Annotated in this window: 51 protein-coding genes and 1 tRNA gene (2 of these 52 cut by a window edge); 30 read left to right on the top strand and 22 right to left on the bottom strand. The window is 62.4% G+C overall.

What is annotated here, in order from left to right:
- From WG899_RS08245 to prfB, 8 genes are all read right to left on the bottom strand, one after another.
- Nucleotides 1–1,418, bottom strand: the 5' portion of a protein-coding gene (locus WG899_RS08245; protein WP_339595136.1) for a GGDEF domain-containing protein. It extends 190 nt beyond the left edge of the window; only the first 1,418 of its 1,608 coding nucleotides appear in the window; the start codon lies at nt 1,416–1,418; its stop codon lies off the left edge, out of view.
- Nucleotides 1,419–1,463: 45 nt separating this feature from the next.
- Nucleotides 1,464–3,320, bottom strand: a complete 1,857-nt coding sequence (locus WG899_RS08240) for a hypothetical protein (protein ID WP_339595135.1) — start codon at nt 3,318–3,320, stop codon at nt 1,464–1,466.
- A gap of 163 nt (nt 3,321–3,483) precedes the next feature.
- Nucleotides 3,484–3,897, bottom strand: a complete 414-nt coding sequence (locus WG899_RS08235; protein ID WP_339595134.1) for a VanZ family protein — start codon at nt 3,895–3,897, stop codon at nt 3,484–3,486.
- A gap of 280 nt (nt 3,898–4,177) precedes the next feature.
- Nucleotides 4,178–4,903, bottom strand: a complete 726-nt coding sequence (locus WG899_RS08230) for a carbonic anhydrase family protein (protein WP_339595133.1) — start codon at nt 4,901–4,903, stop codon at nt 4,178–4,180.
- Between the two features lie 295 nt (nt 4,904–5,198).
- Nucleotides 5,199–5,274: transfer RNA gene (locus WG899_RS08225), tRNA-Thr, on the bottom strand.
- Nucleotides 5,275–5,299: 25 nt separating this feature from the next.
- Nucleotides 5,300–6,313 carry a class 1 fructose-bisphosphatase gene (locus WG899_RS08220; protein ID WP_339595132.1) on the bottom strand — a complete coding sequence of 338 codons (1,014 nt, stop codon included), beginning with the start codon at nt 6,311–6,313 and terminating at the stop codon, nt 5,300–5,302.
- Between the two features lie 51 nt (nt 6,314–6,364).
- Nucleotides 6,365–9,058: an aminopeptidase N gene (gene pepN / locus WG899_RS08215; protein ID WP_339595131.1), complete on the bottom strand. Its 2,694-nt coding sequence runs from the start codon at nt 9,056–9,058 to the stop codon at nt 6,365–6,367.
- Nucleotides 9,059–9,133: 75 nt separating this feature from the next.
- A protein-coding gene (gene prfB, locus WG899_RS08210; protein ID WP_339595130.1) for a peptide chain release factor 2 occupies nt 9,134–10,238 on the bottom strand; the annotation gives its coding sequence in 2 pieces (ribosomal slippage) (nt 9,134–10,156 and nt 10,158–10,238; 1,104 coding nt in all).
- A 179-nt stretch (nt 10,239–10,417) separates the two neighbouring features.
- Between prfB and WG899_RS08205 the strand changes: the two genes are divergently transcribed.
- From WG899_RS08205 to WG899_RS08195, 3 genes are all read left to right on the top strand, one after another.
- On the top strand, nt 10,418–10,714 hold the full coding sequence (locus tag WG899_RS08205) for a YggT family protein (RefSeq protein ID WP_339595129.1): 297 nt from the start codon (nt 10,418–10,420) through the stop codon (nt 10,712–10,714).
- 115 nt (nt 10,715–10,829) lie between these two features.
- Entirely contained in the window at nt 10,830–11,153 is a 324-nt protein-coding gene (locus tag WG899_RS08200) for a DUF4212 domain-containing protein (protein WP_339595128.1), read from the top strand.
- Between the two features lie 201 nt (nt 11,154–11,354).
- Nucleotides 11,355–11,840 carry a YbhB/YbcL family Raf kinase inhibitor-like protein gene (locus tag WG899_RS08195; RefSeq protein WP_339595127.1) on the top strand — a complete coding sequence of 162 codons (486 nt, stop codon included), beginning with the start codon at nt 11,355–11,357 and terminating at the stop codon, nt 11,838–11,840.
- 46 nt (nt 11,841–11,886) lie between these two features.
- Here the strand turns inward: WG899_RS08195 and WG899_RS08190 are convergent, their stop codons facing one another.
- A complete protein-coding gene (locus WG899_RS08190) occupies nt 11,887–12,828 on the bottom strand; it encodes an alpha/beta fold hydrolase (RefSeq protein ID WP_339595126.1) in 942 nt (313 codons plus the stop codon).
- A 78-nt stretch (nt 12,829–12,906) separates the two neighbouring features.
- Between WG899_RS08190 and WG899_RS08185 the strand changes: the two genes are divergently transcribed.
- Nucleotides 12,907–13,395 (top strand): GNAT family N-acetyltransferase, encoded by a 489-nt coding sequence (locus WG899_RS08185; protein ID WP_444718821.1) that lies wholly within the window; start codon nt 12,907–12,909, stop codon nt 13,393–13,395.
- Between the two features lie 29 nt (nt 13,396–13,424).
- On the opposite strand, the gene arsC is transcribed toward WG899_RS08185, so the two are convergent.
- Nucleotides 13,425–13,772 carry an arsenate reductase (glutaredoxin) gene (arsC, locus tag WG899_RS08180; RefSeq protein WP_339595124.1) on the bottom strand — a complete coding sequence of 116 codons (348 nt, stop codon included), beginning with the start codon at nt 13,770–13,772 and terminating at the stop codon, nt 13,425–13,427.
- Between the two features lie 207 nt (nt 13,773–13,979).
- On the opposite strand from arsC, the gene WG899_RS08175 reads away from it, so the two are divergent.
- Nucleotides 13,980–15,761 carry an acetate--CoA ligase gene (locus WG899_RS08175; RefSeq protein ID WP_339595123.1) on the top strand — a complete coding sequence of 594 codons (1,782 nt, stop codon included), beginning with the start codon at nt 13,980–13,982 and terminating at the stop codon, nt 15,759–15,761.
- Nucleotides 15,762–15,793: 32 nt separating this feature from the next.
- Here WG899_RS08175 and WG899_RS08170 read toward each other — a convergent pair whose 3' ends face one another.
- From WG899_RS08170 to WG899_RS08145, 6 genes are all read right to left on the bottom strand, one after another.
- Complete coding sequence (locus WG899_RS08170; RefSeq protein ID WP_339595122.1) at nt 15,794–16,630, bottom strand: hypothetical protein; 837 nt, start codon at nt 16,628–16,630, stop codon at nt 15,794–15,796.
- 74 nt (nt 16,631–16,704) lie between these two features.
- Nucleotides 16,705–17,382 carry a hypothetical protein gene (locus WG899_RS08165; protein ID WP_339595121.1) on the bottom strand — a complete coding sequence of 226 codons (678 nt, stop codon included), beginning with the start codon at nt 17,380–17,382 and terminating at the stop codon, nt 16,705–16,707.
- Between the two features lie 38 nt (nt 17,383–17,420).
- Nucleotides 17,421–17,663: a helix-turn-helix domain-containing protein gene (locus tag WG899_RS08160; RefSeq protein WP_339595120.1), complete on the bottom strand. Its 243-nt coding sequence runs from the start codon at nt 17,661–17,663 to the stop codon at nt 17,421–17,423.
- 1 nt (nt 17,664) lies between these two features.
- Nucleotides 17,665–18,237: a DUF2975 domain-containing protein gene (locus WG899_RS08155; RefSeq protein WP_339595119.1), complete on the bottom strand. Its 573-nt coding sequence runs from the start codon at nt 18,235–18,237 to the stop codon at nt 17,665–17,667.
- A gap of 138 nt (nt 18,238–18,375) precedes the next feature.
- On the bottom strand, nt 18,376–18,960 hold the full coding sequence (locus tag WG899_RS08150; RefSeq protein ID WP_339595118.1) for a GNAT family N-acetyltransferase: 585 nt from the start codon (nt 18,958–18,960) through the stop codon (nt 18,376–18,378).
- Nucleotides 18,957–19,907: a dienelactone hydrolase family protein gene (locus tag WG899_RS08145; RefSeq protein WP_339595117.1), complete on the bottom strand. Its 951-nt coding sequence runs from the start codon at nt 19,905–19,907 to the stop codon at nt 18,957–18,959. Before WG899_RS08145 ends, WG899_RS08150 begins: the two co-directional genes overlap by 4 nt.
- A 289-nt stretch (nt 19,908–20,196) precedes the next feature.
- Between WG899_RS08145 and WG899_RS08140 the strand changes: the two genes are divergently transcribed.
- The 4 genes from WG899_RS08140 (at nt 20,197) to WG899_RS08125 (ending at nt 23,574) form a co-directional block, all read left to right on the top strand.
- The gene (locus WG899_RS08140; protein ID WP_339595116.1) at nt 20,197–20,778 is read left to right on the top strand and encodes a GbsR/MarR family transcriptional regulator; all 582 of its coding nucleotides are present in this window, start codon (nt 20,197–20,199) and stop codon (nt 20,776–20,778) included.
- Nucleotides 20,779–20,780: 2 nt separating this feature from the next.
- On the top strand, nt 20,781–22,139 hold the full coding sequence (locus WG899_RS08135; RefSeq protein ID WP_339595115.1) for a cytochrome ubiquinol oxidase subunit I: 1,359 nt from the start codon (nt 20,781–20,783) through the stop codon (nt 22,137–22,139).
- Nucleotides 22,136–23,131 (top strand): cytochrome d ubiquinol oxidase subunit II, encoded by a 996-nt coding sequence (locus WG899_RS08130; protein WP_339595114.1) that lies wholly within the window; start codon nt 22,136–22,138, stop codon nt 23,129–23,131. The genes WG899_RS08135 and WG899_RS08130 overlap by 4 nt, the downstream gene beginning before the upstream one ends.
- A 233-nt stretch (nt 23,132–23,364) precedes the next feature.
- Nucleotides 23,365–23,574: a hypothetical protein gene (locus tag WG899_RS08125; RefSeq protein WP_339595113.1), complete on the top strand. Its 210-nt coding sequence runs from the start codon at nt 23,365–23,367 to the stop codon at nt 23,572–23,574.
- Nucleotides 23,575–23,668: 94 nt separating this feature from the next.
- Here WG899_RS08125 and WG899_RS08120 read toward each other — a convergent pair whose 3' ends face one another.
- Both WG899_RS08120 and WG899_RS08115 read right to left on the bottom strand, forming a co-directional pair.
- Nucleotides 23,669–25,213, bottom strand: a complete 1,545-nt coding sequence (locus WG899_RS08120) for an alanine/glycine:cation symporter family protein (RefSeq protein WP_339595112.1) — start codon at nt 25,211–25,213, stop codon at nt 23,669–23,671.
- Nucleotides 25,214–25,493: 280 nt separating this feature from the next.
- Nucleotides 25,494–26,681, bottom strand: coding sequence for an alkane 1-monooxygenase (locus tag WG899_RS08115; RefSeq protein WP_339595111.1), 1,188 nt, complete (start codon nt 26,679–26,681; stop codon nt 25,494–25,496).
- Nucleotides 26,682–26,803: 122 nt separating this feature from the next.
- Between WG899_RS08115 and WG899_RS08110 the strand changes: the two genes are divergently transcribed.
- Entirely contained in the window at nt 26,804–27,880 is a 1,077-nt protein-coding gene (locus WG899_RS08110) for an AraC family transcriptional regulator (protein WP_339595110.1), read from the top strand.
- Nucleotides 27,881–27,924: 44 nt separating this feature from the next.
- Here the strand turns inward: WG899_RS08110 and WG899_RS08105 are convergent, their stop codons facing one another.
- Both WG899_RS08105 and WG899_RS08100 read right to left on the bottom strand, forming a co-directional pair.
- A complete protein-coding gene (locus tag WG899_RS08105; RefSeq protein ID WP_339595109.1) occupies nt 27,925–29,463 on the bottom strand; it encodes an ABC transporter substrate-binding protein in 1,539 nt (512 codons plus the stop codon).
- Between the two features lie 513 nt (nt 29,464–29,976).
- Nucleotides 29,977–30,819 carry an isopenicillin N synthase family dioxygenase gene (locus WG899_RS08100; RefSeq protein WP_339595108.1) on the bottom strand — a complete coding sequence of 281 codons (843 nt, stop codon included), beginning with the start codon at nt 30,817–30,819 and terminating at the stop codon, nt 29,977–29,979.
- A gap of 394 nt (nt 30,820–31,213) precedes the next feature.
- On the opposite strand from WG899_RS08100, the gene WG899_RS08095 reads away from it, so the two are divergent.
- From WG899_RS08095 to WG899_RS08070, 6 genes are all read left to right on the top strand, one after another.
- On the top strand, nt 31,214–34,069 hold the full coding sequence (locus tag WG899_RS08095; protein WP_339595107.1) for a 2-oxoglutarate dehydrogenase E1 component: 2,856 nt from the start codon (nt 31,214–31,216) through the stop codon (nt 34,067–34,069).
- Nucleotides 34,070–34,169: 100 nt separating this feature from the next.
- The gene (gene odhB, locus WG899_RS08090; RefSeq protein ID WP_339595106.1) at nt 34,170–35,426 is read left to right on the top strand and encodes a 2-oxoglutarate dehydrogenase complex dihydrolipoyllysine-residue succinyltransferase; all 1,257 of its coding nucleotides are present in this window, start codon (nt 34,170–34,172) and stop codon (nt 35,424–35,426) included.
- A gap of 28 nt (nt 35,427–35,454) precedes the next feature.
- Nucleotides 35,455–35,772: a DMT family transporter gene (locus WG899_RS08085; protein WP_339595105.1), complete on the top strand. Its 318-nt coding sequence runs from the start codon at nt 35,455–35,457 to the stop codon at nt 35,770–35,772.
- 22 nt (nt 35,773–35,794) lie between these two features.
- Complete coding sequence (gene lpdA, locus WG899_RS08080; protein WP_339595104.1) at nt 35,795–37,216, top strand: dihydrolipoyl dehydrogenase; 1,422 nt, start codon at nt 35,795–35,797, stop codon at nt 37,214–37,216.
- 78 nt (nt 37,217–37,294) lie between these two features.
- The gene (gene zapE / locus WG899_RS08075) at nt 37,295–38,404 is read left to right on the top strand and encodes a cell division protein ZapE (RefSeq protein ID WP_339595103.1); all 1,110 of its coding nucleotides are present in this window, start codon (nt 37,295–37,297) and stop codon (nt 38,402–38,404) included.
- Nucleotides 38,405–38,463: 59 nt separating this feature from the next.
- Nucleotides 38,464–39,156, top strand: a complete 693-nt coding sequence (locus WG899_RS08070; RefSeq protein ID WP_339595102.1) for a hypothetical protein — start codon at nt 38,464–38,466, stop codon at nt 39,154–39,156.
- Between the two features lie 32 nt (nt 39,157–39,188).
- On the opposite strand, the gene WG899_RS08065 is transcribed toward WG899_RS08070, so the two are convergent.
- Complete coding sequence (locus WG899_RS08065; RefSeq protein ID WP_339595101.1) at nt 39,189–39,956, bottom strand: PP2C family protein-serine/threonine phosphatase; 768 nt, start codon at nt 39,954–39,956, stop codon at nt 39,189–39,191.
- A 68-nt stretch (nt 39,957–40,024) separates the two neighbouring features.
- On the opposite strand from WG899_RS08065, the gene WG899_RS08060 reads away from it, so the two are divergent.
- Entirely contained in the window at nt 40,025–40,228 is a 204-nt protein-coding gene (locus tag WG899_RS08060) for a YdcH family protein (RefSeq protein ID WP_339595100.1), read from the top strand.
- Between the two features lie 156 nt (nt 40,229–40,384).
- Nucleotides 40,385–42,376 (top strand): DNA repair helicase YoaA, encoded by a 1,992-nt coding sequence (yoaA, locus tag WG899_RS08055; protein ID WP_444718826.1) that lies wholly within the window; start codon nt 40,385–40,387, stop codon nt 42,374–42,376.
- Nucleotides 42,377–42,441: 65 nt separating this feature from the next.
- Here yoaA and WG899_RS08050 read toward each other — a convergent pair whose 3' ends face one another.
- Nucleotides 42,442–43,221, bottom strand: coding sequence for an outer membrane protein assembly factor BamD (locus WG899_RS08050; RefSeq protein WP_339595160.1), 780 nt, complete (start codon nt 43,219–43,221; stop codon nt 42,442–42,444).
- A gap of 200 nt (nt 43,222–43,421) precedes the next feature.
- Here WG899_RS08050 and WG899_RS08045 point away from each other — a divergent pair, with 200 nt between their 5' ends.
- From WG899_RS08045 to der, 12 genes are all read left to right on the top strand, one after another.
- A complete protein-coding gene (locus WG899_RS08045) occupies nt 43,422–44,468 on the top strand; it encodes an RluA family pseudouridine synthase (RefSeq protein WP_339595099.1) in 1,047 nt (348 codons plus the stop codon).
- 249 nt (nt 44,469–44,717) lie between these two features.
- Complete coding sequence (gene scpB / locus WG899_RS08040; RefSeq protein ID WP_339595098.1) at nt 44,718–45,593, top strand: SMC-Scp complex subunit ScpB; 876 nt, start codon at nt 44,718–44,720, stop codon at nt 45,591–45,593.
- Nucleotides 45,590–47,803, top strand: a complete 2,214-nt coding sequence (locus WG899_RS08035; protein WP_339595097.1) for a pseudouridine synthase — start codon at nt 45,590–45,592, stop codon at nt 47,801–47,803. Before scpB ends, WG899_RS08035 begins: the two co-directional genes overlap by 4 nt.
- Before the next feature lie 187 nt (nt 47,804–47,990).
- A complete protein-coding gene (gene ndk / locus WG899_RS08030; protein ID WP_263537074.1) occupies nt 47,991–48,416 on the top strand; it encodes a nucleoside-diphosphate kinase in 426 nt (141 codons plus the stop codon).
- 70 nt (nt 48,417–48,486) lie between these two features.
- Nucleotides 48,487–49,602 (top strand): dual-specificity RNA methyltransferase RlmN, encoded by a 1,116-nt coding sequence (gene rlmN / locus WG899_RS08025; protein WP_339595096.1) that lies wholly within the window; start codon nt 48,487–48,489, stop codon nt 49,600–49,602.
- Between the two features lie 24 nt (nt 49,603–49,626).
- The gene (gene pilW / locus WG899_RS08020) at nt 49,627–50,478 is read left to right on the top strand and encodes a type IV pilus biogenesis/stability protein PilW (RefSeq protein WP_339595095.1); all 852 of its coding nucleotides are present in this window, start codon (nt 49,627–49,629) and stop codon (nt 50,476–50,478) included.
- A gap of 10 nt (nt 50,479–50,488) precedes the next feature.
- Entirely contained in the window at nt 50,489–51,442 is a 954-nt protein-coding gene (locus tag WG899_RS08015) for a helix-turn-helix domain-containing protein (RefSeq protein WP_339595094.1), read from the top strand.
- A 37-nt stretch (nt 51,443–51,479) separates the two neighbouring features.
- Nucleotides 51,480–52,760 carry a flavodoxin-dependent (E)-4-hydroxy-3-methylbut-2-enyl-diphosphate synthase gene (gene ispG / locus WG899_RS08010; RefSeq protein WP_339595093.1) on the top strand — a complete coding sequence of 427 codons (1,281 nt, stop codon included), beginning with the start codon at nt 51,480–51,482 and terminating at the stop codon, nt 52,758–52,760.
- Nucleotides 52,761–52,772: 12 nt separating this feature from the next.
- Entirely contained in the window at nt 52,773–54,101 is a 1,329-nt protein-coding gene (hisS, locus tag WG899_RS08005; protein ID WP_339595092.1) for a histidine--tRNA ligase, read from the top strand.
- Nucleotides 54,102–54,163: 62 nt separating this feature from the next.
- On the top strand, nt 54,164–54,850 hold the full coding sequence (locus WG899_RS08000; protein ID WP_339595091.1) for a YfgM family protein: 687 nt from the start codon (nt 54,164–54,166) through the stop codon (nt 54,848–54,850).
- On the top strand, nt 54,847–55,971 hold the full coding sequence (gene bamB / locus WG899_RS07995; protein WP_339595090.1) for an outer membrane protein assembly factor BamB: 1,125 nt from the start codon (nt 54,847–54,849) through the stop codon (nt 55,969–55,971). The genes WG899_RS08000 and bamB overlap by 4 nt, the downstream gene beginning before the upstream one ends.
- Before the next feature lie 62 nt (nt 55,972–56,033).
- Nucleotides 56,034–56,643 carry the 5' end (the start) of a ribosome biogenesis GTPase Der gene (gene der / locus WG899_RS07990; RefSeq protein ID WP_339595089.1) on the top strand. The gene runs 725 nt beyond the window's last position, so the window shows 610 of its 1,335 coding nt (coding positions 1–610); its start codon is at nt 56,034–56,036; its stop codon lies beyond the right edge, outside the window.

Here is a 56,643-nt window from a genome sequence, read left to right as displayed (position 1 = left end):
GTGGTGCTGGCCAGCTTTTCGCGCAGCCGGGCGATCACGGGAGCAGCGCTGGCCAGATCGGTGTCCGGCATGACGATGGCGATTTCTTCGCCGCCGACGCGAGCGACCCAGTCGACCAAGCGCACGCTGGCGCGAGCGAGGTCGGCCAAGGCGCGCAGCACCTGGTCACCGGCGGCGAAGCCGTGGCGCTTGTTCAGGCTTTGAAGCTGTTCAAGGTCGACCAAGGCCAAGCTGAGCGAGCGACCATGGCGCCGAGCGTGCTCGAACTCGCGCGCCAAGCGGACGTCGAAGTAGCCGCGGTGGTGCAGCTGGGTCAGCGGATCAAGCGCTAAGCCGGGCGACACGCGTTCGTCCTTTGTGGTTTCGAAATGGGGCTTGGCAGCGGCCTTGTCATGGCTGTCGCTGTGTTCATATCCCGAGGAGGGCGGGGCGATCACCAACAGGTTGCGGCCGCGGGTTTTGGCGGCTTGCAAGGCCTGGTCTGCTTGGGTCAGCAGGGTGTTGAAGTCCGACTGCACGCCTACAAAACTGAGGCCTGCGCTTGCCTGCACGGTGATTTCATCGCTGGGCTCGGCCTTGCTCGGGCTGGCCGTCAGCCATTGCTTGAGCACGCCGCCGGCCGAGGCCTGCGTGTTTGGCGGCGTGGCGCGCCGGATGGAGATCCGCAGAGCCGCCAGGCCAGACAACAGATGTTGCGCATCTGTCACCAAGGTGTCGCGGTCATAACGGTGCAGCAGGACGGTGAAGCCGTCGCCGTCAAAGCGACCCAAATGATCTGCGGGCGCGAGGCCCTGGCGCAATGCCGCGGCCACCTGGCCGAGCACGAGATCGCCCATTGCGTGGCCATGCGTGTCGTTGATGTGTTTGAACTGATCCAGGTCGAGCAGCAGCACGGCGGCGCAGCTGCCCGGCGGGCGTTCGCGTAAATGCTGCATCAGCAGCTCGGCCCATTCGCTGTGCAAGAGGCAGTCGGTGAGCTTGTCGCGCCTGCTATCTGTTTGTGTAGCGTGGGCAAGGTCTGGCCGTTCGCCGAATTCCGATCTGGGCTGGATTTGTTGACGCGATAAGCGCTTGATGCGCAAGAGCAGCAAGCGGCTGGGGTAGAGGCCGCGTAAGACTTCATCGCCGGGGTGGATGCGCTCCAGCAGATCGGCCTCTTGCTCAGCTGAGTTGGCGATGATCAGCGTCGGCAGCTCGCTGAGCGCATATTCGGCCATCAGTTCGTCCAGGCTGCGAAACAAGGGCGCCTGCAAGACCCGCAGGCTGGCCGGCGACTGAGTGCTGTGTTGTTCGTGCGCGAGTTGACCGGTGCGACAAACGCGCACCAGCAGGCCCTGCTCTCGCAAGGCCGCCAGGGCCGGTGCATCGGCCCCTTGTTCGCTGGGCACGACCCAGGCTATCCAGCTGATGTGTTTCATAGCGAGACTCGCTTGGCGTGAGGTCTTGCGTTATTGGGCGCGCCGTTACAGCAACTGTGTGCCCGGTCGCAAGGACCGTGCTTGCGGCTGGCCAGTGCCTGCTTCTTGTTGGCGTTCAAGCCGGGCCAAGGCTTCGCGCTGGGCTTCATTGGTCTTGGCGAGTCGACTCAGCTCTCGTTCCATCTTGGCTGCAGCCAGGGCCTGCAGCTCAAGCCCAACGCGCTGAATGACGAACTCCAGCACTGCAATCTCATCCGGTCGGTAGCTGCTTTCACCGCGCTTGTCGCCCAGCACGACCAGCCCGTTCAGCGTGCCGCGGTAACTCATGGCGAAGGCCAGCGCGCCTTGCGCTTCGGTCTGGCTCACCTCGCTCAGCGGCAAGGCCTCGGTGCGGCTGCGCAGTCCGGCCACCAGGCCGTCATCGGCATCAAGCAAATGGGCCGAGCAGGGAATCGTGTTGAAGGCTTGCGCATAGCCACCACCGGCCAGGCGCAAATAGATGACGCAGCCGGCCTCGCCGGTGAAACGCTCCAAGGCCTTGTGCAAGCCGCTCAGCAGGCCTTCGGTGCCGGTGTAGTGCTCGGCCTCCTTGGCAAAGCGGCGCAAGGCTTGTTCATTCTCATGCCAATGGCTGAACAGCAGACTCTTGATGCGCGCCTCCATGCCGATTTGCACGCGACTCAAGACGACGATGATGACCATGGCAATGGCCGTGTCCACCAGCATGCTCTTGCCATGTTCGTGGGCTTGAATCCAATGGCCGGTCAGCCATTTGACGATGCTGAAGGCCAGCAGCACCATCAGGCTGATGGCGCTGAACACCACGGCCCGGCTCACCGCAAAGTTGAAGTTGAAGACCCGGTGCTTCAACACGGCATAGAGCAAGCCGATGTACATAAAGCCCTGGCCGCACAGGGCCAGCACAATGTTCAGGGGCACGCCCTGCACGCGAATGTCGGTGCCGGGCACCCACACCAACATGGTTGGAATCGAGCCAAAGCTGAGGGAGAGCAGCAGCCAGTCATGGCGCTGGCGCATTTCCCCGTTGCAGGACTGGTGCCCACCAAAGAGGCCGGCATAGCTCAACACCATGCTGAACAAGACCGTCAGCAAGGTCAGCGGCCCCAGCCATGGGGCTTCGAAGCCGAGTCCGAACCAGAGCATGCTGAGCACGCCGAGGCCGACCAGTGCGGCAAAGGCTGGCATCGCCAGTTTCAACATGCGCTTCAGCCAGGAGGGGCGTACCGGCGAGTACATGACGCAAAAACGCGCGGTGCAATACCAGATCAGGGGGAAGGTGAGCATTTGAGCTAGCTTGGCGGCGCTGAAGAGTGGGCCGGCTGGCAAAAAATTGAAGGTAAAGAAAAAGCTCAAAGACATGTACAGAAAGCACAGCGAGAGCGCACGGTAGGCGGTGTGGTCTGGGCGTTTCAGGCCGATCAGCAGGGCGAACAAGACAGCCGGGCCGGCCAGCATGAAACGCCCCAGGTAGTCGAAAACTTCGACCGCCATAAAGGGTTGAGGCGCTGCACGCAAAACGAGAGGCTGCGGCTGACCGTCTTGCCACAAGGTGACCTTGACCTGTTCATGGCCGCGCACCGGGTCCAACTCAAGCTTGCGCCAGCGGTCAAGATGACGATCAAAGCTGAGTCGGTCGCCGACACGAGCACCGGCGCGCGCCAGTTCGGAGTCGGCTTGGAGGTGCTCAATTGGCAGCTTGTGTCTGCCCATGCGCTGCGGCAGGATGCCGACGCCTTCTTCCATGCCGATGGAGCCGTAACGCCCCTCGATCAGCGGTTCCAAGCCGCGTGAGAACTCCAGCAGCAGGGCCAGTACCGTGATGGCCGATAGGCTGCAAACAAGCCATTTCCAGCCACGGTCGCTCAAGCGCATTCGCCACATCGTCGCGTTCTCCCTGAGCGCGGCGCTGTAACTCTCGTGATGGCCGTGAGGGCGCGATGTCAGGAGGGCTGCCGCGCCTCGCAGGCGGATGGTAGGCGAGGCTGATTGGGCTTGTCCAGCGAGGGGCAGGCGGGCTTGCTGCGCTGTTGTGTTTGACTGCGGGCTACTTGGGGATGGTCTTTTCGGCGCCGACGAAGTAATTCGTCAGCCCCGCCAGCAGCAAGCCCAGCAGCATCCCGCAGCTGTCGGCAAACAAGTCCGCCCAGTCGCCATCTCGGCCCGGCACATGCAGTTGCAGCAATTCGATCGAACCGCCATAAATCAACAAGGCGGCCGGCAAGCCGATATAGCGCTGCAAGCGCGTGCCCCAGCCCCAGTGGCCACTGAAGGCCAAGGCGCCAAAGGCCAGCAGGTGGTTGGCCTTGTCCCAACCAGTGTCCATGGCCTTGGGCGGGTGGGGGGTCAGCGCGAGGTAGCTGACGATACAGAACAGAACTAGCAAAAACAGTCGCCAGCAGGTTTGGGCTTGCTCGCCGTTCAGTAGCGCGTTGAGCGTTAATGTGTTGTGATTTTTCACGAGAGTTGATGGCACTTGAAATGACTTGAAGTTTGCCTGCCGCGCCGGTGGCCACTGCGAAAAAAACCCAACCGGCGCGAGGCCTGTTGGGTTTCATGGGACTTCGGTGCTCAAGAGGAGGCGCGGTAACTGACTTTCTCTTGGCGAACCAGTTGAACGGGCCAGGCCCGCCACGGCATGAGCTTCAATGCCCGGCGATGTTAACGATGAACGATGTCACTTTCTCTGACTGGATTCACTGGCTCGCCGAAGTACTCAAGTGAAACGCGAGGCGCTAGGCTTACTGCCAAAGCACCTTGCCGGTGCCGGTGTCATACACCGCGCCAACGATCTTGATCTGGCCTGCCGCTTCCATCTCCTTCAGGATCGGGCTGGTGTTGCGGATCTTTTCGACGGTCAACTTGACGTTCATCTCGGTCACGTCTTTCACAAAGCTGTTGTTCTTGGAATTGCGATCGCCCGGTGTCGAACTGGCTTCAACGGCAGGTTTCAGCTTGGCCAGCAAGCCGGTCAGATTGCCCATCTGCACATCGTCGCAAGCGCCTTTGATGGCGCCGCAATTGGTGTGGCCCAGCACGATGATGGCGCGCGAACCGGCGACTTTGGCGGCGTACTCCAGACTGCCGACCATGTCTTCATTGACGGTGGCGCCGGCCACGCGGGTGGTGAAGATGTCACCAACACCGGTGTCGAAGACCTGCTCGGGCGCTGAGCGCGAGTCGATGCAGGCGACCACGCTGGCGAAGGGGAACTGGCCCAGCGCGGTCTGGCGCACATGGCGCTTGTGGTCGTACTTCAGCGAGCGGCCCGTGGCGAAGCGCTGGTTGCCTGCCTGCAGAATTTTGATCGCTTGCTCTGGTGTGATCGAGGCTTGCACCGATTTGCTCAGCGTCACACCGGGTGTGTAGGGCTTTGGCGTTACCGGGCCGCCATGATCGTCGGAGGCCTGGGCAGCGCCGAGGCCGAGGGCAATGATCAGAGCAAACGACTTCGAAATTACAGTCATCGGGGTCTCCTGGTTGAGGTGCACAAATGGCGTGCAAGGGGCGCAGCGGCCCGGGCCTAGTGTCTGACAGCGGGGCTCGGCCGGCAAGCAAATCTGCAAGCGAATGGGCCTTAGAGAAGGGCTAACGCAAGCGTCAATCAGACCGGTGAACTTCGGAGTTTTCAGCAGATCGAATACTCAGCTTGGCCAGGGGCGGGCGCAAAGTCGAAGTCTGACTGCTTGGCTACATGGAGGCGACATGAGCCCCAGAAACAACAAAGCCAACCCTTGCGAGGTTGGCTTTGTGTTTGTTTTTTGGTGCCGGAGAGATGAATCGAACACCCGACCTTCTCATTACGAATGAGCTGCTCTACCGACTGAGCTACACCGGCGACAAGCGCAAGATTATAGCGGAACTTACTTCGCCGCTTCGAGGTGGTAGGCGGTCACGCGCTCGACTTCATTCTTCGAGCCCAAGACCACCGAGACGCGTTCGTGCAGCTGCGTAGGTTGCAGGTCCATGATGCGCTGCTTGGCATTGGTGGCGGCGCCGCCGGCTTGCTCCACCAGGAAGGCCATGGGATTGGCTTCGTACATCAGGCGCAACTTGCCGGCCTTGTTGGGCTCGCGCTTGTCCCAGGGGTACATGAAGACACCGCCGCGGGTCAGGATGCGGTGCACATCGGCCACCATGGAGGCGATCCAGCGCATATTGAAGTCTTTGCCGCGCGGGCCGGTGCAGCCGGCCAGGCACTCTTCAACATAACGCTGCATCGGCGCGTCCCAATGGCGCATATTCGACATATTGATGGCGAACTCTTTGGTGTCCTCGGGGATTTTGACTTCGTCCGAGGTCAGCACAAACGAGCCTTGTTCGCGGTCCAGCGTGAACATGGCCACGCCTTGGCCAAAGGTCAGCACCAGCGTGGTTTGTGGGCCGTAGACGCAGTAGCCGGCAGCGGCTTGGGCCGAGCCGGGCTGCAGGAAGTCTTCTTCCGACACGCCCTTGCTGCCCTCGGCCTTCTTCAAGACCGAGAAGATGGTGCCAATCGAAACATTGACGTCGATATTGGATGAGCCGTCCAGCGGATCAAACATCAGCAGGTATTCGCCCTTGGGGAAGCGGTTCGGCACCAGATAGATGCCTTCCATTTCCTCGGACGCCATGGCCGCCAGATGGCCGCCCCATTCATTCGCCTCGATCAAGACCTCGTTGGCGATGATGTCCAGCTTCTTCTGCACTTCGCCTTGCACGTTTTCGCTGCCGGCCGAGCCCAGCACTTCGCCGAGCGCGCCCTTGTTGACGCTGATGGCAATGCGCTTGCAGGCGCGCGCCACCACTTCAATCAAGAGGCGCAGCTCTTGCGGAATCGCGCCGTGCTGGCGCTGCTGTTCGATCAGATACTGGGTCAGGCTGATACGTCGTGTCATGGTGGTGAAGCTCGAAGTTAGAAAACTGGGGCGCCGGTCCGCCTGAATGCCTTATGCGGTGACGGACGCCAGCGCGCGGCTGATGACTTCACGCACGTCATTGGACAGGTCCGACTTGGCGGCCACGCGGCGGATCGCTTCCAGCGCGGCGTTGCGGTAAGGCTCGGCCAAGGTGGTCCAGCGGTCCATCACGCGGGCCAGTCGGCTGGCGACTTGCGGGTTGATGGCGTCCAGAGCCAGCACTTGCTCGGCCCAGAACACATAACCTGCCGCATCAGCGCGGTGGAAGGCGGCCGGGTTGAACATGCACAGCGAGAAGATCAGGCTGCGGGCCCGGTTTGGGTTCTTCAGCGTGAAGTCGGGGTGCTGGGTCAAGGCCTTGACGCGAGCAAAGGACTTGCCGTCCTGCTCCGGCGTGCGGCCCTGCAGGGCAAACCACTTGTCCACCACCAGCGCGTCTTGCTTGAACAGCTCATAGAAGCGTTCCAGCGCGGCCTCGGCCAATTCGGCATGGTTGTTGACCAGCGCACTCAGGGCGCCCAGGCGATCGGTCATATTGCCGGCATCCTTGAAGCGCTGATAGGCGCGGCCCGGCCAGACGGTGTCGCCGGTGCGAGGTGCGTCCAGCACCAGCATGCTCAGGGCCAGATTGGCCAGCGAGCGCTTGCCCGAGGACACCGGGTCGGGCGTGTAGCCACCCTTGACCTGGTTGGCTTCAAAGGCGGCGATCCAGTCTTCGCGCAGCGCTTGCGCCAGTTGTTGCTGGGCTGCGTCCACCACCGCGTGGATGGCTTGTGGGTCGACCAGATCCAACTGTTCGGCGATATAGCTTTCGGCCGGCAAGGTCAGCGCCAATTCCTTGAAGGCGGAATCCAGCTGCGGATGGCGCAGCACGGCACGCATCGCGTCCAGATAGGCCTCGTCCAGCTGCAGTGCAGCACCGCTGCGCAGCGCCGCCAGAATGCGGTTCAGCGCCAGGCGTTGGCCGGCTTCCCAGCGATTGAAAGCGTCGCTGTCATGCTTGAGCAGCACCAGCAATTCGGCGTCGCTCAGGCCATCATCTAGCACCACCGGGGCAGAGAAGCCGCGCAGCAGCGAAGGCACCGGGGCTGTACCGTCTTTGATAGCCACATTGATGAACACAAAGCTCTGTTCGGCCTGGTCCAAGACCAGCACGCGATCGGCGCCGGTAGCTTCGGCTTCGCCTTGCAACTGCAAAGGCAAGGCCTGACCCTCGGCACTCATGAGACCCATGGCCACCGGGATCACTTGCGGCAGCTTGTGGTCTTGGCCCGGTGTGGCGGGGGTGTGCTGGCTCAGCGTCAAGGTGTAGGTCTGAGCGGCGGCGTCGTAGCTGCCGCGTGCCTGGACGCGCGGCGTGCCGGCTTGTGAGTACCAACGCTTGAAGGCGTCCAGTCGCACAGTCAGTTGCGAGCCGGGGTTGGCGTCAGCGATGGCGGCGGCGAAGTCGTCGCAGGTCACGGCCTGGCCGTCATGGCGCTCGAAGTAGAGCTTCATGCCCGCCTCAAAGCCGGCGCGGCCGACCAGGGTTTGGTACATGCGCACCACTTCCGAACCCTTGTCGTAAATCGTCGAGGTGTAGAAGTTATTGATCTCGACATAGCTGTCCGGGCGCACCGGGTGGGCCATGGCGCCGGAGTCCTCGGGGAACTGCGCGGCGCGCAGGGCGCGCACGTCCTGGATGCGGCAGACGGCGCGGGCGCTCGGCGTGGCGGCCATGTCCATGCTGAACTCTTGGTCGCGGAAGACGGTCAGGCCTTCTTTCAGCGAGAGCTGGAACCAGTCACGGCAGGTGACGCGGTTGCCGGTCCAGTTGTGGAAGTACTCATGCGCGACGATCGACTCGATGCGGCCAAAGTCGGCATCGGTGGCGGTGGCGGCGGTGGCCAGCAGGGCGCTGGTGTTGAAGATATTCAGGCCCTTGTTTTCCATGGCGCCCATATTGAAGTCGGACACGCCGACCACCATGAAGCGTTCCAGATCCAGCGGCAGGTTGAAGCGTGCTTCGTCCCAGACCATCGAGGCGATCAGCGAGTTCATCGCGTGCTCGGTCTTCTCCAAGTCACCACGGCGCACATAGACCTGCAGCAAATGGTCTTTGCCGGCGCGGGTGCGCACGCGCTGCTCGCGCGCCACCAGGTCGCCCGCCACCAGGGCGAACAAATAGCTCGGCTTGGGGAAGGGGTCATGCCATTTGGCGAAGTGCTTGCCGTTGTCGAGATCACCCGACTCCAGCAAATTGCCATTGCTGAGCAGCACCGGGTACTTGGCCTTGTCGGCGCGCAGTAGCACGGTGTAGACGGCCATCACATCGGGGCGGTCCAAGAAATAGGTGATGCGGCGGAAGCCCTCGGCCTCGCACTGGGTGAAGAAGCTGCCGCCCGAGGTGTAGAGGCCCGACAGCGTGGTGTTCTTCTCCGGCGCGCAGGTGTTGCGCAGCTCCAGCGTAAAGTCGGCGTCGGGTGCGTTGTCGATCACCAACTCATTGCCGTCTTGGCGGAACGACACGCTCTCGCCATTGATCAGCACGCGCAAGATGTTCAGCTCTTCGCCGTGCAAGCGCAGCGGGCCGTGCGCCACGGCGCTATTGCGCTCCAACTGCATCTTGGCGGTGACCAGGGTCTTGGCCGGGTCCAGATCAAAAGTCAGATCAACGGTGCGAATCCAAAAAGCGGGCGCGACATAGTCTTCGCGGCGAATCAGGGTGGCAGAGCCTTCACGCATGGCGGGCATCCTTGGGTGTCAATCAATGGGGAATGAAAGAAACCCCATGCCGAGGCACGGGGTCATGGGGGCGTCTTAGACGCCTTGCTTCAGGCTTTCGGTGATGAACGGGTCGAGATCGCCGTCCAAGACTTTTTGTGTGGCCGAGGTTTCGTAATTGGTACGCAAGTCCTTGATGCGGCTCTGGTCCAGCACATAACTGCGAATCTGATGGCCCCAGCCGACGTCGGTCTTGGTGTCTTCCAGCTTTTGCTGTTCTTCCATGCGCTTGCGCATTTCATGGTCGTACAGGCGCGAGCGCAGGCGCTTCCAGGCCACGTCGCGGTTGCTGTGTTGGCTGCGGCCGTCTTGGCACTGCACAACGATGCCGGTCGGGATGTGGGTCAAGCGCACGGCCGAGTCGGTCTTGTTGATGTGCTGACCGCCGGCGCCGGAGGCGCGGAAGGTGTCGGTGCGCACATCGGCCGGGTTGATGTCGATTTCGATCGAGTCATCCACTTCCGGGTAGACGAAGAGCGAAGCAAAGCTGGTGTGGCGGCCGCCCGAGCTGTCGAAGGGGCTCTTGCGCACCAGGCGGTGCACGCCGGTTTCGGTGCGCAGCAGGCCAAAGGCGTACTCGCCCTCGACCTTGATGGTGGCGCTCTTGATGCCGGCCACATCGCCCGGGGTTTCGTCTTCCAGCGTGGCCTTGAAGCCCTTGCGCTCGGCGTACTTCAGGTACTGGCGCAGCAGCATGCTGGCCCAGTCGCAGGCTTCGGTGCCGCCGGCGCCAGCCTGGATGTCCACAAAGCAGTTCAGCGGATCGGCCGGGTTGTTGAACATGCGGCGGAATTCCATCTGCTCGACGGTTTCTTGCAGCTTGGCGGCGTCGCCTTCGATGGCGGCGAGGCCGTCGAAGTCTTCTTCGGCCTTGGACATCTCGTACAACTCGCTGTTGTCAGCCAGGTTGCTTTCGAGATGGTTGATGGTCTCAACCACGTTTTCCAGCGAGCGCTTCTCTTTGCCCAGTTCCTGGGCGCGCTTGGGCTCGTTCCAGACGTTGGGGTTCTCGAGCGCGGCGTTGACTTCGTTCAGTCGCAGTGCTTTGCGGTCGTAGTCAAAGATACCCCCTTAGCGCGGCAGTCCGCGCTGTCAGATCGGCCAGGGTGGCGCCGATGGCGTTGATGTGTTCGATGTCCATGATTTGTCCTTGGCGGGCAGACCGGTCGGGCGGCGCAGAGTCGTAATGCGGGCTTCGGTCGCTCAGAGCCCGCTATTTTCACATGCCCCGCGGTATCGGCGTGCGCTGGTGGTGCGGGGGCCGGGCCCCGGAGCCTGCCGGCGGCATGAATGCGCAACTTTTGCGGCACACTGCGGGCCATGACGCTGCTCCTGGCCTCCACTCTGAAAATGCTGGTCGAAATTGCGCTGATGGCCCTGTTGGCCCAGTCGCTGCTGGGCCTGTTGCTGGGGCAGGGGCGCGCGGCCAACCCGGTTTTTCAGGTCCTGCAGTGGCTGACGCAACCGCTCTTGTGGCCGCTGCGCCGGCTTCAGCCCGGCGCTCCTGACGCCCGCTTGCGGCGCTGGCTGGTGTTGGGCTTGGTCATGCTGTGGGTCTTGGCGGCGGCCGCCAAGGTCGGGTATTGCTTGCGCGTTGGACTTGGGCATTGCGCCTGAAGTTTGAGCAAGAAGAAAGGTCTGCGATGAGCTTGGTGGCGATAACGTCGACAAAGGCGATAGGGGCGATGGGGCTGACAGCAGCGCTATTGACGAACCAGGCGAGGTTCGCGCCATGAGTACGCAGAAGCACGCGGCCGACGCGCCCCAACCAAACCCAAACCCAGATCCCGGCGCGGCGCCAAGCTTGGAGGCCTACTGGCGACGCAGTCGGCGCCTCAGTGCGGGCTTGTTGCTCGTCTGGGCCGTGGTGACCTTCGGCGGCACTTACTTCGCGCGCGAGTTGAGTTTCAGCTTCTTCGGCTGGCCCTTCAGCTTTTGGCTGGCGGCGCAGGGCGCTTTGCTGGTCTATTGCCTGATCATTGCCTATCACGCCTATGCCATGCGCAAGCTGGACGCCGCTTACAGCCAGGCGAACGACTCGGCCCGGGAGGGTTGAGCCGCCCGCGCTAGTCGCAGCCCCGAGTCCGGCCGCTGTGCCGCCCACAAGGCGGCAAGCATCTTTGATCGAGCGCATAGTTGCCGCGAGTTCGTCCGTCGCATCGCTGCAAATTTTGTTTGGGCTGATTTGGCGCAAATTGCCGCCGGCCGCAGCGTTGGAAAGTGGGCCATCCGCTGGCTTTTGCTTTGGAGCGCGCCCATGAGACTCGGTTCAACTGCGTTTGCGATGGAGGGGGAAATTCCGCGTCAATACAGTGGCGAAGGGCAAGACCTGGCCCCGCCGCTGTACTGGAGTGAGGTGCCGGAGGCGGCCAAGAGCTTGGTCTTGATCGTCGATGACCCGGATGCGAGCGATCTCGTTGCCCCGCGTCCGCGGCCGTGGGTTCATTGGTTGCTGTACGAGTTGGAGCCGGCTGCGGCAGGCATCGAGGTGGCCGGAGGCACCCTGCCGCCGGGCGCCCGCGAAGGGCTGAATGATTGGCGTCGCTTCGGTTACGACGGCCCCTGCTCACCGGCGGGGCGACACCGCTACTTTTTCAGGCTGTATGCCTTGGACACGCGCCTGAGCCAGCTGCGCCGTCCGGACCGGGCCGCACTGGAGCAGGCGATGGCGGGTCATGTGTTGGCTCAGACCGAGCTGATCGGCCGCTATGGCAGCTCGCCTGATGGGGGTGAAATGGACTGAGGCTCAGTCAGGGATCGGGCCGCGGACGGGATAACGTGCGCCTGGTTTAGGCCAAAAAACTCTCCAGCGCCGCCGCCAGGGCCTGCGGTTGGTCGTGGTGCAACATATGTGCGGCATCGGCCAAGACGCGGCGTTCCACCTGCGGTACCACCGCCAGCCGCGCTTCAAAGTCTGCCCGCGGGTAGCGCGTGCCCCACCAGGCGCTCAGGTCGGTGCATGCGCCCTCAACCCAGAGCAGCGGGGCTTGAATACTCGCCCAGCCGGCCACGATCTCGTCGCGTCGATACAGCATTGGGTTGCTTCGCTTGTGGGCAGGGTCGCCCAGAATATGCCAGCTGCCGTCCTCGGTCTCTCGCGCCCAATGGGCCGCCAGCCAAGCGGCCTTGGCCGCCGACAGGCGCGGGTTGGTCTTCATCAGCCGTTGCGCCACGCCTTGCAGGCTCGGGTAGCTTTTCAGCTGTTGCTGCGTCTTCAGATCATCCAGCCATTCTTTGAGCCGTTGGGGCGCCTGCTCCGGCCGGGTTTCCGGCAGGCCAAAACCTTCCAGATTGATCAAGCGGCGCACCCGCTCTGGGCGCACCGCGGCATAGCTCATCACCACATTGCCGCCCATGCTGTGGCCGAGCAGATCGACCGGGGCCGCCGGGCTCAGTTGGTCGAGCAAGGCGTCCAGATCGCCCAGGTAGTCGGGGAACCAGTAGGCGTCGGCGCCACTGCTGGCGCTGAGGCCAAAGCCGCGCCAGTCAATCGCAAAGATCTGGCGCTGGGCGCTGGCCTGCAAGGCGTCCACCATGAACTGGAACGAGGCGCCCACATCCATCCAGCCATGCAGCAGCACCAGTGGTGGTGGGCTCGGGTGCGTGGGTAGAGGAGTTGCGGCGTCCCAGCGCAGCAAGTGATGGCGCAGGCCGCGCAAGTCGATGAACTCGCTGCGATGGGGGCGGCGGCACTGATAGGGCGAAGCGGGGTCGGCGGTCACTGAGCTCATCGCTGGCACTGTAGTCGCTGGTGGGTGGCTTGTGCTGTCGGCTGAGTGACATCAGGCAGACGCATTTTCCCGTGCAGAATGCGCGCCATGATTGCCTACACCACCCGCTTCGCTGAGCCCCGAGACGTCCCCGCCATCGTGGCGCTGGTTGAAGAACTCGCCGCGTTTGAGAACCTGAGCCATATGCTGGCGCTGACGGCCGACAAGCTGGAGCCTTTTCTATTCGGCCCCAAGCCGGTGATCGAGGCTTTGGTCGGCGAGATCGAAGGCGAGGTGGTCGGCTACGCGCTCTTCTTCACCAACTTCAGCACCTTTTTGGCCAAGCCCGGTCTCTATCTGGAGGACTTGTTTGTGCGCCATGCGCACCGCCGTAGCGGCCTGGGCAAGGGCTTGCTGACGCGCATGGCCGAGATCGCGGTCGAGCGCGATTACGGCCGCTTCGAATGGAGCGTGCTCGATTGGAACGAAGACGCGATCCGTTTCTACGAAAAAATGGGCGCCAGCGTCTTGCCCGAATGGCGCATTTGTCGCCTCTCCGGGGACGCGCTGGAGCGCTATCGGCGCTAGGGCTTGATCAGCCTTGCCCTGGGCGGGCTTTAGAGCAGGCTGAGGGCCAACTCCGGCGGCCTGGCAATCACGGCACGGCCTTGCGCGACGACGATAGGCCGCTGCAGCAAGCGTGGATGTGCGGCCAGCGCGGCCAATAGCTCGGCCTCGCTGAGCTGGGGGGCATCCAGTTGCAGGGCCTGGTATTCCTCTTCGTTGCTGCGCAGCATGTCGCGCACCGGCAGGGCCAGGGCTTGTTGCAGGGCCTGCAATTCGGCCAGCGTGGGCGGGGCCTTCAGGTAGTCAACCACCTCAACGGCCTGGCTGCGCGCTTGCAAGAGCGCCAGGGCCTCACGCGATTTGGAGCAACGGGGGTTGTGAAAAATTCGAATCGTCATGGGGGCAGTGTAGGCGCGCCGGACATATTTGCTCCCTTGCGATCCTGCCACCGCACCTGAGCTTGAGTTTGAGCCTGAGGCCCGCGCCCAAGGGGAATCCATGAGTGCGCGGGCGGGGCAGTTGACTACCATCGGCGGCTCGCTGGCATGTGCTGGCACCCGGTGGCGTTAGGCCGGCACCAATGGTTTGGGCAAGCAGGGGTCACGATGACAACAGCAACTGTTCACGATGCCTACGCGGGCATTCATGCCGACTTTCGCTGGCATGTGCCGGCGCAATTCAGCTGGGCCGAGGTCTGCTGCGCACGCTGGGCGCGAGAGACGCCACAAGCCCTGGCGATCTTGTTTGAAAGCGACAGCGGCTGCCGTGACCAATACAGCTACGGCCAGCTGCAGCGTGCGGCAAACCGCCTGTCCAATGCCTTGCGCAGCCGGGGCGTGAAACGCGGCGACCGTGTCGCCATCGTGCTGCCGCAGCGGTTTGAAACCGCCGTGGCGCATATCGCCATCAACCAGCTCGGTGCGGTGGCCATGCCCTTATCGATGCTGTTCGGACCCGAGGCGCTCGAGTTTCGGCTGCACGACAGCGCAGCGGTGCTGGCCATCGTCGATGAAGCCGCCTTGCCCACCTTGCGCGCCTTGCGTGGCGCGTGCCCGGCGCTGCGCCAGCTGATCACCGTCGGTGGCGCGCCCGTGGGGGCGGGCGAGGTCTGCTGGATGGCGGCACTGCAGGCCGAGTCGGCGCGTTTCGCCGCGGAGATGTTGTCGGCCGATGATCCCGCCGTGCTGATCTACACCAGCGGTACCACCGGCGCACCCAAGGGGGCCTTGATTCCGCAGCGCGCCCTGATCGGCAATTTGAGTGGTTTTGTCGCGAGTCAGAATTGGTTTGGCTTTGACCCGCTCAAACCGGGGCAAGTCTCGCGCGCAGTGTTTTGGAGCCCGGCCGACTGGGCCTGGACCGGTGGCTTGATGGATGCCTTGCTGCCGACACTGTATTTTGGCCGGCCCATCGTGGCCTATCAGGGCCGCTTCGTGCCGGACAAAGCCTTCGCCCTGATGCAAAGGCTGGGCGTGACCCACACCTTTTTGTTTCCGACCGCACTGAAGGCAATGATGAAGGCGGTGCCCAAGCCGCGCGCCCACTACAAACGGCTCAAGCTGGAGGCCATCATGAGCGCCGGCGAGGCTGTCGGCGATGCGGTGTTCGACTATTGCCGACAAGAACTGGGCGTCACCGTCAACGAGATGTTTGGCCAGACCGAGATCAACTATGTGGTCGGTAATTGCAGCCGCCTGTGGCCGGCGCGGCCGGGCAGCATGGGTCGGGCCTTTCCCGGCCACCGGGTGGCGGTGATTGATGAGGCGGGCAAGACCTGTCCCCCGGGCGTGGTTGGCGAGGTGGCGGTGCATCGGCTGGATGTCCACGGCGAGCCGGACCCGGTGTTCTTCCTCGGCTACTGGGGCAATGAGGCCGCGACCCAGGCCAAATTCAGCGGGGACCCGAGCGACAGCTGGTGCCGCACCGGGGACATGGCGCAGATGGATGCCGAGGGCTATTTTTGGTACCAGGGCCGCAGCGACGATATGTTCAAGGCGGCCGGCTACCGCATCGGCCCGGGCGAGATCGAAAACTGCCTGATCAAGCACCCGGCGGTGGCCATGGCCGCGGTCGTGCCCAAGCCCGACGCCGAGCGGGGTGCCTTGGTGAAGGCCTATGTGGTGCTGGCGTCTGGGTATTTTGAATCGGCGGACTTGGTGGCCGATTTGCAAGCCCATGTGCGTGGCCGGCTGGCACCGTACGAGTACCCGAAAGAGATCGAGTTCATCGATGCCCTGCCCATGACGAGCACCGGCAAGCTGCAGCGCCGCATCCTCAAGGCGGCCGAGGAGGAGCGGGCCCGCATGAGCGCGCCGGCCCGGCCGAGTCCAAGCGGCCGACCCGCGCGAGCTCAGACCGCCAAAGTCCTCGCCGCCACGCTGGCTTGAGGGGGCCTCGGCCCTGATGCAGGGCGACGCACTCAGGAGCCCTGACGCGAGGTGCTTGCCTTGATGCTGAGCAGTGTGTCCGCGGGGGCTTGCAGGCGGGCGTTGTCGGGCCAGGCTTCTTGGCCGGTCAACAGGGTGCAGACCTTGCGTGGCGGCTTGCTGCCGGGCGCCGGTTTGTTCTTGCCCACGAACTCATTGGGATCGCGGTCTTTGGGGTCGGCCGTCAGAGGCACGCTGAGCAGTTGCCCCGCTTGTGCGGGATTGGGCCAGTCCAATGACCATGCCGCTTGGGCGCTGCAGATGCGCACGCCCTCGATCTGCGGGAACAACCAGCGCAAATACCAGGGCAGCAATTCGTGGCGCAGCTTGTGCGAGGTGGCCATCAGCTTGCGCACCGTGGCCATGTCCAGTTGATCGGGCGGGGTGGTCAAGGTGAGGACGCCGCGCAGCCCGGCCGAGCCCTTGGGCAGGTTGCTGGCCAGATCGGCCTCGTCGGCTTCTTTTTGCGGCAGCACCGGCAGCTCAAAACTGCCGTCGGCCTTGAAGACGATGGGGATGTAGCGATCGGCCGTTTGCACCGCCAACTTGGGTTGCAGTGGCGGCGCCTTGTCATCCTTGGGTTCGACGTAAAAGTCCATGCGGATCAGCCCCTGGCCGTAGCGCTGCAGGCCGCTCAGCACGGTGTTCATGTTGCCGTAGGGCAGCATGGAGCTGTCGCGCTTAAGGCCGTTGACGGCCACCGGCTCCAAGACCTCGGTGGACGGGGTGGCGGCGGGCGCATCTTGGGCCCCAGCCGCGCCATGAGCCAGCAGGAGGCTGGCGATGATTGTGGTGAGGCGGCTTGCGAGGCTGAGGGTGTTCAGGTTCATGAAACGGTGCGTTTTATCGAGAGCGGATGGCATGGGTTCGGGTCAAGTCGCGGGTCGCCGAGCAGGGGGCTCGACTATTTTTTGCATGGGGACATCAAACGGGGCATTTGGCGGGCGTTTTCGTCGAAGGGGTTGATCTGCGAATCTCGGCTGTCGTTCATGTCGACGCAGGTGCTGCCCTTACGGATGCGCCGATGCCCGGGCGCAATGATTTCCTCCCGCAGGCTGGGGTCGCTGCCGAGGGCCGTGGCCATGCGTTCACCAAAGTCGGGCCGCTGGGTATTGCTGCGCGGGTCGCGCAGGGCGGCAATAGCCGGCGCGCGGTCCGTCCCGGTGGGCGGCAAGCTGAGCTTGAGCGGGGCGATTGACTTGGACTCCGGCGCACTCGCAGGCGGGGCCGGTGCGCTGATGCCTTGGGCGTTCGCTGTGACCCTGTCGCTGGGTGAATCGGCGGCAACGTCTGTCGCGTTGGCGGGAGAATGAAGCGGCAGGGGGCGTGCCAGCGGCAAGCTCGATTGCAGCACGGGCTTGTCTTTCGGGCGGCGATCCTTGGGAGATGCCGAATCGGCAAGCCAGGGAATCAGCCGGAGCTGAATCAAGCCCTGCACCGGCACGGGCATCTTGCTTTGCAGCTTGGTCGACATCAGCAAGCCCAAGACCCCCACATGCAAGAGCAGAACCAACACCGCGCCCCAGGGCTTGCCGCGCCGGGTACTCAGGGTAAATGGGGCGGACGCACTGAGGGTCTGCATGGTCTTCAGATCGAGTTTGGTGAGAGGCTTGGGTGGGCTCAGAGCGGCGTTACGCCATCGGCGGCCTCATCATCGGAGCCGTCCACATAATTGAACAGCTCACCTGGCTGGCATTGCAGGGCTTTGCAAATGGCCGCCAGCGTGTCGAAGCGCACGCCGCGCACCTTGCCTGACTTCAGCAGCGAGAGATTGGCCTCGGTGATGCCCACAGCCTCGGCCAATTCACGCGAGCGCATCTTGCGCTTGGCCAGCATCACGTCCAGGGTGACGATGATCGGCATCTCAGATGAACTCCGCGTTCTCTTGCGCCATGCGGGAGGCTTCTTCCATCACGATGCCGATGACCAGGATCGCCAAGCCGAAGAAAAGGCTGGGGAATTGGTCGGTGCCCAGGCCGATGTAGAGCCTGCGCTGGCCGGCTGGGTTGGCCAAGGTGAGGGCCAAGACACTCAGGGTCACGCCCAGCGGTTGAGCCAGGGTGTAGGCCATCAAAGCCCCACCCAGGCGTCGCAGGTGCAGGGCAGGCCCGCTGGCAAAAAACTCGCTGCGTCGGTAGTAGCCAAACAAGGCCCAGATCTGCCAAAGCGCAAACAGCACCACCAGATTGGGCAGCCAGCTGAGGGACCAGCCCAGCAAGCGGCTGTGCGGGTCCAGATTCAACGTGGCTTCACTCATGCCCCAGCGATCTTGCGCGACCGAACGCAGCCAGTCGGGCTGACTCCAAAACAAGGTCGTGCCGATCAGCAGCCCTGCAGCGGCACACAGGCAAAGCAGGCGCACCCACCAGGCCAGTCGGCGTATGCGCCGCAAGCGCAGGCTGGAGCTGCTGTTTGGCGTGTCTTGAGTCATGTTCATGGCGCGGTTGGTCACTTATCGCAAATTCAAAAAAATTACTGTAAAACAATAATTTATTGATGTTAAGCGAAAAGCTGGAGGCCGGCATCCCCCTGACGGGGGAGAGTCGCTATGCACGGCGCGGCGGCCGGTGTCGTTTCAAGGCGCTTCGCTATCGTCCCAAGTGGGGTTCAGCAAGGCGAACACTTGGTGGTCGCGCCAGGCGCCGTCAATGAACAAATAGCGCCGGCTCAGGCCTTCCAATTCAAAGCCCAAGCGCCGCAGCACCGCCAAGCTGGGCGTGTTCTCGGGTCGCACTGCCGCTTGAATGCGGTGCAGCCGTACCGGCTGATCGAAGGCGAGCTGAATCAGTGCGCGCAGTGCCTCATTCATCAGACCCTGGCCGAGCGATTGGGCATCCAGGCTGTAGCCCAGCATGGCGTTTTGAAACGGGCCTCGACTCAATTGGGTCAGGTTGATCTGGCCGATCAAATGGCTGGGCGTTTCGCTCCGGCTGAACCAATAGCGCAAGGCGGTGCCGGCGGCAAAGTCCTGCTCGGCGCGGCTCAGGCGCTCGGCCAAAGCCTGGGGTTCAAAGAAGCTCGGCGCTTGAGCTGGCCCCCAGGGTGCGAAATGCGCTTGGTTGCGCAACTCAAAGTCGAGGATGGCGGGCGCCAAGGCGGCGCTGGGTGCGCGCAGCAGCAGACGCTCGGTGATGATCTGTTGGGGCGAGCCAGCGCTCATGGCTGCACTCGCTGTTGTTCGTTGAGTTGTTCGCGCAGAAAGGCCAGCATGGCGGTACGCGACTGGGCCAAGGCCTCCGGCTGGCCGCCCACATGGACACCGGCGCCGGGCTTCACACCATTCGGCACATCGGCCCGCAAACGCACCGGCGCCTTGGCGTCAAAGCCGTGGAAGGCGCCGGCGTAGGCGACCCACTTCGGTTGCGGCAGATTCCCGCTGACGACCGCCTGCTTTGCCAGCGCTTCGCAAGGCGCGGCCGGCGTCCAATCATCGGCGGCTCCGGTCAGCATCAGCAAGGGCGCCGTGGGTGCATAACCGCGCTTTTGATCGGCTTCGCAGCCGGGGTAGAAAGCCACCGCCGCGCGAGGGCGCAGCGTGGCGGCCTTAACCTCGGCGTGGTTCAGATTGGTGCTGGCCAACACGGTGCTGCCGCCGTTGGACCAGCCCAGCAAGGCCAGACGAGAGGCGTCCACATCGGGCCGCGCGGCTAACCATTGCAGAGCGCCGAGCGCGTCACGGCGCCGCTCGGTCATGGTGATGGCACGGGTGCCAATTTTTTGGGTGCACAACTCACGCTCCCCGCGCGGCGTCAGCGAGTCCAGCACCAGCACATGCCAGCCTTCGGCATTCAGCAATTGGCTGTAGTCCTGCATGCGTTCGGACAACTCGCCCTTGCGACCGTAGGCGCCGCCGCAGCCATGCAACAGCACGATGGCGGGCGCGCGAGTCGCGGCAGTTTTTGCACCGGAAGTTGCGGCGAACCAATGGCCCAACAGCGGCAAGGGCTGGCCGGCGCGCAGGTCGAGGCTGGGAACTGCGACCTTTTCGACGTCAGCGGCAGCATAGGCTGAGCCAAGCTGCAGCCCCAAGCTGCAGATCAACACCGACAACAGGCGGCGAGCGGTGCGAGGCGTGGAGCAATGTCGTGCGGGGCGGATGGAGTTCATGAGGGAGGGGCGCAAAAGGCAAAAAAGGGGCAAAGGTCCAGATTGCCAAAAGCGGCGATCCAGCGTCGCCGCGATTATTGACGGCGGGCAGGTGTCCGGGGCTGTGCTTGAACTCATGGCAAGCGAACTGCCTGCGCCTGACGCGCATAGAAAGCCCCGCCGGCCTAGTCTTCTTTTTGCTGAATTTTCAGTAATTACTGAAAATTGGATAAACTTTGCGCCAGGTCAAACACCGCCGCGCTCAGGTTTGCGCCAGGGCAAGGCAATCAACAGAAGTAAAAGGCAGTTCATGAATGCGATGAGTCCGCTGGTTCGAAGCTTTGTGGCCCATTTCGGCGAGATGGGCAGCCGCTGGGGCATCAACCGCACGGTGGGGCAGATCTATGCCCTGATCTTTGTGTCACCCCAGGCGGTGAATGCGGATGAAATCGCCGAGTGCCTGGAGTTCAGCCGCTCCAATGTGTCCATGGGTTTGAAGGAGTTGCAGGCCTGGCGCTTGGTGAAGCTGCGTCATCTGCCCGGCGATCGGCGCGAGTATTTCGAGGCGCCCAGCGATGCCTGGGAGATCTTCCGCACTCTGGCCGAAGAGCGCCGTCGGCGCGAGATTGAGCCCACGCTGTCCATGCTGCGCAATGCCTTGTTGGAGACGCCATCGAACGAGGAGGATCGCATTGCGCAGGAACGCATGCGCGGCATGCACGACTTGATCGAGCTGCTGTCGACCTGGTTTGACGATGTGCAGAAGATGGATTCGCAGACCTTGGGTCAGCTGATGAAGATGGGCTCCAAGGTGCAAAAAATGTTGGAGCTGCCGGGCCGCATTGGCCGAGCAGTCACCGGCAAGAGCGCCCCTGACGAAAGCGCAGGCTGATCATGGACGCCGTCGTTCTGGCGCGCATGCAGTTTGCAGCCAACATCACCTTTCACATTCTTTTCCCCACCATCAATATCGCCCTGGCTTGGGTGCTGCTGTTCTTCCGCTGGCGCTGGCTGCGAACCCAAGACAGCGCATGGCTCGGGGCTTACCGTTTCTGGACCAAGGTGTTTGCGCTCAGCTTTGCGCTGGGTGTGGTCAGCGGCATCACCATGAGTTTTCAGTTCGGCACCAACTGGCCGGGCTTTATGGAAAAAGCCGGCAATATCGCCGGGCCGCTCTTGGGCTATGAGGTGTTGACGGCCTTCTTCCTGGAGGCGAGTTTTCTGGGGGTGATGTTGTTCGGCCATGGCCGCGTCAGCGAGCGGGTGCATGTGCTGGCCACGGTCATGGTGGCTTTTGGCACCACGCTCAGCGCCTTTTGGATCTTGAGCCTGAACTCCTGGATGCACACGCCGCAGGGCTATGAAATCATCAACGGCGAGTTCCATGCGCTGGACTGGTGGGCCATCATCTTCAACCCCTCCTTCCCATACCGCCTGGCACACAAGCTCTTGGCTTCGGGCTTGACGGTGGCTTTCTTCCTGGCGGGTTTGAGTGCTTGGCAATTGCTCAAGGGCAAGGCGCAGCCGCACACGGCCAAGGTCTTGCGCGTGGGCCTGACTCTCGGCGCGCTGCTGATTCCGGTGCAAATCTTGGTCGGCGATATGCACGGCCTGAACACCTTGAAGCATCAGCCGGCCAAGATTGCCGCCATGGAAGGCGTGTGGCAGACCGAGCGCGGCGCGCCGCTGCTGCTGTTTGCCTGGCCGAATGAAAAGACGCGCAGCAATGACTTCGAGATCGGCATTCCCAAGATGGCCAGTCTGATCCTGACGCATCAGGCCGACGGAGAGATCAAGGGCCTGGACGATTTCAAGGGCGCGCATCCCCCGGCCGCACCGCTGTTCTTCGGCTTTCGCATCATGGTGGGCACGGGTCTCTTGATGTTGGCCTTCAGCTGGCTGGGTCTGTGGCTGTACCGGCGCCGGGCTTGGTCTGCGCAGGCTTTGCCGAGGTGGTTTCTGCAAGGCTTGGCTTGGATGAGTTTTTCCGGTTGGCTGGCCACGGTGGCGGGTTGGTATGTGACCGAGATCGGGCGCCAGCCCTTCCTGATCTATGGCTTGATGCGCACCGCCGATGCGGCCTCCACCACGCCGGCGCCCACCATCGCCTTGACGCTGGCCGCCTACATCACGCTGTACTTGGCCTTGATCGTGGCCTATGTGTCGGTCATCAAATACATGGCAGGCAAGCCGGTGGATGTGAGCCCATCGCAAGCCTTGCCCATGAATGAAACGGGGAGGGTCGTCGCATGAACGCCGAGTATTGGATGCCGCTGGTCTTTATGGGCCTGATGGGCCTGGCCCTTTTGGTCTATGTGGTGCTGGATGGTTATGACCTCGGGGTCGGCCTCTTGATGTTGGGTGCGAGCGAGGAGCACAAGGACCGCATGGTCGCCTCCATCGGGCCCTTCTGGGATGCGAATGAAACCTGGTTGGTGCTGGGGGTGGGTATCTTGCTGGTGGCTTTTCCCAAGGCCCATGGCCTGATCTTGCAGGCGCTTTACTTGCCGGTGGCGGTGATGCTTTTGGGCTTGACGCTACGCGGTGTCGCCTTTGACTTCCGCGTCAAGGCGCAAGCGCAGTGGAAGCCGCTGTGGGACCGCGCCTTCATGGCCGGCTCAGCCCTGGCCGCGCTCTCGCAGGGCTGGATGCTGGCGCGCTACATCACCGGCTTTGCCGAGGGCTGGGCTTACACCTTGTTTGCCGTCTTGATCGCGCTGGCGCTGGCCGCCGCCTACGCCTTGCTGGGCGCGGCTTGGCTCTTGATGAAGGCCGAGGGTGAGTTGCAATTGCTGGCGCGCCGTCGCGCCAAGCTGGCTTGGCCGGCGGTGGTGATCGGACTGGCCTTGGTCTCCATCACCACGCCTTGGGTCAGCGCGACCGTGAGTGAGCGCTGGTTCACCATGCCGGCTTTGATAGCCTTGCTGCCGATTCCATTGATGACGGCGCTGGCCTTGCTGGGCTTGCGCGCTTTGCTGAACTCGCACCGGGTGCTGGGCAAGCTGTGCTGGTTGCCCTTTGCCTTGATGGTGCTGGTGATGCTGATGGGTTTTATGGGCCTGGCCTACAGCCTCTATCCCTATGTGCTGATCGATCGCATGACCGTCTGGCAAGCCGCCGCGGCGCCCAAGTCGCTGCAGTTCATTCTGTGGGGCGTGGCCGCGACAGTGCCGGCCATCGCGGTCTACACCGTGTTTGCCTACCGGGTGTTCTGGGGCAAATCCGGCGAGTTGCGCTATGCCTGAGCGCCTTGTCCGGATCGGTTGCTGGGCTTCATGCCCGGTTTCTGCAGTCTGATCGCCGAAAACGGCAGTTCGTCACTTCAGCCTTTGGAAAGGTGCAGGCCTTGGAGATACTGCGTTCACTGACTAAATGGCTCCATCCAGGAGCAGGGAGTGCTGCCATGTTTCGCCACCGTTGTCCTCATCCCGCCAAGCGCCGTGTTGTTTTCGCTTGGCCTGGCATGTTGGTGTTGGCTATGGGTGCATTTCTGTTGCCCGCTGCACCGGCTGAGGCCAGCGAGGTGGTCAAGCTGGCGCGTTTGGTCATCACCGGTAAGCGCCTCAGTAGCATGCCGCAATCTCGCCCCGCGCCACAGCAACTGCCGCGGGTGATGGTCGAGGGGCGCCAAACGCCCACCGAGGTTCGCGTGGCCGAAGACCGCCGGGCGCAGTTTCAGCCTATTTGATCTAACAGCAATCTCTCGCAAGGGGGAGAAAAAGGGGCACCCTTGGTGCCCCTTGTTTTTTGCATCGTTCGTTCGACTCCAGCCTTGCTGGGCTTTAAACCGTGGCCGAGAGCGCGGAGGAAGATTTGGGGTAACGCTTCAACTTGCCTGATTCGATCTTGCCCAGGAACTGCAGGTACTCCGCCTTGACCACGGGGGCCAGCAGATACACACCGATCAGATTGAAGATCGACATCGCGAAGATGGCCGCATCGGAGAAGTTGATGACCGCGCCAAAGTTGATGGAGGCGCCGACCACCACAAAGCTGCAGAACAGCAGCTTGAAGGCCGCCGCGCTGAGTCGGCTTTCGCCCAAGAGATAAGTCCAGGCCTTGAGGCCGTAATAGCCCCAGCTGATCATGGTGGAAACGGCGAACACGACCACCGCCAAGGCCAGGGGATAGCGGAACCAGGCGGCCGTCTCTTGGAAGGCGGCCGAGGTCAGTTCGATGCCGCTCAAACCCGTGGGGTTGGGATACGGGCCCATATTGATGCCGGCGATGGTGATCACCAAGGCGGTCATGGTGCAGATCACCACGGTGTCAATGAAGGGCTCCAGCAGGGCCACCAAGCCTTCGGTGATCGGTTCCTTGGTCTTGACGGCGCTGTGTGCAATGGCCGAAGAGCCCACGCCGGCCTCATTTGAGAACGTCGCGCGCTTCAAGCCTTGGATCAAGGCGCCCAGCACACCACCGGCCACTCCTTCGGCACGAAATGCGCCGTCCAGGATGGAGGTCAAGGCTTGCGGGATGCGCTCAAAGTTGACGATCAACACGGCCGCTGTGAGGCCGATGTAGAGAAAAGCCATCCAGGGTACCAAGCGTGCAGTGACGGCGCCAATTTTGGGCATGCCGCCCAGCATGACCCCAAACACCAGCAACGCCAGGATCAAGCCGACCACCCAGCCATAGCCAGTGGGCAGATCAAAGGTTTGCACAATCATCGCGTTGGCCTGATTGCCCTGGAACATATTGCCGCCGCCCAAGGCACCCAGCACGGCCATCAAGGCAAAGCCCGCCGCCAGCAGCTTGCCCAGGCGGGGCAGACCCCGCTCAGCCAAGCCGTCACGCAGGTAGTACATCGGCCCGCCCGAGATGGCGCCGGAGGGCAGCACGGTGCGGTACTTCACGCCCAGCGTGCATTCGGTGAATTTGGTGGCCATGCCGAGCAGGCCGACGATGATCATCCAGAATGTGGCGCCGGGGCCGCCAATGGCCACGGCCACGCCAACGCCAGCCATATTGCCCAAGCCGACGGTGCCAGAGAGTGCGGTGGTCAGGGCCTGAAAGTGGCTGACTTCACCGGGCTCGCGGTCCTTGGGGTTGCTGTAGCGGCCGCGCACGATGTCGAGGGCCAGCTTGGCTTTGAACAACTGAGGAAAGCCAAAGTAAACGCTGAAAATCAGCGCTGCCAGCATCAGCCAGCCGGCAATCAAGGGAAACTGCGTACCGTCAATGGGTACCGAATAGAAAATCAGATCAACGAACCAACCAAAGGTGTTGGCGAAGAAATGATCAACGGCTTGATCAAAGCCTTGGGCATGAGCCCAACTGGGTAGACCGAAACCGAGCAGGGCGAATAGAGCTGCGCTGCGACGCAAGCCTTGCCTGGTTGGATCCGCTTGAACGGGTTGAGAAGCTTGCCCCGTGAGAGGGACAAATGAGCTGCGCCTTTGGCGACAACTTTCGGGCATACGGACTCCTTGGTTGTTCGCACCCTCAGTCTCGGTTCAACGCAGGGGGCGGCTGAGGGCACAAGGTCCGACGCAATACGCTATTTAGATATATCTAAAGTATTCCCGATCTTCAATCGTAGCAAGTGAAAGCAAGAGTCAATGGAGGAAGCTCTCTAAAAAAGATGTGCCTGCGCCTCCCTAGACTTCAATTTGAGCGCATCCCATAACGCGCGATCAGCGCGGCTTTTCCGCTAGGTTCGAAGTTGATGCGCTGAGGGTCACGACCCACCACGGCCAGCAGGCGCTCGTCCATCACCTTGAACCACAGCGGCGGGATGTAGGCGATGCTGAACATGCCGAAGTAGCCGCTGGGCAGCTGCGGCAGGTTCTCAAAGTGGCGCAGCGATTGGTAGCGGCGCAGCGGATGGGCGTGGTGATCCGAGTGGCGCTGCAAGTGGAACACTGCCCAGTTGGAGAAGATGTGGTTGCTGTTCCATGAGTGGTGCGGCTGGCAGGGTTCATAGCGGCCGTTGGGCAGTTGCTGGCGCAACAGACCGTAGTGCTCGATGTAGTTGGCCGAGCTGAGTTGGAAGTTGGCCCAAAAGGCGGTGGCCAGGATAAAGGGCAGGACTTGCGGGCCTAGCCAAACAGTCAGCGCCCCCCACAGGGCCAGGGTGATCAGCGCGGGTTGAAGGATTTCATTCTTCAGCGACCAAACGGGCAGATCGGCTTTCGTCAGGCGTGCACTCTCAAGTGCCCAGGCACGCTTGAAGGCGCCCGGCATTTCCCGCAAGACAAAGCGGTAAATGGACTCCCCCATGCGGGAGGACGCGGGGTCCAGCGGCGTGGCCACATCCCGGTGATGACCCCGGTTATGTTCGATGTAGAAATGGCCGTAGCCCGTGGTGGCAAGCACCAGCTTGGCCAGCCAGCGCTCCAGGCCGGTTTGCTTGTGTCCCAACTCATGGCCTAGGTTGATGCAAAAGCCGCCGACCGAGCCGGTGATGATGACCATGGCCAGAACGCCATGCCAGGGCAGTTCATGTGTGGCCACGAACCAGACGCAGTAGATGAAAGCCAGCCAGAGGATGGGGACCAGGGCATAGGTGACGCGACGATAGTAGCGATCGGCATCTAAGGCCGGCACGGCCGATTCGGGCGGGTTGCTGCGGTCGGTGCCCAAGAGCCAATCGATCAAGGGCACGACGCCGTAGAGGAAGGCGACCGGCAGCCAGAGCAGGCGAGCGTCGCCGCTCCAGACCAGCAGGGCGGGGCCCAGCGTCACCGAGGCAGGCACCAACAAACTCATTAACCAAGCGTAGCGCTTGCGATCACGATAGGGCTCTGCGGGTTCGGGGGGCGTGGTTTCGGGCGAGGGAATGGTGAGGCTCATGCTTGTCTCCTTGTGTTTGCCGCAGTTTGGGTGCGTCACCCCTGCGCAAACACCGAGGCAAGTGGCAAGTTCTCGTCATAAAGTGCCAAGCAATGAAAACCCCTAGCCCTTTGCCCTCGCCCATGCTCGCGTCCTCCGAGCTTGGTGCGACGAAGCCTTTCGGCACCGCGCAAGTGCATCCCACCTATGCGCGCTTGCTGTGCATGTTGTTGCGCAGCCTGGGGGCGGATGTGGAGGGCAGCTTGGCCTCGGCAGGTCTGAGCTGGGACGAACTATCGGTGCGGGATCAGATGCTGGACTTTGCCGCCGTTCACCAGTTGGTATTGGCGGCCTTGGCGGCTAGTGAGCGGCCGGCCCTGGGCCTGGATCTGGGCCAGATGGCGCAGATCTCGGCCCATGGCGCCATGGGTTATGCGATGGTGGCCAGCCGTGACCTGCGCCAGGCCTTGGAAACTGTGGCCCGGTTTGCTTCGCTGCGCAACGGCCTGCTGCGTTTTGAGTTGCAGCAGGGCGATGGGGCGGCTGTATTGCTGGTGCATGAGTGTTGCGACCTGGGGCAGGCGCGCGGCTTTGTCTTGGATATGGTGCTGGGCACGGCGCTGCGCTTGATGGAGTCGGTGGTGGGGCATCGCGTGCAGGGCATGCAGCTTGACTGGCCCTTTGCGCAAGCGCCGGACCCGAGCTGGTTGGCACGGCTGCGGCAGTGCTTTGATGGCCCGATCGCATTTGATGCGCCCATGCTGGCCTTCCATCTGAATCCGGCGCAGTTGAGCTTGCCCTGCCTGACCGCTGATTCCCGCGCTTACGAGGCGGCCCGGCAGGACTGCGAGCGTGAGTTGGCGCAGGCGTGCGGCGGGCAGGGGCCTTGGGCCTTGCGAGTGCAGCAATTGCTGCTGCAGCGATCACCCGGTGAGCCCTTTCCCGGTGTGGCCGAGGCGGCGGCACATTGCCATGTGTCGGTGAGGACTTTGATCCGCCATTTGCGCGTGGAGGCTTGCAGTTATCAGGCGGTGCTGGACGGCGTGCGCCAAGAGCAGACGCTGCGCGCTCTGCGGCAGGGTAGGAGCTCGGTGGAAGTGATTGCCGCTGAGCTGGGTTTTGTGGATACCTCCAACTTCAGCCGCACGGTGCGGCGCTGGTATGGCCTGACGCCCACTGCCTTGCGTGCGCGCTTGCGAGGCGAAAACTTGGCCGCATGAAAAAAAAGCCACCCGAGGGTGGCCATGGCTGTCGACAAGGGGCTTTACTTGAGATTCGTGAGGCGGGCCTCAGGGCGGTCGTCCGAGCGATGGATGGTTTCCACATTGGCGCGCATGGCCCAGGGGCGCATTTGGTGGTGCAGCGGGATGAAGAGGGTTTCATCACGCACGCGTACCAGGGCCTCGCGAATCATGGCGTTGCGCTTGGTGACGTCGACCTCCACCTTCATGCCGTCCACCAGTTGATCCAACTTGGCATCGCTGAGTTTGGCGAAGTTGAAGTTGCCGTCGGCCCCGGTCGCCTTGGTGCGCGCCACGGCTTGCAGAAAGTACTGCGCGTCATAAGTGGCCACGCCCCAGCCCAGCATGAAGAGCGGCGCTTCAAAGCGTTGGAAGGTTTGGCTGTGCTGCGCGAAGGGCAGGGCCGCCAGCTTGGCCTTGATGCCGATCTTGGCCCACATGGCCACCACCGCTTGGCAAACCTCTTCGTCGTTGACGTAGCGGTTGTTCGGGCAGTTCAGCGGCACCTCAAAGCCACTGGGGTAGCCGGCTTCGGCCAAGAGCTTTTTGGCTTTTTCGGTGTCGGCTTTCAGCGGCGCGTCCAACTCGGGCGTGTTGCCGTTGACGCCTGGCGCCACCATGATGCCGGCCGGAATAGAGAGTCCGCGCATGATGGTGCGCTTGATGGCTTCGCGGTCGATGGCCACGCTCAGCGCTTCGCGCACGCGCTTGTCCTTGAAGGGGTTCTTGCCCTTCACATTGGAGCCTTGCAACTCCTCGCTGCCTTGGTCCATCACAAAAAAGATGGTGCGCACCTCGGGGCCTTCAATGACCTTGAGCTTGGGGTCGCTCTTGAGCTTGGCCACGTCTTGGGTGGGGATGTCGGTCAACATGTCCACATCGCCCGACAGCAGCGCGGCAACGCGGGTCGGGTCCGACTTGATGGGCAGGTAGCTGAGTTCGGTCACATTGCTGGCGTTCTTGGCGTCCCACCAATCTTTATTGGCCACCATACTGATTTTCTGGTCCGGCTGCCAGCCGGTGATTTTGTAGGGGCCGGTGCCCATCACATTGCGCGAGGCGTAGTTGTCCTCCTTCGCTTTGTAGTCCTGCACATTGGTGGTCTTGTTTTTTTCCGCCCAAGTCTTGCTCATGATGCGGAAGTCAATGATGTTGCGCAGCAGGATCGGTGTGGGCGCGCTGAGCATCACATCGATAGTGAAGTCATCGATCTTCTTGATTTCCTTGATGCCGGCCACATAGATCTGCATCGTGCCCTGTGGCTGGCTGATGCGGCCAAAGGTGAAGATCACATCATCGGCAGTGAAGGGCGAGCCGTCGTGGAACTTGACGCCGCGGCGCAATTCAAAGCGCACCTGGGTCGGCGAGATGTAGGTCCATTTGGTGGCCAGTGCGGGCTCGACCTGGTACTTGTCGCTGTAGCGCGTCAGGCCCTCATAGGCGTGCATCAGGATCGCATTGGTGGTCGAGTGGTTTTGCGAATGCGGATCCAGGGTCAGGATGTCATTCTGGGCCGCCCAGCGCAGCGGCGCTGCTTGTGAATATTGGGCCGTGAGACTCATCGTGAGGCCCAGTGTCAAAGCCAGAGCTGTTCGCTTGATCTTGCGCATCGTCATCCCTTGGAGTGTGGTCAAGTGGCGAAGATGCTAGCCCTTGCAGAATCAAACTGATCTAGTGGCTTGCCCGGAGTCAGAAGGAGCTTGAGCTTCAAGGTCTGAGTCGCAGCCAATACCCGCGGCAATCCAGCGTCTGCAAGCTTTGGCGAGCAGGCGCGAGAAGGCTCGGCTGACGGTGCCTGTGTGGCGCCAGCCGAGATGGTGCAAGGGGGCTATCAGCATGCCGCAGACGTAACGCTTTTGCGAAGCTGACCACTGCAGCGCGTGGCAGCTGCCCTGTCGCTTGCGGCTAACGAGCACGCCAACCGGGCAGGGTTCACTCAGGCAACAAACACCGCAGCCATTGCAGGGCTGCCCCTCGGCCGGCTTGGGCGGGGCTTCGGGGTGAATGTGAATGATGGTGTCGGGCCGGGCGGACATGGCTGCAATGTAGCCGGCCCCACGTCCGTTTAACCTGGGTCAGTTCTTGACGCCCAACTCGCGCAAGCGCTCTTGCAGATAGTCATGCGCGGTGTAGCGGTCCGACAGCACCACTTCGTTGCGTGGGTGCAGGAACAGCGGCAGCGAGATCCGGCTGCGTGTGGCGCCTTCGCCGCTAGGGTTGACCACGCGGTGCTGGGTGGAGGGGTAATAGCCTTGCGAGGCTTCTTGCAGCATGTCGCCGATATTGATGATCAGCATGCCGAAGTCGCAGGGCACATCAATCCAAGCGCCGTTCATGTCTTGCACCTGCAAGCCCGGCTCATTGGCGGCCGGCAGGATGGTGAGCAGATTGATGTCGCCATGGGCAGCGGCGCGCAGCGAGCCGGCGGGTTCCTGGCCGGTCAGCGGCGGATAGCGCAGCACCCGTAGCAGCGTTTGGCGGCTGTCTTTGATCATGTTCGACAGCGGTTCGCGGTAGTGCTGAGCAATTTCCGCAGGGGTGTATTGCTCCACCCAGCCCAAGAGTTGTTGGGCCAAGGCGTTGGCTTGCTGGAAATACGCCTGGGCATCAGCCTCCAGTGTCTTGGGGACGCGGCCCCAAGGGTAGTAGTGGAAGTATTCCTTGATGTCCTTCACGGCCGCGCCCTTGGCGGTCTCGGAGATCTCGGTGGAGAAGTAGCCGTCCTGTGTTTCCTTGGAAAAGGTGAACTGCTGCTTCTCATCACTGTTGAAGAAGGCCAGCCAGTCGGCATAGATTTTTTCGACCAGCGATTGCTGGATCGGGTGGTTGACCAACACGCCGAAACCGGTTTCGTGCAGCGAGCGGGTGAATTGCTCGGCCGCGTCGGCAGCCAAATAGTCGACGACTCGAACTTGCATGGATGGGATCTCCTGAAATGTCCCAACGCCAAGCCATTCAATCGCGGGGCTTGGCGTTCAAGCGTCGAGTCTAGGTCAAGTGACTGGACTTCGCAAACGTTTGCCTTCTTTGGCGAGCCTCTCAAATCGTGCCGGCTTGCCCCTGCGAGGGTGGAGATTTGTTGCTAGCCGGGGCTTAGTTTTCGTGGCTTCCTACCGAAAATCCGTAAGGTCCGCGGACTTGGCGAAACGGGTAACGGTGATAAAGTCCGCCCCTTGGAGACTTTAGGTCCTTCCCGTCCCCTTCGCTGGCAACAGCTTAGGCGGGTCGCAATCCGCCAACCGGTCGAGCCGTAACGCGGAAGGTTTATCAACCAGCCAATTCCCTGGAAGCCGGGGTTAGAGGTGAGCGAAGATGATGCAGCAACACAGGTCAAATTCTTACCTGTTCGGGGGCAATGCCCCTTATGTCGAAGAGATGTACGAGGCTTACCTCGACAACCCGGGCTCCGTCCCCGATAACTGGCGCGCGTACTTCGATGCGCTTCAGCATGTGCCGGCCACCGACGGTGGTGACGGTCGCGATGTGGCCCACGCCCCGGTGATCGAATCGTTTGCCCAGCGCGCCAAGGCCAATGCCTTTGCGAACAAGGCTTCCAGCGCCGACTTGGCCGTGGCCCGCAAGCAAGTGCATGTGCAAAGCTTGATCGCGGCTTACCGCTTCCTGGGTAACCGTTGGGCCGAGTTGGACCCGCTCAAGCGCGCCGAGCGCCCCAAGATTCCCGAACTCGATCCCTCGTTCTACGACCTGACCGAGTCCGATATGGACATCAGCTTCTCGGCCGCCAACACCTACTTTGGTGGCGAGACCATGAGCTTGCGTCAGATCGTGCAAGCCCTGCGCGAGACCTATTGCAGCTCGGTCGGTTCCGAGTTCATGCATTGCACCGACCCTGGCGAAAAGCGCTGGTGGCAAGAGCGCCTGGAAAAGGCCCGTGGCAAGCCCACCTTCACCGCTGAAGAAAAGCGCCACATCCTCGACCGCCTGACCGCGGCCGAAGGCCTGGAACGCTATCTGCACACCAAATACGTCGGCCAGAAGCGCTTCTCGCTGGAAGGTGGTGAGAGCTTTATCGCCGCCATGGACGAGCTGATCCAGCGCGCCGGCCAACGCGGCGTGCAAGAAATCGTCATCGGCATGGCCCACCGCGGCCGCCTGAACGTGCTGGTCAACACCCTGGGCAAGATGCCTGCCGACCTGTTCGCCGAGTTCGAACACAAGGCGGCCGAAGATCTGCCGGCCGGTGACGTCAAGTACCACCAAGGCTTCAGCTCCGACGTGTCGACCAAGGGCGGCCCGGTTCACCTGTCGCTGTCCTTTAATCCTTCGCACCTGGAAATCGTCAACCCAGTGGTGGAGGGCAGTGTGCGCGCTCGTCAAGAGCGCCGCGGTGACAAGACCGGCAGCCAAGTGCTACCCGTGCTGGTGCACGGTGACGCCGCTTTCGGTGGCCAGGGCGTGGTGCAGGAAACCCTGTGCATGGCCCAAACCCGTGGCTACGGCACCGGCGGCACGGTGCACATCGTCATCAACAACCAGATCGGTTTCACCACCAGCGATCCGCGCGATCTGCGTTCCACCGCTTACTGCTCGGATGTCGTCAAGATGATCGAGGCACCGGTGCTGCACGTGAACGGTGATGACCCAGAAGCGGTGGTGTGGGCCATGCAACTGGCCATGGACTATCGCGCCGAGTTCCGCAAGGACGTGGTGCTGGACATCGTCTGCTTCCGCAAGCTGGGCCACAACGAGCAGGACACCCCTTCGCTGACCCAGCCGCTGATGTACAAGAAGATCGCGGCTCACCCCGGCACCCGCAAGGTTTACGCCGACAAGCTGGCCGCTCAAAACGTGGTGGATGCCGCCGGGTCGGATCAGATGATCAAGGCCTACCGCGCCGCCATGGACGAAGGCCGCCACACGGTGGACCCGGTGCTGACCAACTTCAAGAGCAAGTACGCCACCGACTGGTCGCCCTTCCTCGGCAAGAAGTGGACCGACAGCTGCGACACCGCGCTGCCGGTTTCCGAGTGGAAGCGTTTGGCCGACAAGCTGACCACGCTGCCGAAGGATCTGGTCGCCCACAATCTGGTGCAAAAGCTCTACGCCGACCGCGCAGCGATGGGCCGTGGCGAGATCAATGTGGACTGGGGCATGGGCGAGAGCATGGCTTTCGCTTCCCTGGTGGCCAGTGGCTACCCGATCCGCCTGTCGGGCGAAGATGCCGGCCGCGGCACCTTCACCCACCGTCACGCCGTCATTCACGATCAGAACCGCAGCAACTGGGACGAAGGCGCCTACATTCCGCTGCAGAACGTGGCTGACGGACAGGCTCCTTTCGTGGTCATCGACTCCATCCTCAGCGAAGAGGCGGTCTTGGGCTTTGAGTACGGCTATGCCGCGGCCGAGCCGAATACGCTGACGATCTGGGAAGCGCAGTTCGGCGACTTCGTCAACGGCGCGCAAGTGGTGATCGACCAGTTCATCGCCTCCGGCGAAGTGAAGTGGGGCCGCTCCAACGGCTTGGTGATGATGTTGCCGCACGGCTATGAAGGCCAGGGCCCTGAGCACAGCTCGGCGCGCCTGGAGCGCTTCATGCAGCTGGCCGCTGACAACAATATGCAGATCGTGCAGCCGACCACGGCCAGCCAGATCTTCCACGTTCTGCGTCGTCAGATGCTGCGCATGTTCCGCAAGCCTTTGGTGATCATGACGCCGAAGAGCCTGCTGCGTGCCAAGGACGCGACCTCGGCGCTGAGCGAATTCACCAAGGGTGAGTTCCGCACCGTCATCGGTGAACAGGATGCGGCTATCGCCGCTGACAAGGTCAAGCGCGTGATCGTCTGCTCGGGCAAGGTCTATTACGACCTGGTGCGCAAGCGCGAGGAGAAGAAGGCGACCGACGTGGCCATCATCCGCGTCGAGCAGCTGTACCCCTTCCCGCACAAGGCTTTCGCCGCCGAGATCAAGAAGTATCCCGGCGCGACCGAGTTGGTGTGGTGCCAGGACGAGCCGCAAAACCAGGGCGCTTGGTTCTTTGTTCAGCACTATGTGCACGAGAACATGCTCGACGGCCAGAAGCTGGGCTATGCGGGTCGCCCCGCCTCGGCTTCGCCGGCTTGCGGCTATGCGCACCTGCACCAGGAGCAACAGAAGTCGCTGCTGGACCAGGCATTCGGCAAGCTCAAGGGCTTCATCCTCACCAAGTAAGTACAGGGCGGCGCTGGAAGGCGCCGCTTTGTTCTCGGTCGTTTGATCGTCAGGCAATGAGCCCGATCAGCTCTCCGAACAAGTAGAAAGTTAGAACATCATGGCAATCATCGAAGTCAAAGTCCCCCAGCTGTCTGAATCTGTGTCCGAAGGCACGCTCTTGACCTGGAAGAAGAAGCCCGGCCAAGCCGTGGCCATCGACGAGATCCTGGTTGAAATCGAGACCGACAAGGTCGTGTTGGAAGTGCCCGCACCCAGCGCCGGTGTGATGGCCCAGATCATCAAAAACGACGGCGAAAGCGTCGCCAGCGAAGAAGTCATCGCCCGCATCGACACCGACGGCTCGGCGCAAGTCAGCCCGTTGGAAGTCAAGGCCGTGGTCGCCGCCGCGCCGGCTGCCGCTGCAGCAGCTACGCCCGTTGCTGGTGGCAAGGGTGATGTCGCCATGCCGGCCGCCGCCAAGATCCTGGCCGAAAAGGGCCTGTCCGCTACCGATGTGGCCGGTTCCGGCAAGGACGGCCGCGTCACCAAGGGCGACGCCCTGGCCGCTGGTGCCAAGCCTGCTGCTGTGCCCGCACCGGTGGCCGTGGCTGCTGCGCCTTCGGTTGCCAAACCTCTGCCCGCCGTGGCCGCGCCTGCCGCCCTGAACCTGGGCGATCGCCCAGAGCAGCGCGTGCCCATGACCCGTCTGCGCGCCCGCGTTGCCGAGCGTCTGCTGCAATCGCAAGCCACCAACGCCATCCTGACCACGTTCAATGAAGTGAACATGGCCCCGGTGATGGAAATGCGCAAGAAGTTCCAGGAAAAGTTCGAGAAGGAACACGGCGTCAAGCTGGGCTTCATGAGCTTCTTCGTCAAGGCTGCGGTTGCCGCCCTGAAGAAGTACCCGGTGCTGAACGCCTCGGTGGACGGCAATGACATCGTCTACCACGGCTACTTCGACATCGGTATCGCCGTCGGTTCGCCGCGCGGCCTGGTGGTGCCCATCATCCGCAATGCGGACCAGCTGAGCTTCGCCGACATCGAGAAGAAGATCGCCGAGTTCGGTCAGAAGGCCAAGGAAGGCAAGATCTCGCTGGACGACCTGACCGGCGGCACCTTCTCCATCTCCAACGGCGGCACCTTCGGCTCCATGCTGTCCACCCCCATCATCAACCCACCTCAATCGGCCATCCTGGGCGTGCACGCGACCAAAGATCGCGCCGTCGTTGAGAACGGCCAAGTGGTGGTGCGCCCGATCAACTATCTGGCCATGTCTTATGACCACCGCATCATCGACGGTCGCGAAGCCGTGCTGGGCCTGGTGACCATGAAGGAAGCGCTGGAAGACCCAGCTCGCCTGCTGTTCGACATCTAATCCGGTCGACGGCGCAATGACTCAAACCATGGCCTGGGTCTACCTGCTGCTGGCCGGTGTCTGCGAGATCGGCTGGCCCCTGGGCTTCAAGCTGTCTCAGCAAGCGGAGTACCGGGTTAGCGGCATCGTGGCGGCCGTGGCCTCCATGGGTTTGAGTGGTTGGCTACTTTGGATGGCGCAGCGTGAGATTCCCATCGGGACGGCCTATGCCGTCTGGACGGGCATCGGCGGCGCCGGCACTTTTTTGATCGGGGTGATGTTCTTTGGCGATGCCGCCACGCTGTGGAGATTCCTAGGCGTAGCGATGATCGTCGGCGGCGTTATCACCCTCAAGCTCGCCCACTGAAACGTGGGCGCAGGAGCATTTGATGAGCACAAAACAATTTGACGTCGTCGTGATCGGTGGCGGCCCCGGCGGTTACATCGCCGCGATTCGTGCAGCCCAGCTGGGCTTCAACACCGCTTGTATCGACGAGTGGAAAAACGAGAAGGGCGGCCCCGCACCCGGCGGCACCTGCACCAACGTCGGCTGCATTCCTTCCAAGGCCTTGCTGCAATCGTCGGAGCATTTCGACCACGCCAACCATCATTTTGCCGAACACGGCATCTCGGCCGATAACGTCAAGATCGATGTGGCCAAGATGCTGGGTCGCAAAGACACGGTGGTGAAGCAGAACAACGACGGCATCTTGTATCTGTTCAAGAAGAACAAGGTCACTTTCTTCCACGGTCGCGGCTCTTTTGTCGCCGCCAAGGATGGCCTGTACGAGATCAAGGCCGGTGAAGAAGTCGTGTTGGCCAAGCATGTGATTCTGGCGACCGGCTCGAACGCCCGTCAGCTGCCCGGCGCAGCTTTTGACGAAGAGATGATCCTTTCCAACGACGGTGCCCTGCGCATCGGCGAAGTGCCGAAGAAGCTGGGCGTGATTGGCTCCGGCGTGATCGGCCTGGAAATGGGCTCGGTCTGGCGTCGCCTGGGTGCTGATGTCACGGTGCTGGAAGGTCTGCCGACTTTCCTCGGTGCGGTCGACGAAGGTGTGGCCAAGGAAGCCGCCAAGCTGTTCAAGAAGCAGGGTCTGAAGATCGAGCTGGGCGTCAAGATCGGCGAAGTCAAGGCGACGAAGAAGAGCGTCACCGTCACTTATGCCGACGCCAAGGGCGCTGAGCAAAAGGCCGAGTTCGACAAGCTGATCATCTCGATTGGCCGCGTGCCCAACACCATCGGCTTGAATGTCGAGGCCGTGGGTCTGAAGCTGGACGAGCGTGGTGCCATCGAGGTGGACGGCGACTGCAAAACCAATCTGCCCAATGTCTGGGCGGTGGGCGATGTGGTGCGCGGCCCGATGCTGGCGCACAAGGCCGAGGAAGAGGGCGTTGCCGTGGCCGAGCGCATTGCCGGTCAGCACGGCCATGTCAACTTCAACACCATTCCTTGGGTCATCTACACCAGCCCCGAGATCGCATGGGTCGGCCGCACCGAGCAGCAGCTGAAGGCAGACGGCGTGGCTTACAAGGCCGGTCAGTTCCCCTTCATGGCCAATGGCCGCGCACGCGCGCTGGGTGACACCAATGGTTTCGTCAAGTTCTTGGCAGACGCCACGACCGATGAGATCCTGGGCGTGCACATCATCGGCCCCTTCGCTTCGGAGCTGATCTCTGAAGCTGTGGTCGCGATGGAGTTCAAGGCTTCGGCCGAAGACATCGCGCGCATCTGCCACGCTCACCCATCGTTGTCCGAAGCGACCAAGGAAGCGGCACTGGCCGTGGACAAGCGTACTTTGAACTTCTGAACGGGCCCCAGGCCCTGAGTTGAGGAAAGGGCGGCGAATCGGTCGCCCTTTTTCATTTGAGATCGAGCAAGAGCGCGAATGAGTGCAGTGACTTCAGTGACCGAGTTGTACCAGCAGACCTTGGCGGAGCGCGGCTATACCGCAGACCCCGCGCAGTTGCGTGCGGTGGCCGCCTTGCAGCGCTGCCAAGATGAATGGGCCGACTACAAAGCCCGGCGCAGCAATGCGGTGACCAAGTTGCTGGTGCGCCCACCCTTGCCCCGCGGCGTCTACATGTATGGCGGCGTTGGTCGCGGCAAGAGCTTTTTGATGGATTGCTTTTTCCAGGCCGTGCCTTTGACGCGCAAGACGCGCCTGCACTTCCATGAATTCATGCGCGAAGTGCACCGCGAGTTGCAGGATCTGAAGGGCATTGCCGATCCGCTGGAGGAGTTGGGCAAGCGCATGGCCAAGCGCTTTCGCCTGATTTGCTTCGATGAATTCCATGTGGCCGATGTCACCGACGCGATGATTCTTCATCGCCTCTTGGATGCGATGTTCAAGAACCGCGTCAGCATCATCACCACCTCGAACTTCGAACCTGATGGCTTGTACCCCAACGGTCTGCACCGCGACCGCATCTTGCCCGCCATCGAGTTGCTGAAGGAAAAGCTCGAGGTCATTAACGTCGACAACGGCTTCGACTATCGGCGCCGCACGCTCGACCATGTGGCGCTGTATCACCAGCCGCTCGGCGCAGCGGCCGATCAAGCGATGACCGAGGCCTTCAATGCTTTGGCGGAGGCTCGTGATGAAGACCCCTTGTTGCACATTGAACAGCGCGAAATTCGTGCTCGCCGCCGCGCCGGTGGGGTGGTCTGGTTTGATTTCAATTCGCTCTGCGGTGGGCCTCGTTCGCAGAATGATTACCTGGAGTTGGCCGCGCAGTTTCACACCGTGCTCTTGTCCAATGTGCCGGAGATGCCGCCGCGCTTGGCCAGCGAAGCGCGCCGCTTCACCTGGCTGGTCGACGTCTTGTACGACCGGCGCGTCAAGCTGATGATCTCCGCCGCTGTGCCACCTGAGCAGTTGTACACCGAGGGGCCCTTGGCACATGAGTTCCCGCGTACGATCTCGCGGCTGCAGGAAATGCAGTCCAGCGAATATCTGGCGCTGGAACGACGCGATGTCGACACTTCGCTGACATGAAGAGACTTATGCGCTTGAATCCACCACAGCTTTGGCGAGTGCTTTGTCTCAGTATCGGCATGAGCAGCATTGCCGCTGCTTATGTCGGCGATGCTGTCGCGGCCGGAGCCGTGGAATCGGTGCCGCAAGCGCAGCAGTCATTGGAGTTGCAGCAATTGGCCCAACAGCGTGCTGACTTGGAGCAGCGATTCAAAGCGGACTCACTGGCCTGCGAGCAACGCTTTGCGGTCAATGACTGTTTGGACCGGGTTCGTGCGCAGCGCAATCTGGCGCTGAAGCCCATCCTGGCGCGTGAGCAAGACATCGATCGGCTCGAACGCCAGGCGCGCGCCGAGGCGCAGCGCTTGCGGGTGCTGGAGCGTGAGCGTGAGGCTGCCGTCTTGGAGGCTCAGCGCCGCACCGCGGAATTGCTGGCCGCCCAGCGTGCGGCGATCCGGGCTCATGAGGACATCGACAGTCCGCCGCCCGTGAAGCTCAGAGCCTCGCCGCAGGAATTGGAGCAAACCCAGCGAGCCAAGCAATTGCGCGCCGACCAAGAGGCCCAGCGCCGCTTGGCGCAGCGGCAGGCGTTCGAGCGCCAACAAGCGCAGCAACGGCGCGATGCGCAGCAGCGACTTGATGCGCGCGAGGAAGCGCAGTCCAAGGGCAAGAAGGCGTCCGCGCCGCTGCCTATTCCGAGTGCGGAGGAGATTGCCGCCGCTGGTCAAGTTGGCACTTCAGCGGCCTCGGCAGCGGCCTCCAGCAAGCGCTAGGGCACCAAGGCGTTGGCCCTTGATGAGCTCGTTCAGCTGAGCGCCTGAACCTGAACGATGGCCAGCGACAAGTTGTCGCCGCCACCGCGCGCCCGTTGCCTGGCTTTGCTGATCAGCAACTCGGCCGCTTCGCGGGGGGGCAGGCTGTACAGCACGGTGCCCAACTCGCTGGGCGTGAAGTAGTGCCACAGGCCGTCGCTGCAGCACATCAAGGTGTCGCCGGGCTGCAGGTCATCAACGGTGTCCAGTGTGAAGCTGGGTTCTTGAACCGTGCCCAGGCAGCCGGTCAGCAGATTGGATTGCGGATGGGTGGCGGCCTCGTCCTCGCTGATCTTGCCCTCGTCGACCAGCTTTTGCACAAAGGAATGGTCCAGCGTCCGCTTGATCATATTGGGGCCGCGGAACAGGTAGATGCGCGAGTCCCCTGAGTGGATCCAATGGCAGCGTCGGTCACCGCCAATCAGGAAAGCAGCCACCGTGCTGTGCGGCTCTTCCTCAGCCGACAGGGCCGTCAGCTTGATCATCAGGTGGGCCTCAGAGACGATCTGCTGCAGAAAATCCTCGGCCTTTTCTTCGCTGGGTACAAAGCGCTCGAACAACTGCTGGCCTGTCAGCAATACCTGGTCGGCCGCCTTGCGTCCGCCACTTTTGCCACCCATGCCGTCGGCCACCACCGCGAGCAAGCAATTGCTCAGTCGGGTGTGGGCCAGAACTTCGACCTGGTCTTGTTGGTAAAGCCTGTCACCGCGATGGGTGCCGGTGGCGGCGCTCAGGCGAAAGCCTGTGGGGGTGCGAGTCATGGGGAGCCTGGAAGTTCATCAAAACTATAATCCCGAAACTGCAGCCCATCCTCTCGGCTGGGGCCACTATGGATGAACAACTTCACTCTCTGTCGCGTCGTTTGATTGAACTGCGCATGGAGCATGCCGATCTGGATGTCTTGATCGACCGCGTGGCGCAAGAGCAGCCGGTTGATGAGCTGAGTCTGCGGCGCCTGAAAAAGCGCCGACTCGGCCTGCGCGACCTGATTGTTCGCATGGAGCAGGCCTGTGATCCGGATGAGTTGGCTTGACCAAACGGGCTGAGCCGGCTGTTTTTTCGGCTTGGCGCTCATCTCTGGCGACCACACCTTCAACCTACTTCTTGCGCCGCTGCTTTGACCTCTTCTCCCCCGCCCGTGATTGACGAATTCAGCGACGAATGGATTGCCGCCTTTGAGGCCGAGCCTGTGTCGCAAGCACCGGTCAGCAGCGAGTTGGAGCAATGGGTCGCCGCCGCCTTTGATGAAGGTGGACCCTTGGCGCGCAGTGATGCCGGCTACAGCCCCCGTGAGCCGCAATTGGCGATGAGCCAGGCCGTGGCGCATGCGATTGCGCACCGCGAAACCTTGGTGGTGGAGGCGGGCACCGGCGTTGGCAAGACCTTTGCCTATTTGGTGCCGGCGCTGCTGTCTGGTGGCCGGGCCTTGATCAGCACTGCGACCAAGAATTTGCAGGATCAGCTGTATATGCGCGACCTGCCGCGCTTGTGCGAGGCCCTGCAGGTGCCGGTTCGCGTGGCCTTGCTGAAGGGCCGCAGCAGCTATCTGTGCATTCACCGCATGCAGCAGGCGCGTCACAGCGCCGAGTTGCCGGACCGCCGCTCGGTGCTGGCTTTGTCTCGCATCGAGATCTGGGCGCAGCAAACCAAGAGTGGTGATCTGGCCGAGATGGATGGCCTAGACGAGCGTTCGCCGGCGATTCCTTTGGTGACTTCCTCGCGTGATAACTGCCTGGGCAGCGAATGCCCCGAGTTCCGCGCCTGCCATGTGGTGAAGGCGCGCCGCGACGCCATGGAGGCGGACGTGGTGGTGGTCAACCACCATTTGTTTTTTGCTGACATGACGCTGCGCGACAGCGGGGTCGCCGAGTTGCTGCCGAGTGTCGATCTGGCGGTGTTTGACGAAGCGCATCAGCTGGCCGAGGCCGGCGTGCAGTTTCTCGGCACCATGCTGGGCAGCGCGCAACTATTGGACTTTGCTCGTGATGTGCTGGGACTCGGGTTGGCGCAGGCGCGTGGCCTGCAAGACTGGCAAGAATTGCACCAGCGCCTGGAGCGCGCGGCGCGCGAACTGAGGCTGGTCTGCGCCGGTCCCATGCGCGAGGTGCGCGGCATGCTGAAACTGGCCTGGCACGAGCGGGCGGGGCGACCGGGCTTTGCCAAGGCGTTGGACGATGTGTCCGAGGCGGCCGAGTTGGCCATTGAGATGCTGGACACCGTCAAAGAGACCTCGCCCGACTTTGTACGCCTGCATGAGCGGGCGCTGGAGCTGAGCAAGTTGGCCCAGGTTTTCACCGCCGAGCCCGATGACGCCGATGTGCGTTGGATAGACCTGACCCCGAATCAGGCGCGCCTGATCGAGTCGCCCTTGGATATTCGTGAGGCCATGAAGGAGCAGCTTGCGGGGCCGCCCAAGGCCTGGATCTTCACCTCGGCCACGCTCGGTGATGATGATAGGCTGACTTGGTTCACCGAGCCCGCAGGCTTGGACGACGCCACCGTGCTGCGTGTGGGCAGCCCCTTCAATTACGCAGACAACGCGCGGCTCTACATTCCCCGAAATTTTCCCAAGCCAAGTGAGCCGGACCATCCCTTGCAGGTGGCTGCGTTGGCAGCGCGTTGCGCGCGCACCTTGGGTGGCCGAACCTTTGTGCTGACCACCACCTTGCGTGCCTTGCAGAGCATTGGCGATGGGTTGCGGCGGGAGTTCGAAGAAGCGGGCGACGGCTTGATGGTCTTGCAGCAAGGTGCCGCGCCGAAGCGGGTGCTGTTGCAACAGTTTCTCGAGGACCCGCGTGCGGTGCTGGTCGGATCGGCCAGTTTCTGGGAGGGCATTGACGTGCCCGGCGACAAACTGCAATGCGTGTTGATCGACAAGCTGCCGTTTCCGCCGCCGAACGACCCACTGGTCGAAGCGCGCGTCAAGCGGCTCGAAGCTGCAGGTCGCAATGCCTTTGCGCATTACTTCATTGCCGAAGCGGCGATTGCCTTGAAGCAGGGCGGCGGACGCCTGATCCGTACCGAGCAGGACCGCGGCCTGCTGGTGGTTTGTGATCCGCGCATGGCGGGGATGAACTATGGGCGCCGTCTGCGCGCCGCCTTGCCGCCGATGACGCGCGTGGCCGAAGAAGCCGAGGCTTTGGATTGGCTGGCTCTGCTGGCCGAGGTGCGCGGCATTTAGCGTTGCCTTGGGCACAAAAAAGCGCGTGACCGGCACGCGCTTTTGCTGAGCTCAGTCTTCTAGACTCACCAGAGCTGCCACCAGGCCTTTTTGCCAGAGGCGTCGCCGGTGACATAACTGCTGTTCGGGAAACTCTGCTTTAGCACCCGTTGTGCATCGTCGCGCAGCGGCAGTAAGCCGAGCTTGTCGTAGCTCTGGGTCATGATGTAAAGCGCTTCCTCCACAGCGGGCGCATTTTGGAATTCCATCGTGGCCTGTTGGGCCCGGTTGGCCGCTGCCACATAGGCGCCGCGGTTGAAGTAATAGCGCGCCACATGCACTTCGTAGACGGCCAAGGTGTTGGTGATGTAGTCGACACGCAGTTTGGCGTCGGCCGCGTAGCGCGAGTCGGGGAACTGTTCGAGCACTTGCTTGAAGGACAGCAGGGCGTCACGCGAGGCTTGCTGGTCTCGCTCTGAGATGTCTTGGCTGGCGAGGCGGCCGAACAGCCCCAGGTCCTCATTGAAGTTGACCAGACCCTTCATGTAAATCGCATAGTCCAGCGCCGGGCTGGATGGGTTCAGCTTGATGAAGCGATCCAACGTGGTGACCGCTTGGGCGCGTTCGCCGGTGCGGTGGTAGGCCCAGGCCAGATCCAACTGCGCTTGTTGGCCCATCACCGTGCCGGCGGCGCGGCCCTCGATGCGTTCCAGCGACTTGATGGCGCGATCAAAAGCGCCCGAGGACAGGTCATCCTTGGCCTCTGCGTACAATTTGTCCAAATTGGCCTGCGAATTTGGATCGTCCTTGGGATTGGACGAGCAGGCTGCCAGCGTCAAGGCCATCACGGCCATGGCTCCGAGCATCCAGCCGGAGCGGCGTGAACTCTTGTGGGACAAATCCCGGCCTTGGCCCGAGAACGCGACAAGCTCGGCTTGCGGCGCTGGTGACGGGTGGCGTTCCACGCTTTTTTCTATCATGATTCCTTGATCTCGGCAGGGGCGGTGCGAGGCACCGGCCATGTCTTTGATTCTGCTGATTACGCTGAAGACGGAGCTTTGATTATATGGTTCAGGCCTTGCCTGTTAATGAGCCCCTCGAGCTGAGTGCTGGCGACGATGAATGGGCTGCCGAAACGGACTCTCTCGAGTCGGCGGCCGACTCAGATGAGGTGGAAGTTCGCGAAGCGCATGTCGATGCTGAATGGCATGGCAAACGGCTGGATCGCTGGTTGGTTGATTTGGCGCCGGAGTTCTCGCGCAACCATCTGCAGAGCCTGATTGAGCGCGGCTGCGTCAGCATCAACGGCCAGCCCGCCCCAAGTGCGTCTCGCAAGCTGCAAGCGGGCCAGCACATCCGCATTGAGCTGCAGCCGACCGCCGAGAGCCAGGCCTTTCGCGCCGAGCCGCTGGATCTCGACATCGTCTACGAGGATGAGCATCTCTTGGTGCTCAACAAGGTCGCCGGCATGGTGGTGCACCCTGCCTCCGGCAATTGGTCGGGCACCGTCATGAATGGCTTGTTGGCCCATCATCCGGCGGCGGCCAGCTTGCCGCGGGCGGGCATCGTACACCGCCTGGACAAAGACACCAGCGGATTGATGATGGTCGGCAAGAGCCGCGAGGCGGTGACTGCCTTGACCCGCATGATCGCGGCGCGCGAGGTGCACCGCGAGTATGTGGCCTTGGCCTTTGGCCGGGTGCCAGAGCAAATGACGGTGGATGCGCCGCTGCGTCGCGATTTGATTTCGCGTGTCAAGATGGCGGTGCTGGCGACCGGCAAGCCCTCGCGCACCGATGTCTACCTGCTCGGCGATGGCGAGCAAGGGGTGCGCAGCATCAGCGCCGTGCATTGCGTGCTCCATAGCGGCCGGACCCACCAAATCCGCGTTCATTTGGCCTACAAGGGCTACCCGCTGGTGGCGGATGCGTTGTACGGCGGCGTGCCGGCCTTGGGCATGGAGCGTCAGGCTTTGCATGCGGCTCGCTTGTCGTTTGATCACCCGATCAGCGGCCAAGCCTTGAAATTTGACGCGTCTTTGCCACAGGATTTGGCATCTGCCTGGGCTTTGCTGGGCCTTGAGGCGCCGACCCTACCGGTTTTGGGTGCTTGAGCGAGTTACAATACAGCTTGCTTGATGTAGCAGTAGCACGACGGACCGCAGTTTCAGCCCGGTTGGCGCGCATCAAGCCCGCTGTGTCGCTTGGGGTTGGATTCCCAGTGAGTCCGCTCTGGCGCACAACCCTTCCGCCTCTCAAGCCGCAGACAAGCCGCTCGCTCAGCAAGAAAGAGCAGCCCAGGTCAGCTCCAGAGGACTGGATCGCCAAACACCCGCTTGAATCGGGACAAATGACGAAAGTCAATGAATACACAGGATGCTAAGCGCGTCCTCGAGACCGCGCTGATATGCGCCCAGCAGCCTTTGACTCTGCGCGAAATGCGTAGCTTGTTTGCCGACGCCGTCGGGCCAGACACCTTGCGCAGCGTGTTGGATGAGTTGACCAGGGACTGGGAAGGTCGCGGCGTTGAGTTGGTGGCCGTGGCCTCGGGTTGGCGCTTTCAGAGTCGGCCCGAATTGCGCGAGTATTTGGACCGGCTTCATCCCGAGAAGCCTCAGCGTTATTCGCGGGCGGTGATGGAAACCTTGGCCATCATTGCCTACCGTCAGCCGGTGACGCGTGGTGATATTGAAGATATTCGAGGCGTTGTGGTTTCGACGCAGATCGTCAAGCAATTGGAGGATCGGGGCTGGATTGATGTGATTGGTCACCGCGAGGCACCGGGTCGTCCGGCGCTGTACGCCACCACGCGTCAATTCCTCGACGATCTGGGCTTGAATAGTTTGGAGCAATTGCCGGCGCTGGAGTTTGGCGTGGCACCGGCGCAAGCGCTGGCCGAGGTGGCCGCGCAGGCGGATGCGGGTGGCCTCCAGGGCGTGTTGCTTGAAACCGAGGGCGAGCTCGAAGTTGATGCAGGGCAGGCGTCTGAGCCGGAGTCGGGGGTATTGCCCGAGCCTGCTTTGGAAACCGCCCAGCCCGCGGATGGCGCCGTTGGCAGTTCCGTCACCCATGCCGCCGAGCCACAGTCATCGCTGGATGAGGTGGCCGAGCCTATGTCCTCCAGCGAAATTTCTACCGATTCTTCCCCCGCGCCTATCGTCAGCGATACAGGCGTATCCGTTCCGGCTCTGCCGGATCCTCAGTCTGACGCCGCCGAACAGGTGCAAACCAACGCATGAATTCAAACGATATTGACCCCGACGCCCAAGCCCAATCCGGTGCTCCCTTGAACGAGTCTGCCGCTGAGGCGGTGGCGCCCAAGCGCAAGCGTGCGCCGGCCAAGCCCAAGGCTGATGCGGTGGCTGAGGCATCAGTTGCTGCTGAGGCGCCGGTTGCCGTCAAAACGCGCGCGCCGCGTAAAACGGCGGTCAAGACGGCTGCCCAAAAGGCTGAGGTCGCTGCGGAAGCGCCTTCAGGTGCTTCCGATGCCGCCGTTGAGGTCGCATCGTCGGCCATGCAGGCGGCGCCCGAGGGTGTCGATGCGCCGGTGGTACCCAAGCGTCGCGCACCACGCAAAGCAACTGAAAAGGCTGTGAGCGCAGATGCAGCCGAGCAAGCGCCTTTGTTCACGCTGGCGCCCGAGCTGAGCGAGCCCCAAGCACCGGTTTCGGCGACTGCTGTGGCATCGACTGGCGACACGCAGCAAGCTGCCGAAGCCAACGATTCGGACGCGTCTGCTGAAGCTTCTGGCAATGCGCCTGCGGACGAGGGGAGTGAGCGCGGTGGCCGCAATCGCAATCGTCGCCGTGGTCGTAAAGATTTTTCCGAAGGTGGTGAAGAGCGCGCACCGCGCCCCGTGGCGGAGCAGGCGGCTCCGGCACCTGAAGTGTTGGCGGCCGTGGGTGAGCGCTTCGCCGAAGTTTTGGCCGGCGATTTTGATGCCGACGCTGATGCGGATGACGAAGAGTTGGTGGAGCCCAGCGCCGAGTCGGGCGAAGAGGTTGATGCCAAGCGTGTGTTGGCGCCCGAACCCGATGCACCCAAGCTGCAAAAGGTCTTGGCTCAGGCTGGCGTGGGCTCACGTCGCGACATTGAGGACATGATTGCCGACGGCAAGATCGAAGTGAACGGCGAAGTGGCCCATATAGGCCAGCGCATTTCCTTCGGTGACCAGGTGCGTGTGGCGGGTAAGCCCATCCGCGTGCGCATCTCGCCACCGGCGCCGCGTATCTTGGCTTATCACAAGCCGGCAGGTGAGGTCGTTACCTTCAATGATCCGGAAGGCCGCCCGACCGTGTTCCGTCACCTGCCGCGCTTGCAGCAGGGCAAGTGGCAAGCGGTTGGTCGTCTGGACATGAATACCGAAGGCTTGCTGCTGTTTACCAACTCCGGTGAATTGGCCAACCAGTTGATGCACCCACGTTTTGGCGTGGAGCGTGAATATGCGGTGCGCGTCCTCGGGACCTTGGCGTCCGACCAAAAAGCGCGCCTGTTGGAGGGCGTGATGATCGAGGGCCAGAAGGCCGCGTTCAAGAGCATTGAAGAAGGTGGCGGCGAAGGCATCAATCGCTGGTACCGCGTGGTCATTACGGAAGGCCGCAACCGTGAGGTGCGCAAGCTGTTTGACTCGATGGGTCTGACCGTCAGCCGACTGATCCGCATTCGCTATGGCACCGTGGTGCTGCCGCGTGGTTTGAAGCGTTGCGTCTGGATCGAGTTGGGCGAGGACGATGTGCGCATCATCCGTCGTCTGGCCGGTGGTGATCAGGCGCGAGGCGGACGTGATGACCGCGGCGAGCGTGGCGAACGGGCTGAGCGTGGTGATCGTGGCGCGGAGCGCAATGCGCGAGGCGGTGAGCGTGGTCCCGATCGTGGTGGTGAGCGCGGCAATGACCGCGGCGGTGACCGTAATCGCGGCCGACGTGCTGACGGCCGGCAGGCTGGTGTTGGCCCGCGTCCGAGCCGTGGACCCGAGCGGCCGGAGCGTTCAGAGCGCCCGGATCGCGGCGACCGCAATGATCGTCCGCAATCGCGTGGCCCGGAGCGTGGCAATGATCGATCGAATGAGCGATCAATCGACCGATCCAACGATCGCCCCAATGATCGCGGGGACGACGATTTCGATGACGTGATCCCGCGCAATATCAACCCGCTGGAGCAGACCTTCGATCGCCGTTTTGCCGGCAAGGGTCGCGGCATTCCCTCTGGTTTTGGTGCCGGTGGCAGTGCGCCAGATCGCGGCCAGGGCGGCGGCGGCCGCGGTCGCTCGCAAGGCGGTAAAGGCGATGGTCCGCGTCAGCCTGATCCCTTGCAGACCTCGGTCGGCTATATCGGTGCCGATGCCTTTGTGCGTCGAGGTGGCCGTGGCGGCGGCGGTGGACGTGGTGGCCAAGGCGGCGGTGGTGGCGGCGGTCGCTCGGGCGGCGGCTACGGTGGCCGCAGCCGCTAAGAAGGACTGAGTCCCCGCGCGGCGCTTTGTGAGGTCTTGGCGCGCGGGGCTTCTCGCATTTGCTTGTGCATTTGGATCTGCGTGTCAGAGTTGGCGAAGGGTGGCAAGCCCTTCCTCGTCACCCTGACACCTGCACACAGTACAATTCTGGGTTTTGCCAAGCCCTCAGATTTCAGGAGAAATGACCATGGCTATCGAACGCACCCTTTCCATCATCAAGCCCGATGCCGTGGCTAAGAATGTCATCGGCCAGATCTACGCCCGCTTCGAAGGCGCCGGTCTGAAGATCGTCGCTGCCAAGATGACTCATCTGTCGCGCGGCGAAGCCGAAGCTTTCTATGCCGTGCACAAGGCTCGTCCTTTCTTCAACGACCTGGTCAACTTCATGATCTCCGGTCCCGTCGTGATCACTGCCCTGGAAGGCGAGAACGCCATCCTGAAGCACCGTGACCTGATGGGCGCCACCGATCCTAAGAAGGCCGAGAAGGGCACCATCCGTGCTGACTTCGCCGACAGCATCGACGCCAACGCCGTGCACGGTTCCGACGCCGCTGAGACTGCCGCTGTTGAAGTGGCATTCTTCTTCCCCGGCATGAACGTTTACAGCCGTTAATTCGGACTGTTTATGTTTTGCCTCTTGTGCTCTCAGGCCTTGAGGCCTGATCAGCAAGAGGACGACAAAAATGGACGCGGTCAACCTGCTCGGTTTTGATCTAGAAGGCCTGGCCGCGTACTGCGAACAGCTGGGTGAGAAGCGCTTTCGCGCCACTCAGCTGTTTCGTTGGATTCATCAAAAAGGCGCCGCTGATTTCGATCAGATGAGTGACCTGGCCAAGTCGCTGCGCGACAAATTGGCTTCCCGGGCGTATATCAAAGCGCTGCCGGTCATTTCCGAACATCTTTCCGCCGACGGCACGGTCAAGTGGCTGTTTGACGTGGGCGCGGGCAATGCGGTTGAGGCGGTGTTCATTCCCGAGACCGACCGCGGCACCCTGTGTATTTCCAGCCAGGCCGGTTGCGCCGTGGGCTGCCGGTTTTGCTCCACCGGACATCAAGGATTCAGTCGCAATCTGGAGACCTGGGAAATCATCGCCCAGCTCTGGTTTGCTGAGCACACCCTGCGCAAAAAGTTCGGCAGCAGCGAGCGCGTCATCTCCAATGTGGTGATGATGGGCATGGGCGAGCCGCTGCAGAACTACAACGCCTTGGTGCCGGCCCTGCGCATGATGCTGGATGACCATGGCTATGGCATGTCGCGCCGTCGGGTCACCGTCTCGACCTCCGGCGTGGTGCCCATGATCGATCGCTTGCGTGACGATTGCCCGGTGGCCCTGGCCGTGTCGCTGCACGCGCCGACCGACCCGCTGCGCGATCAGCTGGTGCCCTTGAACAAGAAGTACCCGATTGCCGAGTTGCTGGATGCCTGCAATCGCTACTTGGACAAAGCGCCGCGTGACTTCATCACCTTCGAATACTGCATGCTGGACGGCGTCAATGACACGCCGGAGCAAGCGCAGGAACTGGTGGCTTTGTTGCGCGGTCATGTGAATTGCAAGATCAACCTGATCCCGTTCAATCCCTTCCCAGCCTCAGGCTTGAAGCGCAGCTCTCGCGAGCGGGTGCTGGCCTTCTCGGAGGTGTTGTTGAAGGCGGGATTGGTGACCACCGTGCGAAAGACCCGCGGTGACGATATTGACGCCGCGTGCGGCCAGCTGGCCGGTGAGGTGCAGGACCGGACCAAAGTCCATGTGCGCATGGTGCGTGCGCCGGTGGTGGTAAAAGGCAGTAATCCTTCCTGAATGCTAACGACGAGATCGAGCCGCATGAACGACCGCAAAGCCGCCCCCGTGCTTCATCATGAGCAGCCTGTAACAAAGTCCGGGCTGCGTGCCCGGGCGCCGCTGCTGGTGTCTGTTGTTTTGGCGGGTTTGCTGGCGGCGTGTGCGGCCCCTAGCGGTGGTGACCGTTCGGCGCCCCGCACCGATTCCGACCAAACTGAATCTGATCGCCGCGCCGGCGTGCGCATGGAGCTGGCCGCAGCCTATTTTGCGCGCGGGCAGTTCAATACCGCGCTGGATGAAATCAAGCAGGCCTTGGCGGTCAAGCCCGATATGCGCGAGGCCATCAATTTGCGGGCTCTGGTGTACGCGGCCATGGGCGAGGCCCAATTGGCCGATGACAGCTTCAAGCGTGCCTTGGCTTTGTACCCGAATGACCCCGATACCTTGCATAACTTCGCTTGGCTGAAGTGCCAGCAACAGCGCTGGGCTGAGGCGGATGGCTATTTCAATCAGGCCTTGGCACAGCCCAGCTACCGGGCCCCGGCTCGGACATTGATGGCACGCGGCGTGTGCGAAGCGAGAGCCGGCCGTTTGGCGGAGGCCGAGCGGAGCTTGGCCAAGGCCTTTGAGTACGACCCCGCCAGCCCGGCCGTGGCCGTCAATTTTGCTGAGATTTTGTACCGTAACGCTCAGTACGAGCGGGCTCAGTTTTATATCAAGCGGGTCAATACCCAGGCCGAGCAAAGCAACGCACAAAGCCTTTGGTTGGCCTTGCGCATTGAGCGTCGTTTGGGCAATAGCAAAACCGTGGATGAGCTGAGTCAATTATTGCGGCGCGGTTATCCGCAGTCGCCCGAATTGCAGGCTTTGGACAGCGGGCGATTCGATGAGTGAGGGAGAACGCATGTCTTCTATCTTGAGCGCGGCTGCGCCGCTGCTGCGCGAGCCGGCTTCGCCCCAGACGGCCGGCGCATGGTTGCGCCAGCAACGGCAACAACGTGGCCTGCACATCGTTGCCTTGGCCGCGATGTTGAAGGTGCCGCAAAGCAAGCTGGAGGCCCTGGAGTCCGATCGCCTGCAGGAATTGCCTGACGCCACCTTCACGCGCGCCTTGGCCACCGCCATGTGCCGGGCCTTGAAGGTGGATGCCGCGCCGGTGATGGCGATGTTGCCGCGCAGCAATGAGCCTGAATTGAATGTGTCGCGGGGCCTGAATAAGCCCTACCGTGAGCGCGACAGCCGCACCGAAGGCCTGTCTTTGGATTGGGTGAAACGCCCGGTGGTGTGGGGCGCTGGTCTGGTTTTGCTGGCTGCTGCAGCGGTCTATTTCTTGCCTGCCGACTTGCTGGACCGTTATCAAAAACCAGCCGCTGAGAGCGCGGCAGCTGTGTCGGCTCAAGCCGAGCCCAGTCCCGTCACCAGCACCGAGATTTTGGCGCGCCCGGCCGGCTCGGACGTGTCTCCAGGTGACGCCGCTGCGAGCGAAGCCATGCAGCCGATGCCGGCCGCGTCAAAGACAGTCCAAGCTACTGCCGCCGTGGCTGCGCCGATGCCTGCTGCGGTGACCACGCCGAGCGCTGTGACTGCTTCCGTCGCCGCGGCGCCAGCGCCGGTCGCCGGTGGCGTGCCCTTGTTGGTCAAGGTCAGCGCCGAGTCCTGGGTGGAAGTGGTGGATGCACGGGGTCAGACCTTGCTGTCCAAGCTTTTGCGTCCCGGCGATGTACAGAATTTGTCCGGCCTGCCGCCGCTGAAAGTGCGGGTCGGCAATGTTGCTGGGACCGAGTTGGTGCTGCGCGGTAGCAGCGTTGACCTGGCCTCGCAGTCACGTGACAACGTGGCCCGCATTGAGTTGAATTGATTACTAGATTTCGATAGTCACCCGCATGAGCGCAAACATGATCGACACAAGCAGTACGCTGGAACAAGCCATTGCGGCGGCCAAACCGGCGGCACGCCGTTCGCGCCAGGCCCGTGTGGTCTGGGGTGACCGTGTGGTCACCATTGGTGGCGACGCGCCGGTGCGCGTGCAGTCGATGACCAACACCGACACGGTCGATGTGATCGGCACCGCCATCCAAGTCAAGGAATTGGCAATTGCTGGCTCCGAGATGGTGCGCATCACCGTGAACACGCCCGAAGCCGCCGAGGCCGTGCCGCATATTCGCGAGCAACTCGACCGCATGGGCATCGACACTCCCTTGGTGGGCGACTTCCATTACAACGGCCATCGCCTGTTGACCGACTTTCCGGCCATGGCGCAAGCCTTGTCCAAGTACCGCATCAACCCGGGCAATGTGGGCAAGGGCGACAAGAAAGACCGCCAGTTCGCCATGATGGTGGAGGCTGCGGCCCGCTATGACAAGGTCGTGCGCATCGGTGTGAACTGGGGCAGCTTGGACTCTGAATTGCTGGCCCAGATGATGGATGAGAACGCAGCGCGCGCTCAGCCCTGGGATGCGCAGCAGGTGATGTACCGCGCCTTGATCCAGTCGGCATTGACTTCGGCCGAGTACGCGCGTGAACTGGGCCTGAACCCCAACAACATCATCATCAGCTGCAAGGTCAGCGGTGTGCAGGACCTGATCTCGGTCTACCGCGCCCTCAGCCAGCGTTGCGACTACGCCTTGCATCTGGGTCTGACCGAAGCCGGCATGGGCACCAAGGGCACGGTGGCGTCGGCCACGGCGCTGTCGATCTTGTTGCAAGAAGGCATTGGCGACACCATCCGTGTCTCGCTGACGCCGCAACCCGGCGAGGCCCGCACCCAAGAGGTGGTGGTGGCGCTAGAGATTCTGCAATCGCTGGGTCTGCGCGCTTTCAATCCAAGCGTGACCGCCTGCCCCGGCTGTGGCCGCACCACTAGCACGACCTTCCAAGAGTTGGCCAAGCAAATCGACGATTTCTTGCGCGAGCAAATGCCCGTCTGGCGCGCCAAGTATCCCGGCGTGGAGAACATGAAGGTCGCGGTGATGGGTTGCATCGTCAACGGCCCCGGTGAGAGCAAGCATGCCGACATCGGCATCAGCCTGCCCGGCACCGGCGAGGCGCCGGCAGCGCCCGTCTTCATCGACGGCGAGAAGGCCCTGACGCTGCGTGGCGAGAACATCGCCACCGAGTTCCAGACCCTGGTTGAAAACTATATTGAAAAGCGCTTTGGCACTGCGGTGCCGGCCTGAGCAAGTTCCAGCATGACAGAAGAAGTAGTAAAAAAGAGCGCTGCCAAAGTTGAGCCGCTGCGTGCCGTCAAGGGCATGAACGACATCCTGCCGCCGGAATCGGCGCGCTGGGAATGGCTGGAAGCCAAGATGCGCAGCGTGCTGCAGCGCTATGGCTACCAAAATGTGCGCACGCCCATCGTCGAGCAGACCGCCTTGTTTGTGCGCGGCATCGGCGAGGTGACCGATATCGTTGAGAAGGAGATGTATGCCTTCGAAGACCGCGCCGACAAACATGGCCAAGCTGAGCATCTGGCCTTGCGCCCGGAGATGACGGCCGGCGTGGTGCGCGCGATGACCGAGCACTCCTTTTTGCGTGACTCGGGTCGGCGTCTGTATTACTTCGGCCCGATGTTCCGCCGCGAGAAGCCGCAAAAAGGCCGTTACCGCCAATTCCATCAGATGGGTGTCGAGGCCTTGGGCTTTGCCGGCCCGGACGTGGACGCCGAAGTGATTCTGATGGGCAGCCGCTTGCTGCGCGAACTGGGCTTGGTGGACGGTGAACACTTCAGGCTGGAGCTGAACTGCCTGGGTGAAGCCGCCGAGCGCCGCGCGCATCGCGAGGCCTTGATCGCCTATCTGGAACAGCACAAAGACTTGCTGGATGAAGACAGCCAGCGGCGTCTTTACACCAACCCTTTGCGCGTGCTGGATACCAAGAACCCCGCACTGCAAGAAATGGCCAATGGCGCGCCCAAGCTCTTGGACTTCTTGGGTGAGGCCTCGCTGGCGCACTTTAATGGCGTGCGCGCCATCCTCGATGCGATGGGCGTGGCCTACCGCGTCAACCCGCGCCTGGTGCGAGGCCTGGACTATTACAACCTGACCGTGTTTGAGTGGGTGACCGACAAGCTTGGCTCGCAAGGCACGGTCTGTGGCGGTGGCCGTTACGACGGCTTGATCGAGCAACTCGGTGGCAAGCCCGCGCCTGCGGTCGGCTTTGGCATGGGTATCGAGCGCATGCTCTTGCTGCTGGAAGAAGTCGGTGTCGCGCCAGCCGCGCCGGTGCCGCATGCCTATGCCATCGTGCCTTCCGCCAAGGGCCTGCCGCAGGTGATGGTGGCGCTGGAAGCCTTGCGCGGTGCAGGCGTCTCGGTCGTCCTGCACCCAGGGCAGAGCAGCATGAAGTCGCAGTTCAAGAAGGCGGACGCAAGCGGCGCCACTTTTGCGCTGATCTTCGGCGAAGACGAACTCGCTCAAGGCATGGTGGCCGTCAAGCCGCTGCGAGCTGAGGGCGGTGAGCAGGTGATGCGCAGCATTTCCGCGGCCGCGGATTGGGCGGCCGACTTGCTCAACGCATAATCGCGCCCTGCGCTAGCCGCATTCGCAGATTCTTTTCAAAGTACTCCTGAACACATTCATCCATGGCCTCGCATCTCGACCTCGAAGAACAAGAACAACTGGATCAGCTGAAGGCTTTCTGGAAGCGCTGGGGCAATCTGATCACCTGGGGCATCACCTTGGTGCTGGCCGTGTTTGCCGCCTGGAATGGCTGGAACTGGTGGCAGCGCGATCAGGCCGCCAAGGCCGCCGCCATGTACGACGAATTTGACCGCGCCGTGCAAGCTGTCGAAGCCGACAAGGCCGGCCATGTGTTCGCGGACCTGAAAGAGCGCTACCCGCGTACCAGCTACGCCGCGCAAGCCGCCTTGCTGGCCGCCAAGCTGCAGTTCGACAAGGGCGACGCCGACACCGCCCGCGCCAGCTTGGCCTGGGCTGCCGACAATGCCGCCGAAGATGAATACCGTCAGATCGCTCGCCTGCGTTTGTCTGCCTTGCAGATGGATGCCAAGCAGTACGACGAGGCCGGCAAGACCTTGGACAAGATCAACTCGCCCGAGTTCTCTGCCTTGCTGGCCGATCGTCGTGGCGACCTCTTGCTCTTGCAGAACAAGCCCGACTTGGCGCGTGCTGAGTATCAAAAGGCTTGGGCTGCGATGAGCGACAAGCAAGACTACCGTCGCCTGATTGAGGCTAAGTTGGCCACCTTGGGTGTGGCCGCCCCGGATGCGGCTGCCTCAGCAGTGACGGGCAAGGGAGCATCGAAATGAAGTTGCTGCAATTGTTTGGCGCCTTGCTGGTCGGCGGCCTGATGACCGGCTGTTCTTTGTTTGGCTCGTCCAACGCGGCCAAGCCGGCCGAGTTGGAGCAGCTGACGCCCACCATCGCCGGGCGCGTGGTGTGGACGGGGCGTGTCGATAACGTCAAATTCCCGCTGTCCATCGCCGCGCGCGGTGACCAGTTCGTGGTGGCCGGCGGCGACGGCGTGGTGCAGGCCTTGCAGGCCAGCGATGGTCAGTCGCTGTGGCGCGCCGATGTGGGTCAGAAATTGAGCGCCGGAGTGGGCAGCGATGGCCGCTTTGCCGCCGTTGTGACGCGCGATAACGAGCTGGTGCTGCTGGACGCCGGCCGCGTGCTTTGGCGCAAGACGCTGCCGACACCGATCATTGCCGCCCCGCTTGTGGCGGGTGAGCGTGTATTTGTTCTGACCGTCGACCGTCAGGTGCATGCTTTTGACGCCCAAGACGGCCGCAAGCTGTGGGTGCTGCGTCGCCCCGGTGAGCCTTTGACACTGGCGCAAGCCGGCGTGATCGGTGCCTATAAAGACACCTTGATCGTGGGGCAGGGCGCCCGTTTGACCGGCGTGGACCCCTTGCAAGGCAGCGTACGTTGGGAAGTCAGCATCGGCAACGCGCGCGGTACCAATGAGGTGGAGCGTTTGGCCGATCTGGTGGGCCCGATGCTGCGCAATGGCGACATGATTTGTGCCCGCTCCTTCCAATCGGCCGTGGGCTGCGTCAATGCCGATCGGGGCAACTTGATCTGGAGTCGCAATATCGGCGGCAAGCTGGGCCTTGGTGGTGATGCCAAACAGCTCTTTGGTGCCGATGGCTCGGATCGCCTGAGCGCCTGGAATATCGCCAATGGCGATGTGCAGTGGTCCGCCGAGCAGTTTATGAATCGCCAGTTGAGTGCGCCGCTGAGCCTGGGTTCGACCCTGGTGGTCGGCGACTTTGAGGGCTATGTGCACTTCGTTTCCAAGGAAACCGGCAAGACCCAGCTGCGTTTGTCGACCGATGGTTCGGCCGTCGCAGCCGCGCCGGTGGCGCTGGGTCAAACCATCTTGGTGGCCACACGCAATGGCGGATTGTTCGCCATGCGCCCCGAATGAGGGCGAAAATCGGCGTCTGATTCGCCCTTGAACCCTTTGTAGTTAGAGAGAATAAGAACAATATGAAACCCGTCATCGCCCTCGTCGGTCGCCCCAATGTGGGCAAGTCCACGCTGTTCAACCGGCTCACCAAGACGCGCGATGCGATCGTGGCGGACTTTGCCGGTCTGACCCGCGACCGCCACTATGGTGATGGCCGCATCGGCAATCAGGAGTTCACCGTCGTCGATACCGGCGGTTTTGAGCCCGACAGCACCACCGGCATCGTCAAGGAAATGGCCAAGCAGACCCGCCAGGCCGTGGCCGAGGCGGATGCGGTGATTTTTGTGGTCGATGTACGCCTGGGCCTGTCGGCTCAGGACTCAGACATTGCGCGCTATCTGCGCCAGGCCAGCAAACGCATCTTTTTGTGCGTCAACAAGGCCGAAGGCATGAGCGAGTCGCCCTTGTTGGGCGAGTTTTTCGAACTCGGCATGGGCGAGCCGCACCCCATTTCGGCCTCGCACGGGCAGGGTATCCGCAGCCTGATGGAGGCGGTGCTCGAGCCCTTCGAGTTCGATGAGGAAGAAGAACCGAGCCAAGTGCCGGACGGCGTGATCCGCTTGGCCGTGGCCGGCCGCCCCAATGTCGGCAAGAGCACGCTGATCAACACCTGGCTGGGTGAAGAGCGCC

This window comes from Paucibacter hankyongi, assembly GCF_037482915.1.
In the GTDB taxonomy this organism is placed as follows: Bacteria; Pseudomonadota; Gammaproteobacteria; order Burkholderiales; family Burkholderiaceae_C; genus Paucibacter_A; species Paucibacter_A hankyongi.
Note: the sequence above shows the minus strand (reverse complement) of the source record. Positions and strands in the feature narration are given on the sequence as shown.

Bases quoted from the DNA above. Each gene is read 5' to 3' on its own strand.
- WG899_RS08240 (WP_339595135.1), bottom strand. From the start codon at position 3,320: ATGTGGCGAATGCGCTTGAGCGACCGTGGCTGGAAATGGCTTGTTTGC.
- WG899_RS08230 (WP_339595133.1), bottom strand. From the start codon at position 4,903: ATGACTGTAATTTCGAAGTCGTTTGCTCTGATCATTGCCCTCGGCCTC.
- WG899_RS08220 (WP_339595132.1), bottom strand. From the start codon at position 6,313: ATGACACGACGTATCAGCCTGACCCAGTATCTGATCGAACAGCAGCGC.
- pepN (WP_339595131.1), bottom strand. From the start codon at position 9,058: ATGCGTGAAGGCTCTGCCACCCTGATTCGCCGCGAAGACTATGTCGCG.
- WG899_RS08205 (WP_339595129.1), top strand. From the start codon at position 10,418: ATGACGCTGCTCCTGGCCTCCACTCTGAAAATGCTGGTCGAAATTGCG.
- WG899_RS08200 (WP_339595128.1), top strand. From the start codon at position 10,830: ATGAGTACGCAGAAGCACGCGGCCGACGCGCCCCAACCAAACCCAAAC.
- WG899_RS08195 (WP_339595127.1), top strand. From the start codon at position 11,355: ATGAGACTCGGTTCAACTGCGTTTGCGATGGAGGGGGAAATTCCGCGT.
- WG899_RS08190 (WP_339595126.1), bottom strand. From the start codon at position 12,828: ATGAGCTCAGTGACCGCCGACCCCGCTTCGCCCTATCAGTGCCGCCGC.
- WG899_RS08185 (WP_444718821.1), top strand. From the start codon at position 12,907: ATGCGCGCCATGATTGCCTACACCACCCGCTTCGCTGAGCCCCGAGAC.
- arsC (WP_339595124.1), bottom strand. From the start codon at position 13,772: ATGACGATTCGAATTTTTCACAACCCCCGTTGCTCCAAATCGCGTGAG.
- WG899_RS08175 (WP_339595123.1), top strand. From the start codon at position 13,980: ATGACAACAGCAACTGTTCACGATGCCTACGCGGGCATTCATGCCGAC.
- WG899_RS08170 (WP_339595122.1), bottom strand. From the start codon at position 16,630: ATGAACCTGAACACCCTCAGCCTCGCAAGCCGCCTCACCACAATCATC.
- WG899_RS08165 (WP_339595121.1), bottom strand. From the start codon at position 17,382: ATGCAGACCCTCAGTGCGTCCGCCCCATTTACCCTGAGTACCCGGCGC.
- WG899_RS08160 (WP_339595120.1), bottom strand. From the start codon at position 17,663: ATGCCGATCATCGTCACCCTGGACGTGATGCTGGCCAAGCGCAAGATG.
- WG899_RS08155 (WP_339595119.1), bottom strand. From the start codon at position 18,237: ATGAACATGACTCAAGACACGCCAAACAGCAGCTCCAGCCTGCGCTTG.
- WG899_RS08150 (WP_339595118.1), bottom strand. From the start codon at position 18,960: ATGAGCGCTGGCTCGCCCCAACAGATCATCACCGAGCGTCTGCTGCTG.
- WG899_RS08145 (WP_339595117.1), bottom strand. From the start codon at position 19,907: ATGAACTCCATCCGCCCCGCACGACATTGCTCCACGCCTCGCACCGCT.
- WG899_RS08140 (WP_339595116.1), top strand. From the start codon at position 20,197: ATGAATGCGATGAGTCCGCTGGTTCGAAGCTTTGTGGCCCATTTCGGC.
- WG899_RS08135 (WP_339595115.1), top strand. From the start codon at position 20,781: ATGGACGCCGTCGTTCTGGCGCGCATGCAGTTTGCAGCCAACATCACC.
- WG899_RS08130 (WP_339595114.1), top strand. From the start codon at position 22,136: ATGAACGCCGAGTATTGGATGCCGCTGGTCTTTATGGGCCTGATGGGC.
- WG899_RS08125 (WP_339595113.1), top strand. From the start codon at position 23,365: ATGGGTGCATTTCTGTTGCCCGCTGCACCGGCTGAGGCCAGCGAGGTG.
- WG899_RS08115 (WP_339595111.1), bottom strand. From the start codon at position 26,681: ATGAGCCTCACCATTCCCTCGCCCGAAACCACGCCCCCCGAACCCGCA.
- WG899_RS08110 (WP_339595110.1), top strand. From the start codon at position 26,804: ATGCTCGCGTCCTCCGAGCTTGGTGCGACGAAGCCTTTCGGCACCGCG.
- WG899_RS08105 (WP_339595109.1), bottom strand. From the start codon at position 29,463: ATGAGTCTCACGGCCCAATATTCACAAGCAGCGCCGCTGCGCTGGGCG.
- WG899_RS08100 (WP_339595108.1), bottom strand. From the start codon at position 30,819: ATGCAAGTTCGAGTCGTCGACTATTTGGCTGCCGACGCGGCCGAGCAA.
- WG899_RS08095 (WP_339595107.1), top strand. From the start codon at position 31,214: ATGATGCAGCAACACAGGTCAAATTCTTACCTGTTCGGGGGCAATGCC.
- odhB (WP_339595106.1), top strand. From the start codon at position 34,170: ATGGCAATCATCGAAGTCAAAGTCCCCCAGCTGTCTGAATCTGTGTCC.
- WG899_RS08085 (WP_339595105.1), top strand. From the start codon at position 35,455: ATGGCCTGGGTCTACCTGCTGCTGGCCGGTGTCTGCGAGATCGGCTGG.
- lpdA (WP_339595104.1), top strand. From the start codon at position 35,795: ATGAGCACAAAACAATTTGACGTCGTCGTGATCGGTGGCGGCCCCGGC.
- zapE (WP_339595103.1), top strand. From the start codon at position 37,295: ATGAGTGCAGTGACTTCAGTGACCGAGTTGTACCAGCAGACCTTGGCG.
- WG899_RS08070 (WP_339595102.1), top strand. From the start codon at position 38,464: ATGAGCAGCATTGCCGCTGCTTATGTCGGCGATGCTGTCGCGGCCGGA.
- WG899_RS08065 (WP_339595101.1), bottom strand. From the start codon at position 39,956: ATGACTCGCACCCCCACAGGCTTTCGCCTGAGCGCCGCCACCGGCACC.
- WG899_RS08060 (WP_339595100.1), top strand. From the start codon at position 40,025: ATGGATGAACAACTTCACTCTCTGTCGCGTCGTTTGATTGAACTGCGC.
- WG899_RS08050 (WP_339595160.1), bottom strand. From the start codon at position 43,221: ATGCTCGGAGCCATGGCCGTGATGGCCTTGACGCTGGCAGCCTGCTCG.
- WG899_RS08045 (WP_339595099.1), top strand. From the start codon at position 43,422: ATGGTTCAGGCCTTGCCTGTTAATGAGCCCCTCGAGCTGAGTGCTGGC.
- scpB (WP_339595098.1), top strand. From the start codon at position 44,718: ATGAATACACAGGATGCTAAGCGCGTCCTCGAGACCGCGCTGATATGC.
- WG899_RS08035 (WP_339595097.1), top strand. From the start codon at position 45,590: ATGAATTCAAACGATATTGACCCCGACGCCCAAGCCCAATCCGGTGCT.
- ndk (WP_263537074.1), top strand. From the start codon at position 47,991: ATGGCTATCGAACGCACCCTTTCCATCATCAAGCCCGATGCCGTGGCT.
- rlmN (WP_339595096.1), top strand. From the start codon at position 48,487: ATGGACGCGGTCAACCTGCTCGGTTTTGATCTAGAAGGCCTGGCCGCG.
- pilW (WP_339595095.1), top strand. From the start codon at position 49,627: ATGAACGACCGCAAAGCCGCCCCCGTGCTTCATCATGAGCAGCCTGTA.
- WG899_RS08015 (WP_339595094.1), top strand. From the start codon at position 50,489: ATGTCTTCTATCTTGAGCGCGGCTGCGCCGCTGCTGCGCGAGCCGGCT.
- ispG (WP_339595093.1), top strand. From the start codon at position 51,480: ATGATCGACACAAGCAGTACGCTGGAACAAGCCATTGCGGCGGCCAAA.
- hisS (WP_339595092.1), top strand. From the start codon at position 52,773: ATGACAGAAGAAGTAGTAAAAAAGAGCGCTGCCAAAGTTGAGCCGCTG.
- WG899_RS08000 (WP_339595091.1), top strand. From the start codon at position 54,164: ATGGCCTCGCATCTCGACCTCGAAGAACAAGAACAACTGGATCAGCTG.
- bamB (WP_339595090.1), top strand. From the start codon at position 54,847: ATGAAGTTGCTGCAATTGTTTGGCGCCTTGCTGGTCGGCGGCCTGATG.